Annotated in this window: 55 protein-coding genes and 1 pseudogene (2 of these 56 cut by a window edge); 17 read left to right on the forward strand and 39 right to left on the reverse strand. The window is 65.7% G+C overall.

What is annotated here, in order from left to right:
• The 3 genes from B4920_RS06855 to B4920_RS06865 form a co-directional block, all read right to left on the reverse strand.
• Positions 1-1,728: the 5' portion of a bifunctional aconitate hydratase 2/2-methylisocitrate dehydratase gene (locus tag B4920_RS06855; RefSeq protein WP_079433870.1), read on the reverse strand. Its footprint begins 882 nt before the window's first position; 1,728 of the gene's 2,610 nt are visible here — the first part of the coding sequence; the start codon lies at positions 1,726-1,728; its stop codon lies off the left edge, out of view.
• 212 nt (positions 1,729-1,940) lie between these two features.
• Positions 1,941-2,327, reverse strand: coding sequence for a response regulator (locus B4920_RS06860; RefSeq protein WP_079433871.1), 387 nt, complete (start codon positions 2,325-2,327; stop codon positions 1,941-1,943).
• Positions 2,328-2,334: 7 nt separating this feature from the next.
• A complete protein-coding gene (locus B4920_RS06865; RefSeq protein ID WP_079433872.1) occupies positions 2,335-4,881 on the reverse strand; it encodes a HAMP domain-containing sensor histidine kinase in 2,547 nt (848 codons plus the stop codon).
• Positions 4,882-5,077: 196 nt separating this feature from the next.
• Between B4920_RS06865 and B4920_RS06870 the strand changes: the two genes are divergently transcribed.
• Positions 5,078-5,461, forward strand: coding sequence for a YchJ family protein (locus tag B4920_RS06870; RefSeq protein ID WP_079433873.1), 384 nt, complete (start codon positions 5,078-5,080; stop codon positions 5,459-5,461).
• Between the two features lie 184 nt (positions 5,462-5,645).
• On the opposite strand, the gene B4920_RS06875 is transcribed toward B4920_RS06870, so the two are convergent.
• The 14 genes from B4920_RS06875 to atzF all read right to left on the reverse strand — a co-directional run bounded on the left by B4920_RS06875 (position 5,646) and on the right by atzF (position 17,901).
• Positions 5,646-5,879, reverse strand: a complete 234-nt coding sequence (locus B4920_RS06875) for an RNA-binding S4 domain-containing protein (RefSeq protein ID WP_079433874.1) — start codon at positions 5,877-5,879, stop codon at positions 5,646-5,648.
• A gap of 96 nt (positions 5,880-5,975) precedes the next feature.
• Complete coding sequence (locus B4920_RS06880; protein ID WP_079433875.1) at positions 5,976-6,308, reverse strand: YkgJ family cysteine cluster protein; 333 nt, start codon at positions 6,306-6,308, stop codon at positions 5,976-5,978.
• Positions 6,309-6,311: 3 nt separating this feature from the next.
• On the reverse strand, positions 6,312-7,025 hold the full coding sequence (locus B4920_RS06885; RefSeq protein WP_079433876.1) for a UPF0149 family protein: 714 nt from the start codon (positions 7,023-7,025) through the stop codon (positions 6,312-6,314).
• The gene (locus tag B4920_RS06890) at positions 7,022-7,717 is read right to left on the reverse strand and encodes a tRNA (guanosine(46)-N(7))-methyltransferase TrmB (RefSeq protein WP_079433877.1); all 696 of its coding nucleotides are present in this window, start codon (positions 7,715-7,717) and stop codon (positions 7,022-7,024) included. Before B4920_RS06890 ends, B4920_RS06885 begins: the two co-directional genes overlap by 4 nt.
• Before the next feature lie 9 nt (positions 7,718-7,726).
• Positions 7,727-8,701: a tRNA-dihydrouridine synthase gene (locus B4920_RS06895; protein ID WP_079433878.1), complete on the reverse strand. Its 975-nt coding sequence runs from the start codon at positions 8,699-8,701 to the stop codon at positions 7,727-7,729.
• 110 nt (positions 8,702-8,811) lie between these two features.
• The gene (locus B4920_RS06900) at positions 8,812-9,552 is read right to left on the reverse strand and encodes a GntR family transcriptional regulator (RefSeq protein WP_079433879.1); all 741 of its coding nucleotides are present in this window, start codon (positions 9,550-9,552) and stop codon (positions 8,812-8,814) included.
• A gap of 4 nt (positions 9,553-9,556) precedes the next feature.
• A complete protein-coding gene (gene hpxZ, locus B4920_RS06905; RefSeq protein WP_079433880.1) occupies positions 9,557-9,940 on the reverse strand; it encodes an oxalurate catabolism protein HpxZ in 384 nt (127 codons plus the stop codon).
• On the reverse strand, positions 9,937-10,647 hold the full coding sequence (locus tag B4920_RS06910) for a cysteine hydrolase family protein (RefSeq protein WP_216819776.1): 711 nt from the start codon (positions 10,645-10,647) through the stop codon (positions 9,937-9,939). Before B4920_RS06910 ends, hpxZ begins: the two co-directional genes overlap by 4 nt.
• The gene (locus B4920_RS06915; RefSeq protein ID WP_079433881.1) at positions 10,631-12,226 is read right to left on the reverse strand and encodes an ABC transporter ATP-binding protein; all 1,596 of its coding nucleotides are present in this window, start codon (positions 12,224-12,226) and stop codon (positions 10,631-10,633) included. Before B4920_RS06915 ends, B4920_RS06910 begins: the two co-directional genes overlap by 17 nt.
• Positions 12,227-12,230: 4 nt before the next feature.
• Positions 12,231-12,914, reverse strand: a complete 684-nt coding sequence (locus B4920_RS06920) for a cysteine hydrolase family protein (protein WP_079433882.1) — start codon at positions 12,912-12,914, stop codon at positions 12,231-12,233.
• A gap of 31 nt (positions 12,915-12,945) precedes the next feature.
• Positions 12,946-13,881 (reverse strand): ABC transporter permease, encoded by a 936-nt coding sequence (locus B4920_RS06925; RefSeq protein ID WP_079433883.1) that lies wholly within the window; start codon positions 13,879-13,881, stop codon positions 12,946-12,948.
• Positions 13,874-14,908 carry an ABC transporter permease gene (locus tag B4920_RS06930; RefSeq protein WP_216819777.1) on the reverse strand — a complete coding sequence of 345 codons (1,035 nt, stop codon included), beginning with the start codon at positions 14,906-14,908 and terminating at the stop codon, positions 13,874-13,876. Before B4920_RS06930 ends, B4920_RS06925 begins: the two co-directional genes overlap by 8 nt.
• A gap of 15 nt (positions 14,909-14,923) precedes the next feature.
• Entirely contained in the window at positions 14,924-16,048 is a 1,125-nt protein-coding gene (locus tag B4920_RS06935; RefSeq protein ID WP_079433885.1) for a BMP family ABC transporter substrate-binding protein, read from the reverse strand.
• Positions 16,049-16,074: 26 nt separating this feature from the next.
• On the reverse strand, positions 16,075-17,901 hold the full coding sequence (atzF, locus tag B4920_RS06940) for an allophanate hydrolase (protein WP_254050857.1): 1,827 nt from the start codon (positions 17,899-17,901) through the stop codon (positions 16,075-16,077).
• A gap of 263 nt (positions 17,902-18,164) precedes the next feature.
• Here atzF and B4920_RS06945 point away from each other — a divergent pair, with 263 nt between their 5' ends.
• The gene (locus tag B4920_RS06945) at positions 18,165-19,493 is read left to right on the forward strand and encodes a TAXI family TRAP transporter solute-binding subunit (protein WP_079433887.1); all 1,329 of its coding nucleotides are present in this window, start codon (positions 18,165-18,167) and stop codon (positions 19,491-19,493) included.
• 69 nt (positions 19,494-19,562) lie between these two features.
• The gene (gene xpt / locus B4920_RS06950) at positions 19,563-20,174 is read left to right on the forward strand and encodes a xanthine phosphoribosyltransferase (RefSeq protein WP_079433888.1); all 612 of its coding nucleotides are present in this window, start codon (positions 19,563-19,565) and stop codon (positions 20,172-20,174) included.
• A 6-nt stretch (positions 20,175-20,180) separates the two neighbouring features.
• Here xpt and B4920_RS06955 read toward each other — a convergent pair whose 3' ends face one another.
• The 9 genes from B4920_RS06955 to B4920_RS06995 form a co-directional block, all read right to left on the reverse strand.
• Positions 20,181-20,996, reverse strand: a complete 816-nt coding sequence (locus B4920_RS06955) for a substrate-binding domain-containing protein (RefSeq protein ID WP_079433889.1) — start codon at positions 20,994-20,996, stop codon at positions 20,181-20,183.
• Entirely contained in the window at positions 20,978-21,733 is a 756-nt protein-coding gene (locus B4920_RS06960; RefSeq protein WP_079433890.1) for a phosphate ABC transporter ATP-binding protein, read from the reverse strand. The genes B4920_RS06955 and B4920_RS06960 overlap by 19 nt, the downstream gene beginning before the upstream one ends.
• The gene (locus B4920_RS06965) at positions 21,730-22,434 is read right to left on the reverse strand and encodes an ABC transporter permease (RefSeq protein WP_079433891.1); all 705 of its coding nucleotides are present in this window, start codon (positions 22,432-22,434) and stop codon (positions 21,730-21,732) included. Before B4920_RS06965 ends, B4920_RS06960 begins: the two co-directional genes overlap by 4 nt.
• Before the next feature lie 30 nt (positions 22,435-22,464).
• Positions 22,465-22,776, reverse strand: coding sequence for a hypothetical protein (locus B4920_RS06970; protein WP_254050858.1), 312 nt, complete (start codon positions 22,774-22,776; stop codon positions 22,465-22,467).
• A 3-nt stretch (positions 22,777-22,779) separates the two neighbouring features.
• Positions 22,780-23,031, reverse strand: a complete 252-nt coding sequence (locus B4920_RS06975; RefSeq protein ID WP_079433892.1) for a MoaD/ThiS family protein — start codon at positions 23,029-23,031, stop codon at positions 22,780-22,782.
• A complete protein-coding gene (locus B4920_RS06980) occupies positions 23,028-24,314 on the reverse strand; it encodes an NAD(P)/FAD-dependent oxidoreductase (RefSeq protein ID WP_079433893.1) in 1,287 nt (428 codons plus the stop codon). The genes B4920_RS06975 and B4920_RS06980 overlap by 4 nt, the downstream gene beginning before the upstream one ends.
• Before the next feature lie 111 nt (positions 24,315-24,425).
• Entirely contained in the window at positions 24,426-26,273 is a 1,848-nt protein-coding gene (locus tag B4920_RS06985) for an aldehyde ferredoxin oxidoreductase family protein (protein WP_079433894.1), read from the reverse strand.
• A 10-nt stretch (positions 26,274-26,283) separates the two neighbouring features.
• Positions 26,284-26,757, reverse strand: coding sequence for a 4Fe-4S dicluster domain-containing protein (locus tag B4920_RS06990; protein WP_079433895.1), 474 nt, complete (start codon positions 26,755-26,757; stop codon positions 26,284-26,286).
• A gap of 215 nt (positions 26,758-26,972) precedes the next feature.
• Positions 26,973-27,914: a LysR family transcriptional regulator gene (locus tag B4920_RS06995; RefSeq protein ID WP_079433896.1), complete on the reverse strand. Its 942-nt coding sequence runs from the start codon at positions 27,912-27,914 to the stop codon at positions 26,973-26,975.
• Between the two features lie 228 nt (positions 27,915-28,142).
• On the opposite strand from B4920_RS06995, the gene B4920_RS29885 reads away from it, so the two are divergent.
• Positions 28,143-28,571, forward strand: coding sequence for a RidA family protein (locus B4920_RS29885; protein WP_079433897.1), 429 nt, complete (start codon positions 28,143-28,145; stop codon positions 28,569-28,571).
• 89 nt (positions 28,572-28,660) lie between these two features.
• Here the strand turns inward: B4920_RS29885 and B4920_RS30905 are convergent.
• The 5 genes and pseudogenes from B4920_RS30905 to B4920_RS07025 all read right to left on the reverse strand — a co-directional run.
• A pseudogene (locus B4920_RS30905) lies at positions 28,661-29,113 on the reverse strand (MFS transporter); the annotation flags it as partial.
• Positions 29,114-29,257: 144 nt separating this feature from the next.
• Positions 29,258-30,064: an oxidoreductase gene (locus B4920_RS07010; RefSeq protein WP_079433898.1), complete on the reverse strand. Its 807-nt coding sequence runs from the start codon at positions 30,062-30,064 to the stop codon at positions 29,258-29,260.
• A gap of 55 nt (positions 30,065-30,119) precedes the next feature.
• Positions 30,120-33,188 (reverse strand): efflux RND transporter permease subunit, encoded by a 3,069-nt coding sequence (locus B4920_RS07015; protein ID WP_079433899.1) that lies wholly within the window; start codon positions 33,186-33,188, stop codon positions 30,120-30,122.
• Positions 33,185-34,300: an efflux RND transporter periplasmic adaptor subunit gene (locus B4920_RS07020; RefSeq protein ID WP_079433900.1), complete on the reverse strand. Its 1,116-nt coding sequence runs from the start codon at positions 34,298-34,300 to the stop codon at positions 33,185-33,187. Before B4920_RS07020 ends, B4920_RS07015 begins: the two co-directional genes overlap by 4 nt.
• An 83-nt stretch (positions 34,301-34,383) precedes the next feature.
• Positions 34,384-35,043 (reverse strand): TetR/AcrR family transcriptional regulator, encoded by a 660-nt coding sequence (locus B4920_RS07025; RefSeq protein ID WP_254050859.1) that lies wholly within the window; start codon positions 35,041-35,043, stop codon positions 34,384-34,386.
• Positions 35,044-35,095: 52 nt separating this feature from the next.
• Here B4920_RS07025 and B4920_RS07030 point away from each other — a divergent pair, with 52 nt between their 5' ends.
• Positions 35,096-36,520 carry an efflux transporter outer membrane subunit gene (locus B4920_RS07030; RefSeq protein WP_079433901.1) on the forward strand — a complete coding sequence of 475 codons (1,425 nt, stop codon included), beginning with the start codon at positions 35,096-35,098 and terminating at the stop codon, positions 36,518-36,520.
• Positions 36,521-36,641: 121 nt separating this feature from the next.
• Positions 36,642-37,889 carry a gephyrin-like molybdotransferase Glp gene (glp, locus tag B4920_RS07035; protein WP_079433948.1) on the forward strand — a complete coding sequence of 416 codons (1,248 nt, stop codon included), beginning with the start codon at positions 36,642-36,644 and terminating at the stop codon, positions 37,887-37,889.
• Here glp and B4920_RS07040 read toward each other — a convergent pair.
• From B4920_RS07040 to B4920_RS07060, 5 genes are all read right to left on the reverse strand, one after another.
• Positions 37,886-38,881 (reverse strand): CapA family protein, encoded by a 996-nt coding sequence (locus B4920_RS07040; protein ID WP_079433902.1) that lies wholly within the window; start codon positions 38,879-38,881, stop codon positions 37,886-37,888. The genes glp and B4920_RS07040 overlap by 4 nt on opposite strands.
• Entirely contained in the window at positions 38,878-39,273 is a 396-nt protein-coding gene (locus B4920_RS07045) for a hypothetical protein (protein WP_079433903.1), read from the reverse strand. Before B4920_RS07045 ends, B4920_RS07040 begins: the two co-directional genes overlap by 4 nt.
• Before the next feature lie 73 nt (positions 39,274-39,346).
• Positions 39,347-41,242, reverse strand: a complete 1,896-nt coding sequence (locus tag B4920_RS07050; protein ID WP_079433904.1) for a propionate--CoA ligase — start codon at positions 41,240-41,242, stop codon at positions 39,347-39,349.
• 84 nt (positions 41,243-41,326) lie between these two features.
• Entirely contained in the window at positions 41,327-42,505 is a 1,179-nt protein-coding gene (locus tag B4920_RS07055; protein WP_079433905.1) for a response regulator, read from the reverse strand.
• 27 nt (positions 42,506-42,532) lie between these two features.
• Positions 42,533-43,540: an oxidoreductase gene (locus tag B4920_RS07060; protein WP_079433906.1), complete on the reverse strand. Its 1,008-nt coding sequence runs from the start codon at positions 43,538-43,540 to the stop codon at positions 42,533-42,535.
• Between the two features lie 150 nt (positions 43,541-43,690).
• Between B4920_RS07060 and B4920_RS07065 the strand changes: the two genes are divergently transcribed.
• Positions 43,691-44,578, forward strand: a complete 888-nt coding sequence (locus B4920_RS07065) for an HDOD domain-containing protein (RefSeq protein WP_079433907.1) — start codon at positions 43,691-43,693, stop codon at positions 44,576-44,578.
• A 6-nt stretch (positions 44,579-44,584) separates the two neighbouring features.
• Here the strand turns inward: B4920_RS07065 and B4920_RS07070 are convergent, their stop codons facing one another.
• Positions 44,585-46,492, reverse strand: a complete 1,908-nt coding sequence (locus B4920_RS07070) for an ATP-binding cassette domain-containing protein (protein ID WP_079433908.1) — start codon at positions 46,490-46,492, stop codon at positions 44,585-44,587.
• Between B4920_RS07070 and hemP the strand changes: the two genes are divergently transcribed.
• From hemP to B4920_RS07085, 4 genes are all read left to right on the forward strand, one after another.
• Positions 46,448-46,897, forward strand: coding sequence for a hemin uptake protein HemP (gene hemP, locus B4920_RS30370; RefSeq protein ID WP_254050860.1), 450 nt, complete (start codon positions 46,448-46,450; stop codon positions 46,895-46,897). The two genes, B4920_RS07070 and hemP, sit on opposite strands and share 45 nt — an antisense overlap.
• The gene (locus tag B4920_RS29470; RefSeq protein ID WP_161493255.1) at positions 46,894-47,064 is read left to right on the forward strand and encodes a hypothetical protein; all 171 of its coding nucleotides are present in this window, start codon (positions 46,894-46,896) and stop codon (positions 47,062-47,064) included. Before hemP ends, B4920_RS29470 begins: the two co-directional genes overlap by 4 nt.
• A gap of 39 nt (positions 47,065-47,103) precedes the next feature.
• The gene (locus tag B4920_RS07080) at positions 47,104-47,334 is read left to right on the forward strand and encodes a (2Fe-2S)-binding protein (protein WP_079433909.1); all 231 of its coding nucleotides are present in this window, start codon (positions 47,104-47,106) and stop codon (positions 47,332-47,334) included.
• A gap of 172 nt (positions 47,335-47,506) precedes the next feature.
• Entirely contained in the window at positions 47,507-48,160 is a 654-nt protein-coding gene (locus tag B4920_RS07085; RefSeq protein WP_079433910.1) for a TetR/AcrR family transcriptional regulator, read from the forward strand.
• A gap of 42 nt (positions 48,161-48,202) precedes the next feature.
• Here the strand turns inward: B4920_RS07085 and glcC are convergent, their stop codons facing one another.
• A complete protein-coding gene (gene glcC, locus B4920_RS07090) occupies positions 48,203-48,991 on the reverse strand; it encodes a transcriptional regulator GlcC (protein WP_079433911.1) in 789 nt (262 codons plus the stop codon).
• Positions 48,992-49,238: 247 nt separating this feature from the next.
• On the opposite strand from glcC, the gene glcD reads away from it, so the two are divergent.
• The 6 genes from glcD to B4920_RS07120 are packed head-to-tail and all read left to right on the forward strand — an operon-like array spanning position 49,239 to position 55,696.
• The gene (gene glcD, locus B4920_RS07095; protein ID WP_079433912.1) at positions 49,239-50,738 is read left to right on the forward strand and encodes a glycolate oxidase subunit GlcD; all 1,500 of its coding nucleotides are present in this window, start codon (positions 49,239-49,241) and stop codon (positions 50,736-50,738) included.
• Positions 50,738-51,805 (forward strand): glycolate oxidase subunit GlcE, encoded by a 1,068-nt coding sequence (gene glcE, locus B4920_RS07100; RefSeq protein ID WP_079433913.1) that lies wholly within the window; start codon positions 50,738-50,740, stop codon positions 51,803-51,805. The genes glcD and glcE overlap by 1 nt, the downstream gene beginning before the upstream one ends.
• A 39-nt stretch (positions 51,806-51,844) precedes the next feature.
• The gene (glcF, locus tag B4920_RS07105) at positions 51,845-53,068 is read left to right on the forward strand and encodes a glycolate oxidase subunit GlcF (protein WP_079433914.1); all 1,224 of its coding nucleotides are present in this window, start codon (positions 51,845-51,847) and stop codon (positions 53,066-53,068) included.
• Positions 53,069-53,112: 44 nt separating this feature from the next.
• Positions 53,113-53,514, forward strand: a complete 402-nt coding sequence (locus tag B4920_RS07110) for a heme-binding protein (protein ID WP_079433915.1) — start codon at positions 53,113-53,115, stop codon at positions 53,512-53,514.
• Between the two features lie 59 nt (positions 53,515-53,573).
• Entirely contained in the window at positions 53,574-55,235 is a 1,662-nt protein-coding gene (locus tag B4920_RS07115) for an L-lactate permease (RefSeq protein ID WP_079433916.1), read from the forward strand.
• 14 nt (positions 55,236-55,249) lie between these two features.
• Positions 55,250-55,696 carry a universal stress protein gene (locus B4920_RS07120; RefSeq protein ID WP_079433917.1) on the forward strand — a complete coding sequence of 149 codons (447 nt, stop codon included), beginning with the start codon at positions 55,250-55,252 and terminating at the stop codon, positions 55,694-55,696.
• A 164-nt stretch (positions 55,697-55,860) separates the two neighbouring features.
• On the opposite strand, the gene htpG is transcribed toward B4920_RS07120, so the two are convergent.
• On the reverse strand, positions 55,861-56,130 hold the final stretch of the coding sequence (gene htpG, locus B4920_RS07125; protein ID WP_079433918.1) for a molecular chaperone HtpG. The gene runs 1,647 nt beyond the window's last position; the window shows 270 of its 1,917 coding nt (coding positions 1,648-1,917); the start codon falls outside the window, past its right edge; its stop codon occupies positions 55,861-55,863.

A 56,130-nucleotide genomic window follows, 5' to 3' on the forward strand; every position in this document is an offset into this window, starting at 1 on the left:
CTTCTCGACGGTCAGCAGGCCGGCCTTGATGGCGTACAGCGGGATCGCATTGACCAGATCGCGCAGGGTGATGCCGCGGGCGGTGGCGTCGGCCATCGTGCCCTTGAAGCGCACCAGCACGGATTCCGGCATGTCCAGCGGCATCACGCCGGTGGCAGCGGCAAAGGCAACCAGGCCGGAACCGGCCGGGAAGGAAATGCCGATCGGGAAGCGGGTGTGGGAGTCGCCACCGGTGCCGACGGTATCCGGCAGCAGCAGGCGGTTCAGCCAGGAGTGGATCACGCCGTCGCCCGGACGCAGCGCAACGCCGCCACGGGTGGAGATGAAGGACGGCAGCTCGCGGTGCATCTTGACGTCCACCAGCTTCGGGTAGGCGGCGGTGTGGCAGAAGGACTGCATCACCAGGTCGGCGGAGAAGCCGAGGCAGGCCAGATCCTTCAGTTCGTCGCGGGTCATCGGGCCAGTGGTGTCCTGGGAGCCGACGGTGGTCATCTTCGGTTCGCAGTAGGTGCCCGGCAGGATGCCCTTGCCTTCCGGCAGGCCACAGGCACGGCCGACCATCTTCTGGGCCAGGGAGTAACCGGTGCCGGCATCGGCCGGGTTCTGCGGCAGGCGGAACAGGGTGGACGGCGGCAGGCCCAGGGCTTCGCGAGCCTTGGTGGTCAGGCCACGACCGATGATCAGCGGGATACGGCCGCCAGCACGGACTTCGTCGAGGATGACCAGGGTCTTGAGCTGGGACTCGGCGATCACGGCGCCGTTCTTGAGCGCGGTGACCTTGCCGGTGGCGTCGTCAACCTTCAGCTCGATCTCGTCGCCCATGTCCATCTGACCGGCGTCGATTTCGATCGGCAGTGCGCCGGCATCTTCCATCGTGTTGAAGAAGATCGGGGCGATCTTGGAGCCCAGGCAGACGCCGCCGAAACGCTTGTTCGGAACGTAGGGGATGTCTTCGCCGGTGAACCACAGCACGGAGTTGGTGGCGGACTTGCGGGAAGAACCGGTACCGACCACGTCACCGACGTAGGCGATCAGGTTGCCCTTGGCGGCCAGGCCTTCGAGCTGCTTCAGCGGGCCGCGGGAGCCCGGCTCGTCGGCTTCGATGCCCGGACGCGGGTTTTTCAGCATGGCCAGCGCGTGCAGCGGGATGTCGGGACGGGACCAGGCATCCGGAGCGGGCGACAGGTCGTCGGTGTTGGTTTCGCCGGTGACCTTGAAGACGGTCAGCTTCTGGCTGGCGGGAACAGCGGGACGGGAGGTGAACCACTCGGCGTCGGCCCAGGACTGGATCACGGCCTTGGCGTTGGCGTTGCCCTTGTCGGCGAGTTCCTTGACGTCATGGAAGAAGTCGAAGACCAGCAGGGTCTTCTTGAGGCCTTCGGCAGCCACGGCGCCCACTTCGGCATCGCCCAGCAGATCGATCAGGGGCTTGACGTTATAGCCGCCCAGCATGGTACCCAGCAGCTCGGTGGCCTTGGCGCGGGACACGAGGCCAACGGACAGCTCGCCCTTGGCAACCTTGGCCAGGAATTCGGCCTTCACCTTGGCGGCGTCGTCCACGCCGGCGGGAATACGGTAGGTCAGCAGTTCCACCAGGAAAGCTTCTTCGCCGGCCGGCGGGTTCTGCAGCAGCTCGACCAGAGCTTGGGTTTGCTGCTTCGACAGGGGCAGCGGCGGGATACCGAGGGCAGCGCGCTCGGCAACATGCTGACGATAGGCTTCAAGCATGGATACATCCTTCCTAGACGGTGGTTACGTGACTGTGGTGCTGATGCGCGCGACCGGACGATGCAGACCCGGGGCGCCTCTCCCTAACCGACTGGCACCATTGTTATGAATGACCAGGGCCAAGTCTTATATATATTATATTTTATTTCTCTCAGGATTGTGCGCCTGCACCAATCCAATTTTGCAGGCCGATTGCACTTCCCCCGCCGCCATCACCTGTTGAAACAGGCGGCCAGTGCATCCTCGACAGCCTTGAAGGTGATCGGCTTGATCAGCAGCTCGTCGAAGCCGGCGTTCAACAGACGCTGCTTTTCATCGGGCAGCGCATGGGCAGTATAGGCAATGACCGGAAGACCGCTGAAACGTGGGTCGGCCCGCAGCACGGCCAGCACCTCCTCGCCGGACATGCCGGGCATGCTGATGTCGAGCAGGACGATGTCGAAGGCGCCTGCCGCGAGCTTGGCGAGGGCTGCCGGACCGTCCTCCGCCTCCTGGGCCTGCAGCCCCAGGCGGCCGAGGAAGGCGACCGCGAGGCGCCGGTTGATGGCGTTGTCGTCGACAACGAGGACTTTTTTTTGCTCGGGAGACAGCTCACTCATGGATGAATCAGGAGCCGGGCTCCTGCACAGGAAGATGAAAGGTGAAGGTCGAACCTGCGCCGACCCTCGACGTCACGGACAAGCCACCGCCCAGAAGATGGGCCAGCTCCCGCGCGAGGGCCAGGCCAAGGCCCGATCCGCCGTGATCGCGGGTCACGAAATGGTCGAGTTGCCGGAACCTCTCGAAGACGAGTTCCAGCGCTTCGGGCGGAATACCGCGACCGGTATCGAAGACGGCAAAGGCGAGCTGGGCACCCTCCCGACTGACCCGCAGACCGATTTTGCCATTTTCGGTGAACTTCACCGCATTGTTCAATAGATTGTTCAGGATCTGGCGAACCCGCAGCGCGTCGGTATGGACCGTCGCGGGCAGATCGGCGGCCAACTCCAGCTCCACCTCCAGCCCCTTCGCCCGCGCGTGGGCCCGGTGTGCGCCGACCAACTCGCTGGCGAGACGTGCCACATCCACATCCAGGGGCTTGAGCTCGATCCCGCCGGCCTCGATCTTGGCCAGATCCAGGATGTCGTTGACGATGTTGAGCAGATGCTCGCCCGAACTGTGGATGGTGGCCGCAAACTCCCGCTGATCGGGCTCCGTCAATTCCAGACGCAGCAACTCGGAATAGCCGAGGATGCCGTTCAGCGGCGTGCGCAGCTCGTGGGACATGCTGGCAAGGAATTCCGATTTCAGCCGATACGCCTCCTCCGCCTTGCTGCGCGCCTCTTCCGAGCGCTGGAAGGACTCCTGCACCGTGTCGGCCATGCGGTTGAAGGAGCGGGCCAACTGCCCCATTTCGTCATCCGAATGCACCTCCAGCCGATGGGACATCTCACCGGTCTCGAAACGGCCGAGCCCCTGGATCATGTCGGTGATGCGCCGGGTGATGAACTGGGCCATCCAGATCGCCACCACGATCACCAAGCCTCCCATCATCAGGGTAGACAGGCCCAGGGCCGTCGCCGTTTCGGCCAGGTTTCGCCCGATGGATTCGAGCAGTCCCTGGCGCCGGGCCTGAAAGTCCCGGTCCCGCTCGGCAATGGTCGCGCCGATGCGCTTGGCCGACTCGGTGGCCGCGCGGTGGAAGTCATCCACGTTGGCACCAATGGTCACAAAACCGAAGCCCTGCGGCGTCCGGCCGTACTGGCCGGTGTAATAGGGGATGGCGGCGGCGGTCGTGAGCTTCCAAAGCCCTGAGAAGAAGATCTCGAAAGAGCCTGAGCCCCCCTTTTCCGTCAGTTGGTTCCACCCCGTGCACTGGGGGGAAAAATTCAGATAGCGACAGTCCAGCGCCACCGTGCCGGCCTTGATCTGCGCCGCAGCCGGTTTCTTCTTCAAGGACTGTCCGTCGAAAGGCTTCACCCCGGCCAGAAAATCCTGGGCCGACTTGCCGGATGCCTGCCAGGCCTCGTACAGGGATTGGTCCAGCCAGGACACCACCGGCTTTCCAGTGGCGGGATCGTAGCCGGGGATGAAGTAGTCCCGTGGATGGGAAATCGCCCGGCTCTTGTGATCCCACATGAAGGCGTAATTGCCGACGATGGCATCGCCGATCTGTGTGTAGCGGCGATCCGTAGGGCTGAGCCGGTCGGTGAACTGGCGGATATGGTCATGGTCGAGCGCCAGCGTCACATACCCCGTCACCTTGCCCCCCTTCAGCACCGGCATCGCCCAGCGCACGATGGCGCGGAAGCGCTTGCCGACCGGGTTTTCCGTACCCGCATAAGCAGACTCCTCCGGTCTGAAATCGACACCGGCCTTGCGCGCGCTTTCCGGAAGGTATACGCCGATCACCCGGCTGCCCACGTAGGCGCCGATCACCTCGGAAACGTAGATCTCACCCGGCTTCAAGCGTTTGAGCTCTGGCCAGTAGCGCTCGGCCTTGAGGAAGGTGCCCTCGGGTCGGCTCACGTCCCGCAGACCGGGCTGGGTCAGCGGCCCCGTCGTGACCTTGACGCGCTCCCGTCCCTGAGTGTCGACAAAACTCATTTCGACGAACAGCGGGCGCCGCTCGGGAACGCCGAGCAATTCGGGCGGCCGCGCGCTGAAGGCCTTGGCGTTGTCGCCAAGAGCCTGACGCGGATCGGCCGCCAGCCTGGCATCAGCCGTTTCGGGCTCGACGGGCTCCCAGCGCTTCTGGTCCGCGGAAAGCTGCCAACGGCCATGCCCATAAAGCGTGCGACTGCGGTGGGCCAGGAAACGGCGGTAGGCCTCAGCATCGGGGGTCAGCTCGGCTGCCTGGCGCACGTCGGAATCCCGGTCATAGAGGAAAGCCGCCACCGCCCGGGCCGTGTCGGTGGTCAGCCGCTCCATGCCCTCCCGGGCCCGATCGTCGAGGGCTTTGATGGCATCGCCGGTGGCCGCATCGCCCACCTGCTTGACGGTCGCCAGCATGGCTTCCGCCATGGCTTCCGCCTGGCCGCTGACGCTCTGGCCAAGCTTCTGGGCCATGCTCCATGCGAGCAGGGCCAGCAGTACCAATGGAACCACCTTGATGACCACGAAGATCGCGATCAATTTGGCGCGGATCCCCTTCATCCACGTTCCGAGCGCCATGCCCCTCCCCACTGCCGACGCGTCATTGCAGGACCGCCGGCCACCCCGTTATCAATCGGATATTTTTTTGATACTCCGGGCTTATCGGCCCGTACCCGGAAATCTCAAGCGCGAAGACCTCGGGCCGGCCATCTTGCCGCAGAGACGGAATCCCGCCGAGAATATCCGGCCCCGTTCATGAACTTTTCCCCCGCTCATGCCTTCCTGCCCTTGCGGCTCTCCGGCCGACCATGCCGCATGCTGCGGCCCCTACATCGCGGGCCGCTCTGCCGCTCCCACCGCCGAAGCGCTGATGCGTTCCCGCTACACCGCCTTCACGCTCGGCGACGAGGCCTACCTGCGCGCCACCTGGCATCCGGATTTCCTGCCCCCCGACCTGCATCTGGCCGACGACCCTCCCACCAAATGGCTGGGGCTGGAGGTGAAGCGTCACGAACAACAGGATGCGGAGCACGCCATCGTCGAATTCGTGGCGCGTTACAAGATCGGCGGACGGGCCCACCGCCTGCATGAGACCAGCCGCTTCGTGCGCATCGACGGACGCTGGCTGTATACGGACGGCGACATCCATCCACGCTGAAATCGGCACTGAGAATGAAAAACGCCCCTGCGCGCCGGGGCCCTGGATTCATATCGCGCCGAGGTCCGCAACACTGACGGAATAAGACCATCGTCAGTCCAAAACGACCATCCCTCCATTCCGCGGGCACAAACAACAAAGGGGCGATACGCTCGCCCCTTTGCCAGACCGGAAATCCCGGTTTTTACACGGCTGCTACGACATCCGCGGCAATCAGCTCGATGGTTTCGCCGGCAAAATCCACACGCTGGCCTGGTCGTAGCTTGGCCCGCTTGCGGTTCTCGATATCCCCGTCAACGAACACGTCGCCGTCCGCCACGCGCTGCTTGGCCTCGCCACCGGAACCGCACAGGCCCACGGCCTTCAGGAGCTGGTCGAGCTGGATGAATTCGCCTTCGACGGAGAAACGAATGGTCATGGTGACACCCCTTGCGTGTGTTAAGGAAATGTTGCTGTCGACAAGGATTGTGTCAGAGCCCGATCGCGCCGCCAAGCGGCTTGAGCAAGCCCGGGCTCACTCGCCGAGCGGCGCCATTCCATGCCGCCGGCGGGCCCGCGCACAGCCTTCCTCTCCGATGTTCAGCGCCGCGTAGGGCGAGAAATCCCGGCACGGGCCGGGGCGCTTTTCGTAGATCGTGCACTTCACCTCGCGCCCCACCTCGCCAGCCAACGCGATGCAGCGCGGCTCCGCTTCATCGGTGCCGCGCATGCGCACCAGCGTCGCGGTGAGCGGCACCGTCAGCGCCACCGGCACGCAGCCGCCGGGCGTGGTTTCCAGATCGGCGATATGGAAATCCACCCGGAAGCTGGCGCAGCAGGCGCCGCAGCTCAGGCAGGGATCAGCCACGGCTCAGTTCGCTCCGCAGCACTTCTTGTATTTCTTGCCGCTGCCGCAGGGACAGGGTTCGTTGCGGCCCGGACCGCTCTTCGCAGCGCCCATCGCTGCACTCACAGCCACAGGCTGCGGCGCCGGCAGGCCGAGCGCACGCCAGTTCTGGTAAAGATGCTGGACCGCAAAGCCCTTCTCTTCCAGTTCGGCCAGTTGTGTCTCCACATCGGCCGGCACAGCCACCTCTTCCTCGTCCCCAAGAATAGTCTCCAGCAGCGCCTCGGCGATGGACGTATCGCCCACCTTGTCCGGCCACTCGGACGGCCACATTTCGAAGCCCTGCTCGAAGCCGTTGCTCCATTCCTCGCCGATGGCGGGGTCGTCGTCGCCCCCCTGGGCGTAGCAGAACGGCTGCCAGCCTTCGGCCTCGCCGTCCTCGTCACCCTCTTCATCGCCGATCATCTCGATCAGGTCGTTGTAGTAGCGCAGCACCAGCTCGATGGCCTTCTGCAAGGATGCGCCGGAGCCGAAGCCCACCTCACCCTCATCAGCGGTCCACACCGCCGGCAGCCAGTCCTCCACGGGGATGGGCAGCGGCGAGGCGACGATGGCGGCCAGGTAGCCGTCGAGCATCTCCATGTTCATGCAGTCGGCCGGCACTTCGTCCGACACCAGCAGTTCTTCAAGCTGCTCGAGTTCTTCTTCGGTCAGCGGGATGGATTGAGCGGTGGTCATTGCGGGGTTTCCTCCACGGTCGGTTGGCGATCGAGCTCCACCACACACCGGTAAAGGGTCTGGCCGGAATCCCGGTACTTGCGTTCGAATGGGGTCAGCGGCGACGGCGCCTCGAAGGACTCCCATGGCAGCTGGCGGCCGATCAGCAGCCCCAGCGCAATGGCGAATTCTTCCACATAAATGTTCCAGTTACTGCGGCACTCCAGCCGGCCGCCGAGGCGCGGCACGAAGGGAAAAACCGGGTGCGCATGCCAGCGCCGCGCCAGGTGGCCGATCTTCGGCCACGGGTTCGGATAAAGGATGTAATGGCGCGCCAGGCGGATGCCGGCATCCGCCATCAGGCGCCAGTAGTCCACCAGGTCGGCGCGCACGAAGATCATGTTCTTCGGCAGCAGCGCGTCCGGGTAGGGCTTCTTGCGGCTCAGGCGGTCTTCCGACTGGTCCACGCCGATCACCCAGTGATCGGGAAAGGCCCGCGCCAGCTGGATGGTGCTGTGGCCCACGCCGCAGCCGGAATCGAGGATCAGCGGCGCCTTGCCGTCCCAACCGGCCAGGCTGGCCTCGAAGGCCGCCTTGTTGTGGTCGAGGACGGGTTTGCGGAACTCGCAGCTGGCGTGCTTGGCCACCCGCTCGACGAGATGTTCATGGACGCCCTGCTGGGCGCTCTCGGGAATCTTTGAATTAGCGTACATCGGTTTGGGTCAGGCGGCGGCCTGCAGCAGCGGCACGCCATGGCGGCGCAGGACGTGGTCGACGGCCCGGCACTCGGGCTGGGCGCGCAGGTCCTGATAAAGAAGTTCGGCGGCGGGGAAATTGCGCCGCAGCATGTTGATCCATTGTTTCAGGCGGCCCGGCGCGTGGCGCGCCTCGACCTTCAGCTGCACACGCTCCCAAAAGTCGCCGATGAGGTGCAGCAGCTCGCTCCACTCCGCATCCCGGTCGGCCGGCACTTCGGCACCGGCGGCAATGCGTCGGGCCAGGAAGGGATCGGACACCGCGCCGCGGCCGAGCATCACGTCGTCCGCGCCGCTCACCGAACGGCAGCGTCGCCAGTCGTCCTCGCTCCACACCTCGCCGTTGGCCACCACCGGCAGCTTGACCACGTCGCGGATGCGGGCGATCCATTCCCAGTGGGCCGGCGGACGGTAGCCGTCGCGCTTGGTGCGGGCATGCACCACCAGGCCTTCGGCACCGCCGGCTTCCAGCGCCCGGGCGCAATCCAGCGCGAGGGAGGTGTCCTCCACGCCGAGGCGCATCTTGGCGGTGAAGGGAATGTGCCGTGGCACCGCCCGGCGCACCGCGCCGGCGATACGGTACAGGCATTCCGGATCGGCCAGCAGCATGGCACCGCCGCCGTGGGAATTGACGGTCTTGGCCGGGCAACCGAAGTTGAGATCGACGCCCGGCGGCGACAGCTCGCACAGACGGGCGGCGTTCTCGGCCAGCGCGGCCGGATCGCTGCCGAGCAGCTGGACCACCACCGGCGTGCCGCCGGAGGTGCGCCCGCCGTTATCGATCTCGGGGCTGATGCGGCGATAGGTGCGATGGGGCAGCAGGCTGCCGGAGGCCCGGACGAACTCCGTCACCGCGCCGTCGTAGCCGCCCACCTGGGTCAGCACGTCGCGCAGCAGGTAATCGGCCAGCCCCTCCATGGGCGCAAGCAACAGTCTTCCCATCTAATCCACACACACCGCTCACGGTCGAAGGGCGCGATTCTACGGCGAATCGGCAAGCAGATCCGAGGTTTTTCAAGCCCTTGCTGCGGAATAGGCGGCCCCCGTCGCAGTCAGTCTGCGGCGCCCTGCCCCACCGTTGTGGAACCGAGCCCCTGCGCCAGGTTGTGCTGCCGCGCCGCGTGCAGGTTGTGCAGCGTGATCTTGCGCACCTCGGCCTTGCTGGCCTCGATGTGGGAGCGCAGCAGGATGCTCGCCTGCGCCGCCTTGCGCTGAATCAGCAGGCGCAGCAACTGCGCGTGCTCGTCGTAGGTGGCCTGGATGCGCGCCGGGTTGGTGAAGTCCAGACGACGCACGATGCGGATCTTCTCGGTAACGTCCTGATGCACGGCGGCCATTTCCCGGTTGCCGGTGGCCAGCACCAGGCCCTGGTGGAAGGCTTCGTCCAGCGCGGCGACGCGGTTGCCGTCGGTGAGGCGCTCCGCCGGGTCCACCAGCCACACCTCGGTCAACGCCGCCAGGTCCACGCTCTGCGGCGCCTCGCAGATGCGGCTCACCGCCGCTTCTTCAAGGACGACGCGCAGGTCGTAGAGCTGGTCCAGGCGCTCGAAGTCGATGCTGCGCACGGACCAGCCGCTGCGGAAATACACCTGCAGGAAGCCCTCCCGCTCCAGGCGGTACAGCGCGCCGCGCACCGGCGTGCGCGACACCCCGTAGCGCTCGGCCACCTGGGTCTCGGTGAAGCGGTCCCCCGGCAGCAGGTGGAAGGAAAAGATCTCGTCCTTCAGCTGCTGGTAGATCCGGTTGGCGAGGGCGTTTTCCTTGGGTCGGCTGGTATTGCTGGAGTTGCCCATGGGCTCAGGTCAGCATGCTCACGTGGGCCGAGACGACCCGCCAGCCTTCCGGGAAGCGCACCCAGGTCTGGCTCTGGCGGCCGACCGGATCGCCGTCGCGCAGGAATTCCACGTCGGCGGTGGCGAAGTTCTCGTCGAAGGTGGTGATCACCAGGTTGCGCAGTTGTCGCGGCATGTTGGCGGGGGAAACGAAGTGCTCCCGGTACTTGCGGATGGCGTCGGCGCCGTAGTGGATCTCGGCGATGCCGAAGCGCACCGTGAGCGGATTGTCCCAGAAAAGGGCGTTGAGCACTGCCACGTCGTTGGCGATCAGCGCGGCTTCGTAACGCTCGAAGACAGCGCCCAGTTCGGCGAGCACATGGGGAAGATTGATGGCGGGCGCGCTCATGGATTCGCTTTCGAGGGTTCGAGGGCGGCCGTCAGCGCGGCCAGCGGGGCGCTCCAGCCGACGATGCCGCCCTGGGCGACGATCATGTCGATGGCGGCGGCCTTGAAGGCTGGAAAGTAGCTCGCGGTGGCGTCCTCGACCAGCAGGCAGTCGTAGCCCCGGTCGTTGGCCTCGCGCATCGTCGTCTGCACGCAGACCTCGGTGGTCACGCCGGCGAACAGCAAGTGGGTGATCCCTTTAAGTCGCAGGATCTCGCCCAGCGCGGTCGCGTAGAAGGCGCCCTTCCCTGGCTTGTCGATGACGATCTCGCCGGGCAGCGGTGCAACGGCCGGAAGGATGTCGTTGCCCGGCTCGCCGGCCACCAGGATGCGCCCCATGGGCCCCGTGTCGCCGATGCGCAGCGCTGCGTCGCCCCGCCCCCGCTTGGCCGGCGGACAGTCGGAAAGGTCGGGCCGGTGCGCTTCGCGGGTATGGATCACGGCGATGCCGTGGCGGCGGCAGGTATCGAGCAACGCGGCCACCGTCGGAACGATCGCGGCCAGCCGCGACACGTCGTTGCCCAGGCTTTCGCCGAAGCCGCCCGGCTCGATGAAGTCGCGCTGCATGTCGATGACGATCAGCGCCGTGCTGGCCGGCAGGAAGGTGAAACCGTAAGGCTGTGCGTCGATATGGATCATGGCGCTCATCTCCTCAATGGCCCGTTCCATGCCCGGCGCCGCCCGCCATGTGGCGGCCGATCTCCGCCACATCCACGTAACCGGCCAGCACCTGGTGGGCGATGCGCCCTTCCGACATCACCAGGATGCGGTCGGACAGTTCCAGCAGCTCGTCCAGATCTTCGCTGACCAGCAGGATCGCCGCGCCGTCGTTGCGGGCCTGATCGAGCCGGCGGTGGATCGCCTCGGTGGCGGCGAAGTCCAGCCCGAACACCGGGTTGGCGACGATCAGCAGGCGCACCGCGCCGGACAGCTCGCGGGCCAGCACGGCCCGCTGGACGTTGCCGCCGGACAGGTTCTCGATGGCCGCCGACGGGTCCGGTGGACGCACGCCGAAGGCCTCGATCCATTCCTTCGCCCGGCGCGTCAGCGCGCCGCGGCGCAGGAAGCGCAGGCTGAGCCAGCCGCCGGAGAACGGCGCGATGTCGAAATCCCGCAACCCCATGTTCTCCGCCACGCTCATGGTGGGAACGCAGGCATTGCGCAGGGGCTCCTCGGGCAGGCTGAAGACACCGTGGCGGCGCAGCTCGGCCCGCGTCGCGCCGTAGGTTTCGCCATCCACCCGCAGCGCCCCGCCGCGCGCGCTGCGCTGGCCGAGCAGCACCTCGATCAGCTCCTTCTGCCCGTTGCCGGCCACCCCGGCGATGCCGACGATCTCGCCGGCGCGCACCACCAGGTCCAGTTCGCGCACCGCCGGCATGCCTCGATCGTTGTCGGCGCACAGGCGGTCCACCGCCAGGCGGATTTCTCCCGTCTTGCGCTCCGGATCGGCGGCCCGCCGCCGCGGCGCAGTGGCAACGAAAACCGCGCTGCCGACCATCATCTCGGCCATGTCCTGGGTCGTCAGCTCCCCGACCTTGCCGCTCCCCGCCAGCTTGCCGCGCCGCAGCACCGTGACGCTGTCGCCGTAGGCGCTCACCTCGCGGAACTTGTGGGTGATCATCATCACCGTCAGGCGGCCGTCCCGCGTCATGCCGTGCAGCAGACCGAGCACCTCGTCGGCCTCGGCTGGGGTCAACACCGAGGTCGGCTCGTCGAGGATCAGCAGGCGCTGGCCCAGGTAGAGCTGCTTGAGGATCTCCAGCTTCTGCTTCTCGCCGGCGGCCAGGTCGGCCACCCGCGCGTTAAGGTCGAGGCGGAACGGCGTGCTGGCCAGAAAGGCCGCCAGCGCTGCCTTCTCCCGCCGCCAGTCGATACGCAATGGCAGATCGCCGCGGGCCAGCAGCAGGTTCTCGGCCACCGTCATGCCCGGCGCCAGCGTGAAGTGCTGGTAGACCATGCCGATGCGCAGGCGCTGGGCGTCCCGCGGGCTGCGGATGGCCTGCTCACGGCCATCCACCAGGAAACTGCCCTCCTCCGGCGGGTGGTAGCCGACCAGGCATTTCACCAGCGTGCTCTTGCCGGCGCCGTTCTCGCCGAGCAAGCAGTGGAAGCTGCCGGCCTCCACCTTGAGGGACACCTCGTCGAGGGCCGTCAGCGCGCCGAAGCGCTTGGTGACCCGGTAGGCCTCGACGGCCGCACCGCGGTCCTGCACATCGGCTGCCAGCAGCGTATGGGTGAGCGCGTCCATGGCCCTACTCCAGCGCCGCCAGCAAGGTGCTGGAATCGGCCACCGCGCCGAACACTCCGCCCTGCATCTTGATCATCTTGAGCGCCGCCAGGTGGTTGCCATGGTCGGTGGCGCCGCAGCAGTCCTCCAGCAGCAGGCACTCGAAGCCCATGTCGTTGGCGTCGCGCATGGTGGTGTGCACGCACACGTCGGTGGTGATGCCGGTCAGGATGATGTTGCGGATACCCCGCGTGCGCAGGATCAGCTCCAGGTCGGTGGCGTAGAACGAGCCCTTGCCCGGTTTGTCGATGACCACCTCGCCGGGCAGCGGCGCCAGCTCGGGAATGATCTCCCAGCCCGGCTCGCCGCGTACCAGGATGCGCCCGCAGGGCCCGGCGTCGCCGATGCCGGCGCCGATGCGCCGGGAGCGCCAGCGCTTGTTGGGCGGCAGGTCGGCCAGATCCGGACGGTGCCCCTCGCGGGTATGGATGATGAAGAAGCCCAGGCTGCGCAGACGCGCCAGCACCGCCTTGATCGGCTCGATCGGCGCGCGGGTCAGGGACAGGTCGTAACCCATCTTGTCCACGTAGCCGCCGACGCCGCAGAAGTCGGTCTGCATGTCGATGATGATCAGCGCGGTGTTGGCCGGCGTCAGGTCGCCGTTCCAGGGCCAAGGATAGGGATCGGCTTCGAGGTGGAAAGCGGTCATGCTTGAAGCTCCTGCCAGGGTTGTCATGGATTCAGCGCTGGGTGAAGGACAGCTCGCCGGGCGCGCCGGCCAGGGTCTGCCCCGGCGTCCAGCTGGCCGCCATCAGGGCCAGGGTCAGCACATAGGGCGCCGCGTTGAAGAGGTAGTAGCCGGCCGTGATGCCCTGCGACTGCAAGGCGGGGCCGAGGGCACCGGCAGCGCCGAACAGCAGTGCCGCCAGCGCACAGCGCAGCGGATTCCAGCGGGCGAAGATAACCAGCGCCACCGCCATCAGCCCCTGCCCGCTGGACAGGCCTTCGTTCCAGCTGCCCGGGTAATAGAGGGACAGAAAGGCACCGCCGACGCCGGCCAGGAAACCGCCGGCCGCCGTCGCCCCGATACGGATCGGCACCACCGGGTAGCCCAGCGCCCGCGCCGCCGCCGCGTTGTCACCGACCAGGCGTAGCGCCAGCCCCCAGCGGCTCGCCCGGAAGGCCCAGTGCAGCAGGCCCGCCAGCGCCAGCCCGACGGGCAGCAGCACGTTGATGCGCAGTGCCGAGCGGATCTGTTCATCGTCGCTCCACGCCCCCAGTTCCACGGACGGCAGCATCGGCGCCTGGGGCTGGATCAGCGGCTTGCCGAGGAAGAAGGCCAGCCCAGTGCCAAACAGCATCAGCGCGATGCCGACGGCGATGTCATTCACCTTGGGCAGTGAACACAGGCCACCGTGCAACAGCCCCATCAGCACCCCGCACAGCCCGGCGGCCAGCACGCCCAGCCACGGCGAGCCGGTGAGCAGCGAAACGCCGTAGCCACCCATCGCACCCAGCACCAGCGTGCCCTCCAGGCCCAGGTTGATGCGCCCGGATTTCTCGGTGATGCATTCCCCGAGGCTGACGAACAGGAAGGGCGTGCTGACCCGCAGGGCGCCGCCCAGCAGGGCCAGCGCAAGACTGCCGAAGGCCAGACCGTCAGTGGTTTCAGACACGGCGGACTCCTTTCCGGTTGAGAGTTTCGAAAGCCAGCAGCGCCACGAACAGCGCGCCCTGCAACACCAGCACGGCGGCGTCGGGCAGATCCAGGCGCCGCTGCAGCAGGCTGCCGGACGCCCCGATGCCACCCACCAGGATGGCCCCGGCGACGATGCCCAGCGGGTTGTGGCGGGCGGCGAAGGACACCAGGATGCCGGCGTAGCCGTAACCCGCCAGCAGCGAGGCGTTGGCGCTGCCATGCACCGCAGCCACTTCGAGCATCCCCGCCACGCCGGCCGCGCCGCCGCCGAGGAAGCAGGCCGCGATCAGCAGCGTACCGACCGGCAGGCCGGCCATCAGCGCCACCCGCGGATTGCCGCCGACGACGCCGACCGAGAAGCCGAACACCGTACGCCGCAACAGGAACCACGCCGCCGTGCAGGCCAGCACGCCCCACACCAGGCCCCAATGCACTTCCAGGCCCGGCAGCAGACCGATCAGCACCGCCTCGGGCAGCGGCGGCGTCGAAGGCTTGTTGAGGCTGGCCGGATCGCGCAAGACGCCTTCGACCAGAAAATTGAACAACGCGATGCCGATGTAGGAGAGCAGCAGGCTGGAGATGGTCTCGTTGATGCCCCGCACGTGGCGCAGCCAGGCCGACGCTGCGATCCACGCCCCACCGGCCACGAAGCCCGCCAGCGCCATCAGCAGCTGCACCGGCAGGGCCGGCCAGCCGGCGGTCAGGGACGGCACCATCGCCGCGGCAAGCGCGCCCAGCGCCAACGCCCCTTCCCCGCCGATGATCACCAGCCCGGCGCGGGCCGGCAGGGCCACACAGAGCGCGGTTAGCATCAGCGGCGCGGCGCGCGCCAGGGTGTTCTGCCACGCGAAGGCCGAACCGAAGGCGCCCTCCACCACCAGCCCCAGCGCCTCCGGCGCCTCGAAGCCCTGGGCCGCCAGGAAGGCCGCGAACAGCAGTGCGGCTGCCAACGCCGCGGCAGTAAAGGGCGCCAGCGGCGCAACGGCGTGCATGACCCGGTTCATGGCGGCCTCCATGGCTCAGACCTGCCCTATCACGCCGTCGACCAGGTAGTTCATGCTCTCCAGCAAAGGGTCCTGCTGGCCGAGCACCTTGCCGGCGGCAATCACTGTCTTGCCGGTGTTATCCACCAGCGGCCCCTTGAAGATCGGGAAATCACCCTTCAGCATCGCCGCCTTGACCGCCTCGGACTTCTTCTTCGCTTCGGCCGACACCGCCGGCCCGAAGGGCGATGGCTTGACGAAGCCGTCCTTCAGCCCGCCGCGCAGGAAATTGACCATCGGCTTGCCGTCGAGGGTCGCCTTGACGATCTGCGTATACGGTGTCTGCCAGTCCCACTCGGCGCCGGTCAGGTAGCCCTTGGGTGCCAGGCGGGCCTGGCTGGCGTGGTAGCCACAGCTGTACACGCCGCGGCGCTCGGCGGTCTCGACGATGACCTTGGGGCTATCCACGTGACAGGTCAGCACATCCACGCCCTGGTCGATGAGGCTGTTGGCGGCCTCGGCCTCCTTGACCGGCAGCGACCAGTCGCCAGTGAAGATCACTTTCACCGTCGCCTTCGGGTCCACCGAACGCGCACCGAGCAGGAAGGCGTTGATGTTGCGCAACACCTGCGGAATCGGCTTGGCGGCGATGAAACCGAGTTTCTTGCTCTTGCTCGCCGAGGCCGCGGCGATGCCGTCGAGGTACTGGCACTCGTCGATGTAACCGAAGAAGCTGCCGACGTTCTTCGGGTGCTTGCCCGCGGTCCACAGCCCGCCGCAGTGGGCGAAGCGCACGTTCGGGTATTTCTCGGCCATCTTCAGCACATGGGGATCGAAGTAACCGAAGGAGGTGGCGAAGATCAGGGAGGCCTTGTCCTGGTTGATCATCGCCTCCATGGTCTTCTGCACGGCCACCGTCTCCGGCACCTTCTCTTCCTCCACCACCTTCACGCCGGGCATCTTCTTGAGGGCTGCGACCGCCTGGGCCTGGGCCTGGTTGTAGCCGAAGTCGTCCCGCGGGCCGACATAGATCACGCCGACCACCAGCTTGTCGGCCGCGCCGGCCAGACCGATGCCGAAGGGCAAGGCGCTGGCGGCGGCGCCGGTACCGAGAATGCGGAGGATGTCGCGGCGGCCGGCGGAGAAACGGGTTTGAGCCATGGTTGTTCTCTCTTTCGTTGGGGGGTTCAGGACAAGGTCGGGTCGGCAAGACGCGCCGCCGCGTGTAGATGCGTGCGCCAGCCACCGCTGGCGGAAATATCCTGGGCGCCGGTCAGGGCCACGCCCTCGCAGATGAAGCCCTTCACCTGCCGGCCGTCGGCGAGGATCAGCGTGCCGATGCCCAGCGGCGGCGGAATCTCGGCGACGAAGCTGCCGAACAGACGCAGCGGCATCTCCCACACCTCCACTTCGATGGCGTGCCCCGCCCCGCTCACCCGTTCGAGCCCGGGCTTGGGCGGCACGGTGCCGGGCAGCGCGTGCAGACGGTAGAGCGGCGCGGTGCGCGTCGTTTCCACCAGGCGGGCGGCCCGTTCGAGGAGCTGCCAGTTGAGCGGCAGACCGCTCAGATGAGCGCCGACCACGGCCACCTGCACGGTGGCCTCCCGCGGCGGCAGGGCCGGCAAGGGCTGTTCACGGCGCGGCGGCTCCGCGACGGTCAGGCCGAGCCGCCGATGCAGGACGCGCTCCCAGCAACGCGCAGTTTCCGCCAGCAGATGATCGGCGCCGGACGGCCCGATCAGGGTCACACCCGCCGGCAGGCCGTCGCCGCGGAACGGCCCCGGCATGGCCAGCGCCGACAGGCCGAGGAGATTGACGAAATTGGTGTAGCGCCCCAGCCAGGCATTGCGCTCGATGGGCTGCTGAGCGATCTCGCGCCGCGTGAAGTGGGTCGGTGCGGTTGGCACCAGCAGCACGTCCACCTGCTCGAAGACCCGGTGGCAGGCAGGCGCCAGCTCGTCCAGCCGATAGCGTCCGCGAAAGGCGTCGGCGGCGGACTGGGTGTCGGCGCGGCCGATGATCGAGGCCACGATCGGATCGAGGCTGGCGTGCGGCGTGTCGAGAAAGCTGCCCAGTGCGGCCCGCCGTTCTGCGATCCACGGTCCGTCGTAGAGCAGCGTCGCCACCGCATGGAAGGGCGTCAGGTCCACCTCCTTCAGACTCACGCCGGGCAGGCACTGCACCGCGCCAAGTGCAGCCTCGAAGGCCGTCCAGGCCCGTGCATCGAGTTCGCCCTGCAGCCCCACCGGCACGCCCACCACCAGACCACGGGGTTTGAGCCCGCGGGCGGGAACCGCCCCATCCGCAGTAACAGACAGCACCTGCCAGGCATCCGCAACGGTGTGGGCAAAGATCGACACGCAATCCAGGCTGCGGCAGGCCGGCACCACGCCGCCGGTGCCGACGAGGCCTGGCGTCGGCTTGAGCCCGACCAGGTTGCAGAAGCCCGCCGGCACCCGGCCCGACCCGGCCGTATCGGTGCCAAGCGCGAAAGCCACGTGCCCGAGGGCGGTCGCTGCGGCCGAACCGGAACTCGAACCACCGGAGATGTAGTCCGGGTGGAAGGGATTGCACACCGTGCCGTAGGGCGAACGGGTGCCGACCAGGCCGGTGGCAAACTGATCGAGGTTGGTCTTGCCCAGCGCAATGGCACCGGCCTCTTCGAGGCGTCGCACCGCGTCGGCGGAATACTCCGCCAGGTAGGCGAACTCGCGGCAGGCGGCGGTGGTCCTGAAGCCGGCCACGTCGATGTTGTCCTTCACCGCAAAGGGCACACCGAGCAGCGGTTGCCGGGCCAGGGCAGCGTCCGGGTCGGCCAGCAGACTGGCATCCATTGCCGCCAGCCGTTCGCGCAGGTCTCCCTGGGATGCGACGCTGATCCAGATGGCCGGATCGTCGGCGGCGGCGATCCGTGCCAGCAGCGCCCGGATCAATCCGCCGGGCAGAAAGCGACCGCTCCGGTAGCTCTCGAGCAGGTAATCGATGGTCAATACACGCGGCAGACTGGCATTCACGATAAGCACCCAAACTTGGATACAAGACAGAATCCAAGTTAGCAGCATGTATGCCAGTTAAATCGCCTTCAGCCGCCCTATAAAAATCATGGGCTTAGCGAAACACACGAAATGGCACCCCATGCGGCGTTGCACCATCAACGGGACAATTCCGAAACCAGGCACGCTCCCGGTGCATTTCAGCGCCATACCCACCGCCGTAGCCCACCGGACAGGCGTAAGATTCGGCCCCCTGAATCCACCCGCCATCACAGGAGTTGCCCATGCGCCGCCTGAGCACTGCCAGCAGCCGTCGCGACCTCCTCATCCTCGCCCTGCCGGCCATTGCGGTGGTCATCGCTGCCTTCGCACTGGCCTGGCAGTTCGTGCGGCCGGCGCCGCCGAAGAAGATCGTCATCAGCACCGGGGCCGTCGGCGGCGCGTACCAGTTCTTCGGCGAACACTACAAGGCGAAGCTGGCTCAGGAAGGCATCGAGGTCGAGCTGCGGCCGTCCACCGGCGCCGTCGAGAACCTTATGCGCCTCAAGACCGACGACAGCGTGGACGCGGGCTTCGTACAGGGCGGCATCGCCAACGAGCCGGAATCCGAAGATCTGGCCACCCTCGGCAGCATGTACCTGGAACCGGTGTGGGTCTTCCACCGGGGCAAGGACGACTACCAGCGCCTGACCCAATTGAAGGGCAAGAAGATCGCCGTCGGCGTGCAAGGCAGCGGTGCCCAGCTCTTCGCGCTGCAGCTGCTGTCGGCCAACGGCTTCGCCACCCACGACCCGACGCTGGTGGCCATCGGCGGCATGGAGGCGGTGGACGCCCTCAAGCGCGGCGACGTGGAGGCCTTCTTCGTGGTCGGCGCGCCGCAGGCGCCGGTGGTGGACGCCCTGCTCCACACGGAAGGCATCAAGCTGCTCGACTTTGTCCAGGCGGAAGGCTACGTACGCCACTTTCCGCACCTGCTGACGGTCACCCTGCCCCGCGGCGCCATCGACATCGCCAACGACCGGCCGGCCAGGGACATCCACCTGCTCGCCGCCACCGCCAACCTGGTGGTCAAGGCCGACATCCATCCAGCCATCGTCACCCTGCTGCTCAAGCACGCCCGCGAGATCCACAGTACGCCTGGCCTGCTGCAAGCCGCCGGGGCCTTCCCGACGCCGCAGGATCATTCGCTGCCGCTGCACCCATCGGCACGCCGCTTCTACGACAGCGGCCCGCCCTTCCTGCAACGCTACCTGCCGTTCTGGCTGGCCGTACTGATCGACCGCCTGATCGTGATGCTGCTACCGCTGGTCGCGGTCGTCATTCCCCTTTCCAAGGTGCTGCCGGGTATCTACAACTGGCGTATCCGCTCGCGTATCTACCGCTGGTACGGGGAGCTGAAGTACCTGGAGAACGAGCTCGACCAGGTGCCCTCCGCCGCCCACGACCCGGACGCCATCGACGCCTTCATCGTGCGCCTCGACCGCATCGAGCAGCGCGCGCTGCACCGCAAACTGCCGCTGGCCTTCAGCACCGAGCTGTACACCCTGCGCGAACATATCGCGCTGGTACGCAGCCGCCTGCAGCGGCTTGCGGAAACTGCCACAGAACGTTGAAAGTCCAATTGATACACTCGTAGCGCCGGTTGCCATCCGGCGCCGGCGCTACGCATAACGAGCCACACCATGAGCCCCCATCTCGATCTCACCGCCCCCTACGCCCCGCTGGTCCGCCGCATCGAAAAGGAAGCCACCGTCGAGAACGGCCAGATCCTGCGCATCGACCACTTCCTGAACCACCGCATCGAGCCGGCCTTCATCTTCGAGCTGGCCCACGAACTGGCGCGACGCCTGTCCTTCTTCCAGCCCAACGTGATCCTCACCGCCGAGGCGAGCGGCATCGCGCCGGCGCTGATCGTCGCCCAGGCCCTCAGCGTGCCGCTGGTGTATGCCAAGAAGTACTCGCCGCAGGTGGAGGCGCCGGCCATCTCGCGGGTCATTCCGTCGCCGACCAAGGGTGGCCACACCCGGCTGGTGATCTCCCAGCGCTACATCAAGCCCGGCCAGCGGATCGTGATCGTGGACGACTTCCTCGCCAACGGCCGCACCGCCACCGCGCTGATCGACATGGTGCGGGAAGCCGGTGCCGAGGTGCTGGGTGCCGGCTTCGTGGTGGAAAAGCGCTTCAAGCAGGGCCGCGAGCACATCGAGGCGCTGGGTGTCCCGGTGTCGACGCTGGCCCAGGTAGAGCGCCTGGAGCACGGCCACGCCATCCTGACGCAGCCGAAGGCCGAGTAAGCCCCACTATTTCGGCAAGGGGTAGAACAACTGCTCGTTGCCGATGCGGTAGGCCGAGATCGCCCGCCGGCCCTCCGCCGACGTGAGCCAGGCGATGAACCTCTCGCCGGCGGCCTTCTTGATGTGCGGATGTTTGGCGGGGTTCACCAGCATCACGCCATAGGGGTTGTAGAGCTTTGGATCGCCCGCATACAGGATGGCCAGGTCCTGGCGATTCCTGAAGCTGGCCCACGTGCCCCGGTCGGCCAGCGTGTAGGCGCCCATGCCGGCCGCCATGTTCAGCGTCGGCCCCATGCCGGAGCCGGCCTCCTTGTACCAGCCCTGCCCCTTCGGATCGACGCCCGCCGATTGCCAGAAGCGCAGCTCCGCCGCGTGGGTGCCGCTGCGGTCGCCGCGGGACACCCACGGGCTGCCCTTGCGGGCGATGCGCGCGAAGGCGTCCGTCGCATCCTTCGCCCCCTTCACGCCGGCCGCGTCGGCCATCGGGCCGACCAGCACGAAATCGTTGTACATCACGTCCTTGCGCTCGACGCCATAACCATCGGCAACGAACTTATCCTCGGCGGGCCGGTCATGCACCAGCACCACGTCGGCATCACCACGCCGCCCCACGTCCAGCGCCTGGCCGGTGCCCAGGGCGACCACTTTCACCGCAATGCCGGAGTGCTTTTCGAAGATCGGCAGGATGAAATTGAACAGCCCGGACTGCTCGGTGGACGTGGTGGACGCCACCACGATGGTTTCGCCGGCCTGGGCCGCCGGTGCCAGCGCCGCCAGGCCCAGCACAGCCGATCTGAGAAACTTCAAAACGCCATACGCCATGGTAGTTCTCCCTGGATGTAGAGCCGCGCGGCCTGGGAGGCCGGACGGGCGAAGAAACGTTGCACCGGCGCGTGCTCGCAGACGCGGCCGGCGTCCATGAACACCACGTCGTCGGCCAGCCGGGTGGCCTGGCCGAGGTTGTGGGTGGTCATCAGGATGCGTGTGCCCTCGGTACGGATCTCCCGCACGATGCGCTCGATGGCCTCCACCGACGATGGATCGAGGCTGGCGGTCGGCTCGTCGAGGAGCAGCAGGCGCGGCCGCGTCACCCAGGCCCGCGCCAGCGCCAGGCGCTGACGTTCGCCGCCGGACAGCCCCCGGGCGCCGTCGTTGGCGCGATGGGCCAGGCCGACGCGTTCGAGCACCGCACGGGCCCGCTGCCGCCGCTCCGCCGCCGGCACGCGCTGCGGCCGCAATGCCAGCTCCACGTTGGCGAGCACCGAATCGCGCAGCATCTTCGGCTGCTGGAAGACCATCGCCACGCCGAACTCGGGACGGGTGCCGCCGCCCCACTCACCCCATTCAATCTCGCCGCTGTCCACTTCGAGCAGGCCGCACAAGGTACGCAGCAACACGCTCTTGCCCGCCCCGTTGGGGCCGAGCAGGATGGTGATGCCCTCGCCGCCCAGCTCCATGCTGAGCCCGTCGAGCACCGCGCGCCCGGCGGCCTGCCAGCGCAGTTCATGGATACGCAGCGGAAACAGGGATGGCGCATTCGCCACGTCGCCCGCCCTCATGCGTAGCGCCTCAGCGCCCACTGGCGCAGCGCGTGGGCGAAACCGTTGAGCAGCAGGATCACCGCCAGCAGCACCAACCCCAGCGCGATGGCCAGCGGCAGGTCGCCCTTGCTGGTTTCCAACGCAATCGCGGTGGTCATCGTGCGCGTGGAGCGGTCGATGTTGCCGCCGACGATCATCACCGCCCCCACCTCGGACATGGCCCGGCCCAGGCCGGCCAGCACCGCCACCAGCAGGGAATGGCGGCAGTCATGGAGCAGCACGCGCACGCTGTCGAACCAGCCAAAGCGCATCGCCGTCAGCTCCTCCTCGTATTCCCGCCAGGCATCCTCGACGACCTGCCGGGCGATGGCCGCCATCAGCGGCACCACCAGCAGGGTCTGGGCAAGGACCATCGCCGTGGGCGAATACAGCAGGCCCAGTTCCCCCAGCGGCCCGGAGCGCGACAGCAGCAGATAGACCACCACCCCCACCACCACCGACGGCAGGCCCATGCAGCCGTTGAGGATCACCACCAGCGCCGTCCGGCCGGGAAAGCGCCCGACGCCCAGGCAAGCCCCCAGCGGCAGGCCGAGCAGCGTGCCGAACAGCACCGCCAGGCCGCTGACCCGCAGGGACAGCAGCACGATCCCGGCGACCCGCTGGTCGAAACCGGTTAGCAAGGCAAAGGCATCGGAAAAGGCCTGCGTGAGTCCGTTCATGCGCGGAACTTGTATGCAAAAAATGGCGGCTCAGCCGCCGCCGCGCTGCATCGCGAGATCGATGCGGGCCAGCAGCGCCGTGCGCGCGGCACGGTCGCCCGCAATGAAGCGCAGGCGCACATGCAGCACCGGCAGGCGGAACAGGCCGATGCAGCGCTCCGGCATCTCGCTGAGCGCCACCTCCAGCACCGCGCAGCCGTCATCCGCACGCAGCCGGCCCGGCTCCAGCGTGCTGACGCCATGCGGCAGCGCCAGCCGCAGGCCGCGTTCGAACTCCGCCAATGTCGCGCCGACCTCCCGTACGAAACCCTCCGGCGCGCACACATCCTCCCCCCGCAGCAAGCATCAGCCTCCAGCAATCGGCGGCCAGATGGCGAGTTCGTCGCCCTCCTGCAGCGCGTGTTCGGAACGCCCGGCGGGCGCGATGTAATGGCCGTTCACCAGCACGAGATGCGCGCTCTTCTCCGGCAACTGGTAACGCGCGATCAGGTCGCCGACCGTCGTGCCGGGCTGCACGTCGAGCTCGATGCGGTTGCCGCGCCGCTCGGCCGGCAGGTAGTCGGACAGCGACGCGAACAGCTTGAAGACGACTCTCATGCGAAGGCGGCCACCGGGTGATGTCGGGCCACCGAATCCGGCTGCGTTGCCGCCAGATAGGCCTCGAAGAAACGTTGCGGCGCCTGCAGCAGTACGTCCTTCCACGGCCCCAACTTGAGCTTGCCCTGGATCAGCCCGCGCAGCGCGCCCACATGCTGGGTCATGCCGATGGAGGTGGCGCCGATCAGCACGTCCTCCTTGAACTGCAGGCTGAGGTAGCGGTAGGCGGCCTCGTCCACCTGCTCGACGCCCTGCCCGTCCGGCTCGCCCCACCACTGCCCGAAAGACGTGGAGATCAGCCCGAGGGTGTCCAGCACATTGATCGCCAGCACGCCCGGCATGCGCGCATTGCCGCCGGCCATGTTGATCGCCGCCACGCGGGCCTGGTCGGCCGCGTTGGGCTGGATGGCCGACACCAGATGGGCGCCGGTGAACAGGTCCGGCGCCTCGGCCACATCGCCGGCCGCAAAGATGCCCGGCACCGAGGTCTCCATGCGCGCATCCACCAGCACCCCCTTGGCCACATGCACCGGCGTCGCATCCAGGAAGGCGATGTTGGGCGCCACGCCGGCCGCGACGATCAACAGGTCGCAGGGCAGCAGATCGCCGGTGGTCAGTTTGACCGTCAACGGTGCCTCGCCGCTCACGCAGCGTTCGATACGCTCCACGCCGGCCGACGTGAGCACGCGGACGCCCTGCTGCTGCACCCAGCGCTTGATCATGCCGCCGGCCTGCGGCGTCATCATGCGCGGCACCATGCGGTCGCCCATCTCGACGACGGTCAGCTCGACCCCGCGCTTGGCCAGCGCCTCCATGATGATGCAGCCGATGAAGCCGGCACCGAGCTGGATCACCCGCGCGCCGGGCGTGGCGTGGGCAGCGATCGCCCGCGCATCGGCCAGCGTCCAGCAGGTCTGCACCTCCGGCAGGTCCACGCCGGGGATCGGCGGGCGCACCGGGTGGGAGCCGGTCGCCACCAGCAGGCGGTCGTAGTTCTCGAAATGGCCGTCGGCGAACAGCACGCGCTGTTGCACGGTATCCAGCGCCACCGCCCGGGCATTGAGCTGGCGCACGCCGAGCTTGTTGAAATGATCCGGCGTCTTGCGCAGCCAGGTACCGGACTCGTCGATGTTGCCTTCCAGCAGGTAGGGAATCGCCATCCGCGAATAGGACGGCTCGCTCTCGCAGCCGACCATCACGATCTCGTCACGCGGCGCAGCGCGGCGCAGGGCTTCGACGGCCACCACGCCCGCCGGCCCGTTGCCCAGGATGAGGTGTTTCATCGGGAAATCCTCGAATCAGGACCGCGCCGACGCGTGCCGTAAAGCAGCGGCGGCGCGGGAAGCAGGAAAGGATGAAGAGAGATGGCGGGACACCGCCCGCCATCCGGTTCTTCAAAGCCCCAGGCGCTCCAGGGTTTCGGCCGTCGGCACCCCGTCCGGCGTCCACCCGCGCAGCTTGTAGTACTCAGGCAGCATCGTCGCGAGGCCGTTCACCAGGCCCTTGGCCGGACCGGTCTTGGCCGGTTCGGTAGTCAGGCGCGGCGGCAGGTTGTCGTCCTTGCCGGTCAGGCCCGCCGCGTTGTTGAACAGGCGCTCCATGTTCCAGATCCGCTCGCCCATCGCATTGAGCTTCTCCATCGACCAGTCGCCTTCGCAGGCCGCTTCGATCTGCGGCTGCACGTCGGCCACCGTCCACGCGAAGGACGTGAACACGCAGATCCCCGCCGCATCGAACACCGCCGTCGCATCCTGGAAGGCCTTCACCAGCTCCGGCTTGCCTTCGGTGGTGAGCGGATCGGTCTTGACCGGGATACCCAGCACTTCCGACGCCACCGTGTAGCCGCGCAGGTGGCAGGCGCCGCGGTTGGACGTGGCGTAGGCCAGGCCCATGCCCTGGATGGCGCGGGCATCGTAGGCCGGGAATTCCTGGCCCTTGACGGTCATCGACAGTTCCGGGTGGCCGTACCTGGCGCACAGGCGCCGGGAACCCTCGCCGATCTCCTTGCCGAAGCCCTCGCCGCGGGCGGTCATCTCGGCCAGCCGGGCCAGTGCGGCGGCGGAGCCGAAAGGCGCCTCGGTGCCAAGCTGCTCCTTGGTCAGCACGCCCATCTCGTAGAGCTCCATCACCGCGCCGATGGTGGCGCCGAAGGAGATCGGATCCATGCCCTGCTCGTTGCACAGCAGGTTGGCGTACTGCAGCGCCTCCAGATCGCCAACGCCGTTGGCGGCGCCCAGCGCCCAGGCCGCTTCGTACTCCAGGCCGCCGGACGCGCCCCAGTACTTGGGATTGTTCACCACCGTGAAGTGGCCCTTGTCGATCTCGGCGATGCGCCCGCAGGCGATGGTGCAGCCGAAGCAGGCCGCGTTGGTGACCAGCTGCGGCTTGCCGTCGGTGGGCCGAATCTCGTGCATGGCCTCGGCGGAGATCTTGCCCGCGTCCTCGAACTGCACGTCCTTGTGGTTGCGGGTCGGCAGTGCGCCGATCTCGTTGATCACGTTCATCAGCACCTGGGTGCCGTACTTGGGCAGGCCCTGGCCGGTCACCGCGTTGTCGGCGAGGATCTTCTTCTTCTCGGTGGTGATCTTCATGAAGGCCTTCATGTCCTTGATGCCGGACACGCCCTTGGTGCCGCGCAGGGCCACCGCCTTCAGGTTCTTCGAGCCCATCACCGCGCCGACGCCGGAGCGCCCCGCCGCCCGGTGCAGGTCATTGACGATGCACGCGAACAGCACCTGGTTCTCGCCCGCCAGGCCGATGGACGACACGCGGATCAGCGGGTCCTGATGATGATGCTTGATCGCCTCCTCGGTCTCCCAGCAGCTCTTGCCCCACAGGTCGGCGGCATCGACCAGTTCGGCCTTGTCGTTCTCGACGTACAGATACACCGGCTTCGGCGAGCGGCCTTCGAAGATGATCATGTCCCAGCCGGCGAACTTCATCTCGGCGCCGAAGAAGCCGCCGGAGTTGGAGCACGCCACGGCCCCCGTCAGCGGCCCCTTGGTGACCACCGTGTAGCGGCCGCCGGTGGACGCCATCGTGCCGGTCAGCGGCCCGGTGGACATGATCATCTTGTTGTCCGGTGACAGCGGATCCACCTTCGGATCGATCTCCGACACCAGGTACTTGGTGGCCAGCCCACGGGAGCCGAGGTATTCGTCGGCCCACTCCATGTTGAGCGGCTCTTCCTTGCAGGTACCGGCAGTGAGGTCGACACGCAGCACTTTCCTGTTCCAGCCCATGGTCGCCTCCTTATTCCGTGACGGCCGTGTTGGCCTTGGCCGCCCACGCCCGCATGCGGTCGAGGCCGGTCCAGTCCGCGTCGATGTAGGTGATCGCGCTGGTCGGACAGGCAGTGGCGCAGGCCGGATCGCCGCCGCACAGGTCGCATTTCTGGACCTTGCCGGTGTCCTGGTTGTAATTGACGGTGCCGAAGGGGCAGGCGATGGTGCAGACCTTGCAGCCGACGCAGACATCGTCGAAGACCTGCTTGGCGCCCGTCGCCGCATCGAGGCGGATCGCATCCACCGGACAGGCGTTCATGCACCAGGCCTCGGTGCACTGGGTACAGGTGTAGGGAACCTTGCGCCCCTCGGTCTCGAAACTGAAGACCTTGATGCGCGACTTGGAAGGATTGATGACCCCGGTGTGCTCCACCGAACATGCCATCTCGCATTGCAGGCAGCCGGTGCACTTCTTGGGATCAATGTGCAGGGATTTCCACATCGAACGATTCCTCCTCCAGATGGGTCGCGAACCGGCCGTTGCGGCCACTGCTGGGCCGAAGGGTCTGCTCCATGGAGCGCCTCGAACATCCGCCGGACTCTATCTCCCGCCATGGCCCACCCGAAATGGGCCGCGTGTTTTTTGAGAATACGCCGCCGCGCCCTGATGTCAATGCGCGGCGCGGCAAGGTTGGAGCGGCGGGTTGCTGGGTGTAGTCAGTCTTCCAGACTGACAAAACGTTGTGTTGGCGCAATCGACGCATGCTGCGCCATAAGCTCAGTCACCCAGTCGATGAAGACCCGCAGCTTGGCGCTGAGGTGCCGGTTCTGCGGGTAAACGATGTACAGCGGCATTGAACCGACGCGCCAATCGTCAAACAGCGGCACCAGTTCGCCGCGTGCCACATGCGTCTCCACCATATAGTGCGGCAACCAAAGTACGCCCATTCCCGCAAGCCCAGCGGCGAGATAGGCGTTGCCGTCGTCGACCGCAATCGCGTAGCGGCCCTGCGCAGCAATGCTTTCACCTTCCCTTCGCATCGGCAACGGAGCGACCTTGCCGCTGTTCGCACCCAAAAAGCCCACGATACGGTGCGGCATGTGTTCCAGTTCCCGCGGATGCGAAGGCGTACCGGCGGACGCCAGATAGTCGGGTGAGGCATAGACGCCAAACCTGAGCTCGCCCACGCGACGTGCCATTAACGAGGAATCGCCGAGTTCTCCTGCGCGTAGAACGCAATCCACGTTGTCGCCGATCACATCCACCATCCGGTCGCTCACGCCCATATCGATCTGAATTTCGGGATAGTGCGCATGGAATGCTGGCAATGCCGGCATCAAAACCACGCTCGCGAGCGGGCTCGGGACATCCACGCGCAGGCGTCCTTTCGGCGCTGACAGTGCATTGGACAAGCCGGCATCGGCGTCTTCGAGATCGGCTAACAGGCTCACCACGCGTTCGTAGTAGGCCGCCCCTTCGGTTGTGACCCTGACCTGGCGCGTCGTGCGATTCAGAAGCTTGACGCGTAACCGTGCCTCCAATTGCTGCACCAACTGCGTCACGGTGGTTTTGCTCATGTGCAGTGTTTGTGCGGCCTTGGTAAAGCTGCCGGCTTCTACTACGCGCACAAATGCCTGAAGGGCATCAAAGCGATCCATGGCGGCTCCTGAGACATCGGGGATTGTTTGTCTTTTACAAACAGTGATTGTACGACCTGCTTGTTTATCGCTCAGGACCTGGCCTCCTAGAATCATTCCATCACGCCATGCCCCCGAGCACCGGCAGAGAGGCCATGAAGTGAAAGACGATCGGATGCGGTTGTCGTGCAGCATCGAGCCTGCCCAGCCTTAAACCAGATCGAATGAATACATCGAATGAGGTGACCAATGTCTGTCCGTGATGTTGTTTTTCCCGCTGGACGCCAGATGCTGTACGAAAAGAACCGCTACTCACCGGCGATCCGCTCCAATGGTTTCCTGTTCGTTTCTGGGCAGGTCGGCAGTCTGCCTGACGGTTCCCCAGAGCCTGATCTGGAGGCGCAGGTGAGGCTCGCGTTCGACAATCTGAACGCAATTCTGTCTGCCGCCGATTGCACTTTTCAGGACGTGATCGACGTGACGGTATTCATTGTCGATCCCGCCTCACAGCTAGAGTCGATCTGGAAAGTGTTCTCAGATTACTGGGGCGACGCACCCTACCCGACCTTGACGGGTATTGGTGTGACGTGGCTCTCCGGCTTCCAGTTCGAGATCAAGGTGATCGCAAAACTTCCCGACTCCGTCAAAGATCGTCCAACCCAACTGGCTATGAACTGAAGGTTCTCCGCAGCCAGCAGATTGAAATCGGCACGCTGCAAATGGGGACTACCTAGAAGTAACACAGTGAGGGCAACCCCCATGACGGAGCCGATTTGGCGTATCGCCTGATTGATGGCGCCGCCGACGGCATAATGGTCTGAAGGCAAGTGGCTGACAACAGCACCCGATAGCGAAGGCAACACCATTCCTACGCCAATGCCACTGAACAGCATGCCCGGTAGCCAGTGCGTCAGATACGCGGGCTCGGTGCCAGGCACCAGTAAAAACCACAAGGCGCTGGCTGCGTAGATCAGGCACCCCCCGACCAGCAGCGGGCGGTGGCCACGCCGACTTGCCATTCGACCTGACAGAGCCGCCACGGGAACCACGAGCAATGGCCCGGGCGCCATCGCCAAGCCAGCCAGTGGCAGCGAGTAGTGCCAGATTGAATTCATGTAGAAAAAGAAAGCGAAGAACATCATCGAGAACGCGGTGCCAAAGCTCAACGTTGCAAGATTGACGTAGCGGTATGTGGCGTTGCGAAACAACCCCAAATTCACGAGCGGCGTAGTTGCAACCCGAGCCCAGGCGAGGACCCAACCGTCTGGCTGTCCGAGTCAGTCATTTGGCTCTTCCGATCATTTTGTATGCCTGCCCCCCTCAGAACCAAGGTTTTGAATCACTGCTGGAAGGTCAAGATTGATTCAGGCGAGCCCAAACGTTTTCCGGAGCCCCTTCTCAACCGGTGTGGCTGGCATGAAGCGACGCAACTTGGCCAGCAGAGAGGCCTCGCCTTTGGGCGTATGGCGCATCTTCCAGGCTCCCAACGCGGCGTCGACGATCGTGGCCGCGACTGCATCGGGCTCGGGCGCCTTTTGGACATTGTTTTGAATTGCCTGGGAGACGACGCCGAGTTCCTTGTTGTAGTCGGGAATCCTCGAGACGGTCTGGGGCGCATTGAGATCCAGATTGGTCTTGGTAAAGGACGGTTCGACAAGCGCCACGCGGATGCCGAATTGGCGCACCTCATGATCCAGGGTCTCGGACAGCCCTTCAACGGCGTGCTTGGAGGCCGAATAGAGTGCCATGTACGGCGCGGGCAGAAAGCCCAACACCGAGCTGACGTTGACGATGCGGCCGGAGCGCTGCTCGCGCATGTGCGGCAGAACGGCCTTGATCATGCGCAACAGCCCGAAGAGGTTGGTGTCGAACAGCGTTTGGGCTTCGGCAATCGACGTTTCCTCCGTTGCGCCCAGCAGGGTCACGCCTGCGCTATTGACCAGCACGTCGATCCGCTTGGCATGAGTGATGATGGTCTGAATTCCGTGTTGAACCGATGCATCGTCGCGGATATCCATCTCAATGAGTACAACACCGGGAATGGGCATTGCTTTGCTGGTCTTGCGTACGGTACCGAATACTCGGCAACCACGTTTGGCAAACCTCTCCGCGGTGGCGCGTCCAATGCCGGACGACACACCCGTAACCAATACAACTTGAACATTCGACATGGCGATTCCTTTTCAGCAATAGAGGATTGAAAAGTGAGCCAGGGGCAACCGCCAATCAATGGAGCGAGTAAGCGGGCCTGATCTTGAACCAAATGGAATACACGGCCGGCAGGAACACGAGCGTCAGGATCGTCCCGGCAAAAGTGCCGCCAATCAGCGTGTAGGCCAGCGTTCCCCAGAACACCGAATGGGTCAGCGGGATGAAGGCGAGGATTGCTGCCAGTGCAGTCAGGATCACCGGACGCGCACGCTGCACGGTCGCTTCGACAAGCGCACGGAAAGGGTCCAGGCCAACCCGCTCGTTTTCACGAATCTGTCCGATCAGGATCAGGGTATTGCGCATCAGGATGCCCGACAGCGCGATCAAGCCAACCAGCGCATTGATGCCGAAGGGCTGCTGGAACAGAAGCAGCGTCGGTACCACGCCGATCAGTCCCAACGGACTGGTCAGGAAGACCATGACCATTCCGGCGATAGAGCGAACCTGCAGGATGATGATCAGCAGGGTGGCGGCCAGCATGATGGGAAAGATCGGCAGCATGGCGACCGAAGCCTTGCCCGACTCTTCGATGGACCCGGCCTCCACGATGCGGTAGCCGCTCGGCAGCTTGTCCATGACCGGCTGGAGCTCCTTGGTCATGGCCGTCGACACGTCCGGCGGCTGCAAGCCTTCGGCGATGTCGCCGCGCACGGTGATCGTCGGCGTGCGGTCACGCCGCCGCAGGATGGGGTCTTCCATGCGCACCTCGACCTTGCCCACCTGCGACAGCGGGATGCGTTGTCCAGCCGATCCGACCAGCGTGAAGCCTGCGATCTTCGCGGGATCGAGACGGGCAGCGCCAGCCGAGCGACCGACGACCTGTACCGAACGAATATCCTCCCGCACCTCCGTCAGCGGTGCCCCGCTCAGCAGGAACTGCAACTGCAAGGCTACTGAACTGGAACTCAACCCAACCGCCTGGAGCCGATCCTGGTCGAGGGTGAAGTGCAGGGTGGGAACACGCGGGCCCCAGTCCGTATTAACGGTGCGCATCATCGGGCTGGCGTGCAGGACGGCCTCGACCTCAGCGGAGATCTCGCGCAACTTGTCCGGATCCGGCCCCATGACGCGGTAAGCCACCGGGAACGGCGAAGGAGGCCCGAACACGATCTGGGTGAGACGCACCCGCGCCTCGGGCGCCAAGCCATCGGCTATCACCTGACGCAGTCTGAACTTGAGGGTTTCCCGTTCCTTGTCGTTGCCGGTGAGCACCACAATCTTGGCGAAGGACGGATCGGGCAGCTCAGGTGCCATCGCCAGGAAGAAGCGCGGTGCGCCTTGACCGATGTAGGCGGTGACGACCCTGGCTTCCTCCTGCTTGACCAGCCAGGCTTCGACCTTCGCCGTCGCGGCGCTGGTCTGCTCGATCGAGCTGCCGTAGGGCATCTGTACCTCGACCAGCACCTCCGGCCGGTCGGAGGTCGGGAAGAACTGCTTCTTGACCACGGCCATACCCAGCACGGCCGTCACGAACAGGCCGATCACCGTGCCGGCAACGATCCACTTGCGGGCGATGACGCGCCCCAGTAGCTGACGGAAGCGGTTGTAGCGCGGCGTGTCGTAGATCGCCTCGTGCCCCCCTTCGACTTTCTTGAGCTCGGGCAAAAGCTTCACACCGAGGTAAGGCGTAAACACCACCGCCACCACCCAGGAGGCGATGAGGGCGATACCGACGATCCAGAACATGTTGCTGGTGTATTCGCCTGCCGTGGAGCGTGCGAAGCCATTGGGCATGAAGCCAACGGCCGTGACCAGCGTGCCGGACAGCATGGGCGCCGCCGTATGACTCCAGGCATAGGCCGAGGCCGCGATGCGGTCATAGCCTTCTTCCATCTTCACCACCATCATTTCGATGGCGATGATTGCGTCATCGACCAGCAGCCCCAGCGCCAGGATCAGCGAGCCGAGCGTGATGCGGTCGAAGTTCTTGCCGGTGGCCGCCATGATGACGAACACCGCCGCCAGCGTCAGCGGCACGGCTGCCGCCACCACAATCCCGACGTGCCAACCCATGCTGATGAAACACACGACCATCACCACCAGCAGGGCGACGAAGAACTTGACCATGAACTCGTCCACCGCCGAGCTGATGTTGACGGCCTGATCCGTTACCTTGGTCAGTGTCATGCCCAGTGGGAGTTCCGCGTTGATCTTGGCAACTTCTGCCCCCAGTGCCTTGCCAAGGTCGAGCCCGTTCCAGTGGTCGCGCATCACGACGCCGAGCAGCAGCGCCGGCTCGCCGCCGTTCCGAACCAGGAAGGTGGCGGGGTCTTCATACCCCCGCTCGACGCTCGCCACATCCGACAGCTTCAAGGTGCGACCCTGCGCAACGATCGGGGTCTGGCGGATCTTCTCCAGCGTGTCGAAGGCGCCATCGACGCGCACGAAGACCTGCGGCCCCTTGGTTTCGATCGAGCCGGCGGGCGTCAGCACATTCTGGCTGTTGATCGCGGCGAAGATATCCTGCGGCGCGACCCCCAGCGTCGCCAGGCGGTCGTGCGAGAAGGACACGAAGATGCGTTCGGGCTGCTCTCCGATGATGTTGACCTTCTTGACGCCGGCGACATGCAGTAATCGCTGGCGCAGCGCTTCAGCGTCACGCACCAGCAGTCTCTGCGCTTCGCCCTTGGCCTTGAGGGCGAAGAGCGCAAAGGTCACATCCGCATATTCGTCGTTAACCATCGGACCGACGACGCCTGCAGGCAACTTCTTGGCCTCGTCGCTGATCTTCTTGCGGGCCTGGTAGAACTCCTCCTGGACCTCCGCAGGCGGTGCGCTGTCGAGCAGCGAGACCATGGTGAAGGCCAGGCCGGGGCGGGTGAAGGTTTCCGTGCGGTCATACCAGCGCAGTTCCTGCATGCGCTTTTCCAGCGGTTCGGCGATCTGTTCCTGCATCTCCTGGGCCGTCGCACCCGGCCAAGCGGTGACGATCGTCATCTGCTTGATCGTGAATGGCGGGTCTTCCGCACGCCCGAGCTTGAAGAACGCGAGAATGCCGGCAGCCGAGATCAGGACGATCAGGAACAGCGTGATGGCGCGTTCGCGGACCGCGAGCGCCGACAGGTTGAAACGCCCCTCGCTCACGGACGCGCTCCTTCAGTCGCAGTGGCGACGGCAAGACCCGCCACCCGAACCTGCTCGCCTTCGCGTAGCAGATGCGCGCCGAGCGCAACGATTCGTTCTCCCCGCTTGATCTGACCCGCAACGTAGGCGCCGGTGTCGTCCATGCGCTGAACAGCGACCGGTCGCCAGGACACCTTTGCCGGCTCACCATTGATGGCCCACACCCCCGGCCCTTTGCCCGCGTCGAACAAGGCGCCAATCGGCACGTGCAGACTGTCGTGTCCTGAGGCATCTCCATCCGGGATCTGGATTACGACCGTGGTGCCCAGCGGTGCGTTTGACAGTTCGCCATCCAGCACATACCGCGCCTCGAAGGTGCGCGTAAGTCGATCCGCCGAGTTGGAGAGCTGCCGGAGCCTGGCCGGAACGCGAACATCTTCCTTGCTGAAGAGGCTGGCTTGTCCGACCGAGCCAAGGGCAGGACGAAGCGTTTCTGGCAGCTGGATAACGGCCTCGCGCCGTCCGGCGTGGGCCAGGCGCACGACGACCTGTCCCGCATTGACGACCTGGCCCGGTTCGACCAGCGTTTCCACGACCACCCCATCGCCGTCTGCGACCAATTCGGCATAGCGGCTCGCATTACGGGCGACGTCGGCCTGCGCCTCAGCGGCACTGAGCTGGGCTTTGGCGGCATCTGCTGCGGCCTTGATCTGATCGTAGGCCGAAGAAGAGATGGCGCCGGTTCCGCGCAGGTCGCGGTAGCGCGCTTCATCTTCAGCGGTCTGTTGCGCCCGAGCCCGCGCGGCGGCGACGGCCTCCTGCTGTGCCTGCGCAGCAAGCTTGAGATCGACGGGATCGATGCGCATCAGGGGCTGGCCGCGCTTGACGGTTTGCCCTGCATCCACGAGCCGCTCCAGCACCTTACCGGAGACGCGAAATCCGAGGTCGCTTTGTACTCGAGCGGCTACGGTTCCCGTGAATGAACGTGATGCAGAAGTCGCCCCTTGAACGATTGCGGCACGCACCAAGGGCGCTTCGGTACGTGGATCGGCTGGCGTCGTTTCACCGCAAGCGACCAACGCAAACGGCAATGCGCAAATGGCAGTAGTTGTAGCGATGCGACGCCGGAGCATGAAAGTCCCCTTGTGAAATGATCAGGACTTTCATTCTGGTACCAGTGACCAATTACGTCAACAGTCACAAATCTAGCATGCGTTCATGGTGACAGACTGCGCAGCACCAGACTGGACAACTGGCCTGGTGCTTGGTCGGTGTAATTGAAGCTGTATTGCAGGAGCAGCGGATTAAGGTAGGGGCGCATGACCAGGTAAATCGCCATCGTCGTTTCGTCCAACGGTGTCTTGCGCTCGAAGTCTCCGTTCTGACGGCCCGCCAGCAAAATATCCTGGAGCAACTTCTGGATGCGTTCCTCGTAAGCGCGCGTGGCCTGCCATCGCTCGGTAGCGGCCGATGCAGCGATCTCGTAGAGCTTGCGATCCTGGAAGAACAGGCGAAGGCTGGCTTCGACGATTGCTTTGAACATCCGCCGTAGCTTCTCAGGTGGCTGATCTGCCTCGGCAATTGCTGCACTGACCTCAGTCGCGATCTGACACAAACAGTTTGCGCAGATCATCTCGCCAATGGCTTGCTTGGATTCGAAGAACTTGTAGATGTATGCCTTGGAGAAACCGATAGCCTTGGCGAGGTCCGAGACCGTCGTTTTCTCGTAACCATAGCGGCTGAAATGCTCCGTCGCCGCGGCAACAATCTGGTTTCGCACCTCGTGGTCGGCTGGCCCCCGGGTTGCAGCAGGATAAGTGGATGAGCTTGTTTTCTTCATAGCCTGAAGCTTACCCCGGTCGAAACCATTGGACAATTTGTGACTATTTCGTACCATAGTCACAAATATCTTTCGAGGATGATTCCCTATGTTGCCGAAACGTAGCTTCGCAGCACTCCTGGTTGCCGGCTTATCGACGGGCTGTGCCGTCGGCCCGGATTACGTTCGCCCTGGTGTGCCCTTGCTGGAGCGCTTCCAAGGACAGCACGCCGTAGAACACAGAGACGCAGCAGCCAATGCGGACCTTGCCGCCTGGTGGACGGACTTCGGCGATCCGCAACTGACCCGATTCGTGACGCTGGCGCTGGCGCAAAACCTCGATCTGGCGCAGGCAGCGGCGCGGGTCGCTCAAGCGCGCGCAGGGCTGGGTGCCGCTAACGCTGCGTTAGTACCGTCCGGCACCGTTAGCAGTCAGGCTTCCAGAGCCTATCAATCCGTCGAAACGCCGTTGGGACGGGTTTTGAACTCGGCCCCTGGTTTCGACCGCTATGGCACCGCTTACGAAGCCAATCTTGGTGCGAGCTGGGAACTGGATGTGTTCGGAGGGCTACGCCGCGGACAGGAAGCTGCGCTCGCCGAGTACCAGGCATCCGAAGCTGGAGCCGTTGCTACGCGCTTGGCAGTCGCAGCGCAAACCGCTGACATCTACATCAGCATACGTGGCCTGCAGACCCGCCTGGCGGTTGCCCGACAGCAAGTTCAGACACAGCAGGAACTGCTCTCGATGATCAACCGCCTCTATGAGAAAGGCCTGGCAGCTGAACTTCAAGTCAGGCAGGCTGAAGGAGCGCTGGCCCAGGTCCAGGCGTCGGTCCCTGCCCTTGAGACGGGCCTGGACGCGGCCACGAATGCGCTCGATGTCATGCTGGGTTCACCGCCTGGGACGCATCGAGGAGAACTGGCTGAAGCAGGCGTCATCCCGGTCGCACCGAGAATCACCGACACCGGATCGCCCAGCGAGTTACTCAAGCGGCGGCCTGATCTGATCGTGGCGGAGCGTCGCCTAGCCGCGACGAACGCCCGCATTGGTATCGCCATCGCTGAGTACTACCCCAAGGTCTCCCTGAGCGGACTGGTTGGCAGTGCAACGTCGATGTCCAGCAGCAATCTGTTCACGAGCGGCGCCAGTCAAGCCGCTGGTGTGCTCGGTCTGCGCTGGCGTCTGTTCGATTTCGGCCGCATCAATGCGCAGATCGAGCAGGCCAAGGGGCAGGAAGCCGAGATGTTGGCTGCGTATCGTCTGGCCGTGCTGCATGCCGCTGAGGACGTAGAAAACGCCTTTTCAGCTTTGGTTAAGCGGGAAGATCAGGCGACAGCACTTGCCAAAGGTGTGGACTCACTTGCCCGCGCACGCGCGGCCTCCTTTGCAGCCTATAAGAAAGGGGTGGTCAGCCTGATTGAAGTCTTGCAGGCCGACGAAGTCCTGCTTCGAGCCTCCGATGCGCGAGTACAGGCGCAAACAGAATCTGCACGCGCAGCAGTCGCTGCATTCAAGGCACTTGGAGGAGGATGAAAGCCCGGCGAATCTAGAGAGCTCGCAGCCAACTCAAATGCCAGTGTCGGAGAGCGCCAGACTGGCCACCCGATGTGCTATTAATTCCGCTCCGCCCCCAAGCGAGAGACACACGATGGACATGGATGCAGGCTGTAGCGGCGCCGACGGCCGCAAGTCGATCAGCGCCGCGGAGGCGCGGCGGATCATCCTCGGTCGCGTCCAGCCGCTGGCCGGCTGGGAGCGCGTGGCGATCCGCGCCGCCCTCGGGCGCATCCTTGCCGAGGACGTGGTGGCGCCGTGCAATGTGCCGGCCCACGACAATTCGGCGATGGACGGCTACGCGGTACGCGCCGACGATCTGCAGGCCGATGGCGACGTGACGCTGCAGGTGGTCGGCACTGCGCTCGCCGGGCGTGGCTTTTCCGGCCTGGTCGGCCCCGGCCAGGCGGTGCGCATCATGACCGGCGGGGTGATGCCCGCCGGCGCCGACACCATCGTCGTGCAGGAAGTGGCGCGCAGGGACGGAACAGCGATCGTCGTGCCGCCCGGCATCCGTCGCGGCCAGAACGTGCGGCGCGCCGGCGAGGATCTGGCCGTGGGTGCCGTCGCCCTCCCCCGCGGCAAGCTCGTCGGCCCAGCCGAGCTGGGGCTGGTGGCGTCCCTCGGGCTGGCCGAGGTCAGCGTCCATCGGCGCCTGCGGGTGGCCTTCTTCTCCACCGGCGACGAGCTGGCCAGCATCGGCCGGCCGCTGGCGCCAGGCGAAGTCTATGACTCCAACCGCTACACGCTGTATGGCGCCCTCGCCAAGCTGGGCTGCGACATCGTGGACATGGGCGTCGTCCCAGACCAGCCGGAGACCCTCGAAACCGCCTTCCGCAACGCGGCTGCCTGTGCCGACGTGGTGCTCACCACTGGCGGCGTGTCGGTCGGCGAGGCGGACTTCATCCGCGCGCTGATGCAGCGCCTTGGCGAGGTGAGCTTCTGGAAGATCGACATCAAGCCCGGCCGCCCGATGGCCTTCGGGCGCATCGGCGAGACCTGGATGTTCGGCCTGCCGGGCAACCCGGTGGCGGTGCTGGTCACCTACTACCAGTTCGTCGTCGATGCGCTGCTGAAGATCGCCGGCCTCGACCCGCTGCCCGAACGCCCGCTGACCCGGGTGATCTGCAGCGAGGCGATCCGCAAGCTGGCGAACCGCCGGGAATTCCTGCGCGGCCGCTTGTTCGAGGAAGCCGGCGAGTGGAAGGTCCGCCCAGCCGGCAAGCAGGGCTCGGGCATCCTGCGCTCCATGTCGGAGGCCAACTGCTTCATCGTGCTGGACGAGAACCAGGGCGACGTCGCGGCGGGCGACGCGGTCCACGTCCAGCTGTTCGACGGCCTCGTTTAGAGTTTTCCCGCCAGCTCTGCGCCGCCGCGGCACTGGCGCACGTGCCGGTCGCCCCGCGCACCGCAGGGCGTCAGCGCATCGGGCGCCAGCGTGGGCAGGCCTTCGCCGTCCATGTGCGCCTCCACGGTATGCCAGCGCCGCACGCCACGGCGGTCCACGCTGAACTGCAGCAACCAGCCGGTCTGGGCTTCCGGGAAATCGAAGCCGTCGAAGACAAAGTTGCCGAGGCTGTAGATGATCGGCCGCCCCTTGTAGATCTCGGCGCCCTGCGTGACATGCGGATGGCCGCCGACGACCGCAGATGCGCCGGCGTCGATCATCCGGCGCGCAAGCAGGCGTTGCCGCGCTCCGGGCACCGGCTCGTATTCCCAGCCCCAGTGCATGAAGGGGATCACCAGATCGGCACCGGCCCGCTTCGCGGCGCGGATGTCCGAGATCACCTCGCTGTCCTCGCTCCATGCGATGCCGGGCGTGGTGGCGCCGGCCTCGAAGGAGCGCGGCTTGAATTCGTTGTAGGCGAGGATCGCGATGCGCAGGCCCTTGGCCTTGATCCACAGCGGCCTGTGGGCCTCGGCGAGATTGCGGCCACCGCCGACCACGCCGATGCCCGCCGCCGCGACGTGCTCCATCGTCTCGACGAAGGCCGCCTTGCCGAAATCGCCGGCGTGGTTGTTGGCCACCGCCACGGCGTCGAAGCGCCCCTTCAGCACCTTCACGACGTCCGGCTCGGCGCGGAACACGTAGGGTTTGTTGGCGATCGGCGTGCCACTCTTTGCCACCGCGCACTCCAGGTTGCCAATGCGGTAGTCCGCGCCGGCCAGCAGCGGCGCCACCGCGGCGAGCGGATCGCGCCCCGCGGCGATGGCCTTGCCGGGGCCGTCGGCGAGCATGATGTCGCCGGCAAAAAGAATGCGCAGTTCTTCCGCCTGTACGCCCTGCGCCACACCGCACAGGCCCGCCAGCATGGCGGCGGATGCGAGCCACTTTTTCATCGGGCGCCCTCCTTCATCACTTCGCACCAGTAGCTCAGTTCCCCATCGCGATAGGGTTCGTAGATCCGCTGCAGCCCGGTGAAACCGTAGCGACGCCCAACCGGCCGCGGCGGCCACGGATAGCGGGCTTCCTGGATCATCACCGGCTCGTCCTTGCGGTTCCAGAACACCTGAATGCGCACGCCGGCCAGGTCGGCGGGTTTGTCGCGCAGGAGCACCCGCAACTGGAAGTCGTCGTAGATCGGACGCGGCGCCACAGTGTAGGGCGTGCTCGCAGCCTCGAATGAAACGTTCTGCGGCGTGCCGTCGTACTCGGCATGGCAGACGATGCGCGGTGCCGCGATGGCCAGCTGTGGGACGACGGCGAACATCAGGATGAACGGAAAACGCATGGGGCACCCGAGCATGAAAAAAGCCGACCGGCTGAGGGCCGGTCGGCTCTGATGGATCAGACGTGATCCAGGCTTACTTCGCGCCCAGCGCCGTCTTGATCTGCTCCAGCGTGGACGGATCCTCGATGGTGGTCAGATCGCCCGGATCGCGGCCTTCCGCCAGCGCCTGGATGGAACGGCGCAGCATCTTGCCGGAACGGGTCTTGGGCAGACCGGAGATGAAGTGCACGCGGGCCGGACGGGCGATGGCGCCGAGGCTGCCGTCGACGATCTTCATCACGGCCTTCTCGAGCTCGGCGACCTTCTCCGGGGTGTCGATGGTGGTCGGGTCCTTGACCACGGCAAAGGCCATCGGCATCTGGCCCTTCAGCTGGTCGGCCACGCCGACCACCGCCACTTCGGCGATGGCGGGATGGGACTGCACCGCTTCCTCGATCTCGCGGGTGCCCAGGCGGTGGCCGGCGACGTTGATCACGTCATCGGTACGGCCGAGGATCTTGTAGTAACCGGCGTCGTCCTTGATGCCCCAGTCGAAGCTGGAATAGACCAGCGGTTCCTGGAACAGCGTGAAGTAGGTGGACACAAAACGCTTGTCGTCGCCCCACACGGTGGACAGGCAGCCGGGCGGCAGCGGCGGCACGACGCCGACGATGCCCTTCTCGTTGGGGCCGCACTCGGAACCGTCGTCGCGGAACAGGCGTACGTCGTAACCGTACACCGGGAAGCCAGGGGAGCCGAGCTGCACTTCGTGGTGCTCGACGCCGGGCATCAGCGACAGCATCGCCCAGCCGGTTTCGGTCTGCCAGTAGTGGTCGATGACCTGGATGCCCAGCTCGTCCATCATCCACTGGTGGGAAGTTTCGTCCATCGGCTCGCCGGCACAGTACAGGGTGCGCAGCTTGGAGAGGTCGTACTTCTTGAGGAAGGCCGGGTCCTGCTTCTTCAGCACGCGGATCGCGGTCGGCGCGCTGAACATCACGGTGACTTCGTGGTCCTGGCAGATCTTCCACCAGATGCTGGCGTCGGGGCGCAGCGGCGTGCCTTCGTACATCACGGTGGCCATGCCGGCGATCAGCGGGCCGTAGATGATGTAGCTGTGACCAACCACCCAGCCGATGTCGGAGGTGGAGAAGAAGGTCTCGCCCGCGTTGCCGCAGTAGATGTGCTTCATGGACGCGGCCAGCGCCACGGCGTAACCGCCGGTGTCGCGCTGCACGCCCTTCGGCTTGCCGGTGGTGCCGGAGGTGTACAGGATGTAGCTGGGCTCGGAGGATTCGAGCCAGGTCACCGGCACCTCGGCATTGAGGTGCTGCTCGCGCAGGGTGGCGTAATCGACATCACGGCCTTCGACGATGGCCATGTCCTTGTCGAGGCCACGGTTGACCATCAGGACGCTGGCGGGCTTGTGCTCGGCCAGGCTGATGGCTTCGTCGAGCAGGTGCTTGTAGGGGACCGGGCGGCCGCCGCGCATGCCGGCGTCGGCGGACACGATGACGGTCGGCTTGGCATCGTCGATACGGGTGGCCAGGGAGTGGGAGGCGAAACCGCCGAACACCACCGAGTGGATCGCGCCGATACGCGCACACGCCAGCATCGCGAAGCAGGCTTCAGCAATCATCGGCATGTAGATCAGGACGCGGTCGCCCTTCTTGACGCCGAGGCTCTGGTAGATCGCCGCCATGCGCATGACTTCGGTGCGCAGCTCGGAGAAGGTGTAAACCTTTTCCTGGTCGGTCTCGGTGGAGATGAAGACCAGCGCCTTGCGATCCGGATGGGTCTCGGCGTGACGATCTACTGCGTTGTAGCACAGGTTGGTTTCACCGCCGACGAACCACTTGACGAACGGCGGGTTGGAAAAATCGTAGATCTGGCTGGGCTGCTTGTTCCAGTGCACCAGCTCGGCCTGTTCGCCCCAGAAGCCGTTGCGGTCTTCGATCGAGCGCTTGTGAAACTCTTGGTATGTAGCCATCGGATCCTCTCCCTATTCTTGAATAGTCCAAACCACTTTCAGATTGGTGGGAGCAGTACGTCCGCCTGTTGCAGCGTCTGTCCCTTAGTCGTTTTTCTGAAGCATATTCACTCCGGTTTCTGCGGCGCGGGCGAGGGCTGCCAGCGGCAGACCGGAAGGAATCTCGGATTCTATCAATTCCAGCAGCGGTAAGAGCGTCCGGATGGCATCTGGAAGTTGTTTGCGCAGATTGGCGTCCAATCCAGTGGTGCGCAGGCGCGCCAGGATCTGGTCGATGCTGACCGGCGCACGGGCCGGCGGCTCGATCATGTCCGCAGTCACCTCTCCGTCGGCGCCGATCACCCGGTTGCCACCGGCGGCGCGCCCGCTGGCGATGCGCTCCATCGCCACGCCAATCAGGTGGCTGACCGTCTGCACCTTGCCGGGCGTGGTCGCGGCCAGACCGATGGTGATCTGGATGCGGATGCGCTCCTCCCGGTAGGTCATCACGATGTGGTCGAAGGCCGCGCGAAGGCGCATCGCGAAGGCGCAGGCCCCATCCATGTTGGTGCTCGGCGACACCACCGCGAAGCGCGCCGGCGCCAGTTCGGCGACGGTGTCTTCCTGGCGCAGCTTGGTGGCGAGGATCTTCGACAGCTTGCGGTTGACCAGCTGCGCCACGTGGGCGCCATAGCGTGCCACCAGCGCATCGAAATGGTCGATCTCGATGACCATCACCGACACGTCGGCGTGGCGGCGCTGGGCCAGCGAAAGCTCCTGCGCCGCGTGGTAATGGAGGTAGGACGGCGTGGCGAGGCCGGAGGTGGGGTCCACCGGGCTCGCACTGGCCAGCGCCGCCCGGCTCTCCTCCAGATCCCGTTGGGTGCGGGCGAGCTGGGTCAACGCCTCCAGACGGGCCAGCAGCTCCACGTTGCCGATGCTCTTCGAGATGAAATCGGTGGCGCCGGCACTTTTGGCACGGACCCGCACGTCGGGTTCGTCGTCGCCGGAGATCACCACCACCGGCAAGGTATTGATGCGCGAGATGCGCGAGCCGCGGATGCGTTCCAGCAGGCCGTAGCCGTCCAGGTTGGGCATGCCGATGTCGGTAATGACGGCCTGAATGGTCGGATCGACCATCAGGGTCTGCCAGCCGGCCTCCCCGTCTGCTTCCTCGCGCACCTCGAAGCGGTCCCGTATGTGCCGGATGATGGAAGCCCGCACCATCCGGGAATCGTCGATGATCAAGACCCGTGGCAGGGTCTGCTCGCTGTCGTCGCTCATGCTGGGACTCGCTGGATAAATGAATCTTCAGGGGTTTACGGCAATCACCGTACGCCCCTTGACCCGGCCGGCGATGAAGTCGTCGAACACGCCGGGCAGTTCGGCAAACGGCACGGTCCGGGTCATCTCGTGAAGATGGCGCGGCTTGAGGTCGGACGCCAGACGCTGCCAGACCGTGGCACGGGTCGGGAAACCGATGTAGCCCGAGTCCACACCAAGCAGGCTGACTCCGCGCAGGATGAACGGGAACACCGTGGTGTTGAGGGTGATGCTCTGCGCGTTGCCGATGCTCGCCACCGTGCCGGCCTGTTTCATCGTGGACAGCACCCAGCTGAGGATGTCACCGCCCACGTTGTCCACCGCACCGGCCCACAAGCCGGCATCGAGGGGGCGCGTCTTGGCCGGATCGATGGTGTCGCGCAGGCGGATCTCGGCGGCACCGAGATCCTTGAGGTATGCCTCTTCATGCGCCTTGCCGGTCAGGGCGACCACGTGGTAGCCGAGCCCGGCCAGCATATCGATGGCCAGGCCGCCGACGCCACCGCTGGCGCCGGTGACGATCACCGGACCGTTGTCGGGACGCAGGCCGTTGTCCTCCATCCGGACCACACCCAGCGCCGCCGTGAAGCCGGCGGTGCCAAGGGCCATGGCCTCGAAGAGGCTCAGCCCCGCGGGGAGCGGCACCACCCAGCCGGCCGGCACTCGCGCGTACTCGGCGTAACCGCCGTGATGGGCCACGCCGATGTCGAAACTGGTCGCGATGACCTCGTCACCCGCCTTGAAGCGCGGATCGCTGCTTTCCACCACCGTACCCGACAGGTCGATACCGCCGACGCAGGGGAAGCGGCGGATGATCTTGCCGGCCCCCGTCGCGGCCAGCGCGTCCTTGTAGTTCACGCTGGAATAAGCCACCTTGATAAGGACCTCGCCGGCATCGAGCACATCGGCGGCAAGGGTCTCCATCGCGGCGGAAACCTTGCGGTTCTCGTCCTGGCGGATCACATAGGCCTTGAAGGGGGAAAGGGGGGTGGTCATACGCTTCTCCTCGTTGCCGGGCGCCGGAATGGCACCTCCTGTTGGTTATCGGTCGATTATAGCCCTGCCGACCTGACGCCAAGCCGCGCCACGCCTCAATACCACAGGCAAAATGCCGTAAATGGATTCATCGCCCGCAGGAATAACAACATGGCCCTGATCAACGTCCCCTTCGAGACCCTGGATTCCTACATCGCGTTCTTCAGCCAGCAGCCTCTGCCCGTCCTCAAGCATACGGTGAAGGAGCTGCAGGCGATGCGTGAGCGGGAGGAGCACATCAATGGCCGCACCGTGGCCGCGCTGGTGCTGGGCGATCCGATGATGACCCTGCGGGTACTGATTCATCTCGAGGAAAACCGGCGCGCCCGTCAGAACCACGACATCACGACCATCGAACGGGCGGTCATGATGATGGGCATCTCGCCCTTCCTGAAGGCATTTTCCGATCTGCCGACCATCGAGGGGCAGATCGCCGCCTACCCGAAGGCCCTGGTCGGCCTGCTGAAAGTCATCAGCCGTGCCCGCCGTGCAGCACGCTACGCCCGCGACTGGGCCATCGTACGCCACGACCTGGACGTGGACGAGATCACCGTCGCGGCCCTGCTGTCCGAAGTGACGGAAATCCTGTGCTGGTGTTTTGCGCCCAATCTGACCTACCAGGTCTACGAGATGCAGCACATCGACCGGACCCTGCGCTCGGCCTCCGCCCAGAAGTCGATCTTCAACTTCTCGGCGCGGGAGCTGCAGCTGGCCCTGGTGCACCACTGGCGCCTGCCCGAGCTGCTGGTGTCCATGCTGGACGAACGGCAGATCGAAAACCCACGGGTGCGCACCGTTCAACTGGCCAACAGCCTGGCCCGCCACACGGCGCTCGGCTGGGACGATCCGGCGATTCCCGACGACCTCAGCGCAATCACCGAGTTGCTGCACATCAACCGGGAGACGCTGCTCAGCCGACTGTCCGTGCCCCACGAAGCCGTCGAAACGCTGCTCGGCGCAGGCGGAGATCCTTTGGGGGCGATGCCGCCGCCCCTCTGAAAATGCTCACTTGCCTGTGCCGCGGGACTCTAGTTCCTCCCAGCGCAGCATGGCGGCCTCGATCTCACCTTCCAATGCCTGCAAGCGCGTATTGAGGGTTGGTACGTCCTGCGGTGCGTCCCGGTAAGTGGCCGGATCGTTGAGGCGGGCCTGGATGCTCCCCTGCTCCTCTTCCAGCGCCGCGATCCGGTCCGGCAGAGCTTCCAGCTCCCGTTGCTCCTTCCAGCTCAGCTTGACCGGCTTCGCCGCCTGCGGCGTGGGCTCTTCCTTTTTCGGCGGAACCGGCTTCGGCGCCGATGCCGGCTTGGTGACCTCTGGGGCGGGACGCACGCGCAACCAGTCTTCGTAACCGCCGGCGTATTCCTTCCAGTTGCCGTTGCCTTCCGCGGCAATCACCTGGGTCACCACATTGTCGAGGAAGGCCCGGTCGTGGCTGACCAGGAACACCGTGCCGTCGTACTGGGCGAGCAGGTCCTCCAGCAGGTCGAGAGTCTCGATGTCGAGGTCGTTGGTCGGCTCGTCGAGCACCAGCACATTGGCCGGACGGGCGAACAGGCGGGCCAGCAGCAGGCGGTTGCGTTCGCCCCCGGACAGGGACTTGACCGGCGAACGGGCCCGTTGCGGCGAGAACAGGAAGTCCTCCAGGTAACCGATGACGTGGGTCCGGTGGCCGGCGATTTCCACGTAGTCGGAGCCCGGGCTGATGACTTCCGTCAGCGGCGCCTCGGGGTCCAGTTGGGCGCGCAACTGGTCGAAGTAGGCCACCGTCTGGCGCGTGCCGCGCTTGATCGTGCCCTCGTCGGCTTCGAGCTCGCCGAGGATCAGTTTAAGCAACGTGGTCTTGCCGGCGCCATTGGGGCCGATCAGGCCGATGCGGTCGCCGCGCAGGATGCGCGTCGAGAAATCGCGGACAATCTGGCGCTCACCGAAGCGCTTGTTCACATGGGTCAGCTCGGCCACCAGCTGGCCGCTGCCCTCGCCCCGGTCCAGCGCCAGCTTGACGTTGCCGAAACGGTCCCGACGCGCGCTGCGCTCCTTGCGCAAGGCTTCCAGCCGGCGCACGCGGCCCTCATTACGGGTCCGCCGTGCCTCGACGCCTTTCCGGATCCACACCTCCTCCTGCGCCAGCAGCTTGTCGAAGCGCGCATTGGCCTTTTCCTCGGCATCGAGCTGCTCCGCCTTGCGCAGCTGGTAGTCGCTGAAGCGGCCCGGGAAGCTGCTCAGCGCGCCGCGGTCGAGCTCGACGATGCGGGTTGCCACATGATCGAGGAAGACCCGGTCGTGGGTGATCACCACCACTGCGCCAGGAAAATCGCGGATCAGCCCCTCGAGCCACAGGATGCCGTCGATGTCCAGGTGGTTGGTCGGTTCGTCGAGCAACAGTATTTCGGGTTCGCCGACCAGCGCGCGGGCCAGCGCCACCCGCTTGATGCCACCGCCGGACAGGCTGCCGACAACCGCCTCGCCCGACAACTTGAGCTGGGCCAGCACCTGCTCGACGCGCTGTTCGAGACGCCAGGCCTGGGCATCCTCGACGCGGTGCTGGAGTTCTTCCAGCCGCGCCAGATTCGCCGCGCTGGCATCGTCGGCCACCGCCAGCATGGCCTCGTGGTAGTCCACCAACAGGCGGGCCACGTCGCCGAGACCATCGGCAACAGTTTCAAACACCGTGCGCTCCAGCGGGAAGTCCGCCTCCTGGGGCACATAGGCCACCCGCGCCCCAGGCTGCCGCCACAGGCGCCCGTCGTCCAGCATCGCCTGACCGGCCAGCGCCTTCAGCAGGCTCGACTTGCCGCTGCCGTTGCGACCGATCAGCGCAACCCTCTCACCGGGGTCGAGCTGGAAACTAGCCTTGTCGAGCAAGGCGACGTGGCCGAAGGCGAGGCAGGCATCATCGAGGGTGATCAGCGGCATGGTGCAAATAGTAAGACTGCAGAAGGGGCTGGATTCTACCTCGCGGCAGCGGCCTTCCGCCGGCCATATGGCTTTCGCGCATGGGGAGTGCAGCGCGCTTACCGATCACACGTTGAAAAGAACAGCACCGCAAAAATTTTCTTCACAAGCCTGTTGACGAAAACAGTTCTCAGCTATTTAATAGGAACCGTTCTCATTAGCATTCATGTCCAAGTGGAAAACCTTAACGCTCCGGCCCAGCTCCCGTCCTCCGACGCAGCAATCAATGCCGACGCCGGCCAGTTCGAGTCGCCGATCCGGAGCAAGGATCTCTTCAACGAGCGCAGCTGCGTGTTCATCGAGCATGAAGGCATGATTTATGCGCTTCGTGCAACACGTGCAGGCAAACTGATACTGACAAAATGACGACATCCGCCCGACTCCGCCATCGCGACGGCCTTCCCGGCCACTGGACCGAACCCAGCGGCGAGCGCCCGCTGTCTCCCGCCGGCCTCGCAGCCCTGTTGTGCCTTGGCATCGCCGGCTGTATCACGGCAGCGAGCCTTGTATTGCGCCTCTATCCCATCGTCTGAGCAACCCACCTCAATCCCGGGTGTGAAGGAAACAAGACAATGTACGTTTGCATCTGTCGTGCAGTGACTGAAAAGCACATCGAATCCGCCGTCCAGGCCGGTGCGCGGCGTTTGCGCGATCTGCGGGAACAGCTCGGCGTAACGGAAGAATGCGGACGGTGCGCCAAGTGCGCCAAGCAGTGTCTCGATGGGGCTGTCGAGCAGGCCTGCGCGTCCACCTGTGGCAGCGTTGTCGATTACGCCTACACGCCACTGCAGATCGCGGCCTGAGATTTCCCTCACGATGGCCTGGTGCATCCGGGCGGATGTGCCAGCCTATGGTGGGCACGCCCCACCAATTACCGACCAAAAGTTTTTAGCCTGACGCGATAAAGCCGGTGGCAGATGTGGGGTATATCGGTTATCTTTATGGGCCCATCAAAATTTACCCGGGCCCAGCGACATGCCCACCCGCACCACTCCCGGCATCGACTCCAGCGCTCTACGTCCCCGCAAGCGTCTCACCCCCGATACCCGCATTCCCCTGATACTTGACGCAGCCCTGGCCGAATTCTCGACCCATGGCTATAGCGCCACGCGCGTGGACGACATCGCAAATCGGGCGGGGCTCTCGAAAGGCGGCTTCTACGCCCACTTCTCCGGTAAGGACGCGGTTTTCGAAGCGCTCTTACGACGCTCCCTCACGCTGCCGACGCTGGATATCGAAGCACTACTGGAATCTGCCACCGACATCCGCACGATGCTCGAACAGCTGGTGGATCAACTGCATACCCACCTGGACGACACCACCCGGCGCGCCACCACCCGTCTTCTACTGACCGAAGGCCACCGCCTTCCCGACATCGTGAGCCTTTGGCGGCAGAGCACCGTGGACAACCTGCACGTACAGCTCGGAGCCCTGTTGCGTCGCTGCGTCGAGCGCGGCCTGTGCCGGGACAGCATGGTGGTCCACCACCCCTGGCTGATCCTGTCGCCGGTCGTGCACCAGTTGTTCCAGCAGCTGTCCTCTGCCGCCGTGATGCCGCTGCAGCGACGTGAAGCACGCGCCGCCCACGTCCAGATGCTGTGCGAACTGCTCGCCCCCGCAACCCGCTGAAGCCAGTCCCCGACGCCCACCGGACGCGAACAGATCCCGGCTCTAACGATCCACTCCCAGCCGCATCGGCGCTCGCACGAGGCGCTGCTCCTCCTGCTCGATCTCCAGAAAGGTGTCGCGCAGGCTGTTGATGTGCTCGCAGGCCACGCGGCCGGCCTTTTCCGAATCCCTGTCCATCACGGCACGGTAGATCCGCTCGTGGTGGCGGTCCAGCACGCGTTTGTGCGCCGGGCGATGGTAGAGATTGCTCACCGACGCCAGCACGCTGCTGAGCATCAGGTCCGACAGGGATTGCAGCGTATGCACCAGCACCGGGTTGTGCGACGCATCGTTGATCGCCCGGTGGAAAGCATGATCGGCGCGAGCATGCTCTTCCAGCGTCACCCCTTCCCCTTGCTCCTGCAGGCTTTGTAGCTCCTCGTAGCGCCGCCGGATCAACAGGAAATCCACTGGCGTCCCCCGCTGGGCAGCCAGCCGGGCCGCCTCGCTCTCCAGGATCGCCCGCACTTCCAGCAGATCGTACAAGGTGCGCGGCTGGGAATTGAACAAGTGCATCAGCGGCGTCATGTCCCGGTCGACGGACAGACGTGCCACGTAGGATCCGCGTCCGTGCTGCGTATCGATGATGCCCAGTCCACGCAGCACGCGCAGCCCCTCCCGCAGGGCCGTCCGCGACGTCCCCAGCTTCTCGCACAAACGCCGCTCGGACGGCAACACCTCCCCCACCTTCAGGATGCCGTCGATGATCAGCCGCTCGATCCGCTCGGCGACCACATCGGCCACCTGCTTGCGCTCGGTGGCCACGAACGGGGCACTGGCGAGGTCTTTCAAAGTGGTCCTACCAGTTGATTCGGGCACCGCAGCATCTCTCCCCTGACGATCCAATCACATTGAATTCAAAGGATTTATCTTTCAATAAGGGAAAACATGTATTCGAAAAAACTGGTATGACCACTTGAAAAGTGCTTTTTTTTCAGTGTCTTCGAAACTTAGTATCGCCCATCCAGTGCGCTCGGTCGGGTCACCCGATCCCCGCCGCACACGCAAAACCGAACCGGAACCTCCAGGGCCTGCTGCCATGAACATCCTCTACGACGAAAAGATCGACGGCAAACTCCACCATGTGGACCGCGCCGAGCTGATGGCCGCCATGCGCGCTGCGATGCCCGATCTGGAAATCCTGCACACCCACGAAGATCTCAAGCCCTTTGAGTGCGACGGCCTGGCGGCTTATCGCACCACGCCGCTGCTGGTCGTGCTGCCCGAGCGCCTCGATCAGGTGGAAACCCTGCTCAAGCTGTGCCACCGCATGCACGTGCCCGTGGTTGCCCGCGGCGCCGGCACCGGCCTATCCGGCGGCGCGCTGCCCCTGGAACAGGGCGTACTGCTGGTGATGGCGCGCTTCAACCGCATCCTCGAAGTGAATCCGGAAGGCCGCTTCGCCCGCGTCCAGCCCGGCGTACGCAACCTGGCCATTTCCCAGGCTGCCGAGCCCTTCGGCCTCTACTACGCGCCGGACCCGTCGTCGCAGATCGCCTGTTCCATCGGCGGCAACGTGGCCGAAAACGCTGGCGGCGTGCACTGCCTGAAGTACGGCCTGACCGTGCACAACCTGCTGAAGGTCGAAGCCCTGACCATCGAAGGCGAGCGCGTCACTCTCGGCAGCGATGCACTTGACGCCGCCGGCTTCGACCTGCTGGCCCTGTTCACCGGTTCGGAAGGCCTGCTCGGTGTGGTCACCGAAGTCACCGTCAAGCTGCTGCCCAAGCCCCAGGTGGCCCGCGTGCTGATGGCCAGCTTCGATTCCGTCGAAAAGGCCGGCAAGGCGGTGGCCGACATCATCTCCGCCGGCATCATCCCCGGCGGCCTCGAAATGATGGACAAGCTGGCCATCCGGGCCGCCGAGGACTTCATCCATGCCGGCTACCCGGTGGATGCCGAGGCCATCCTTCTGTGCGAGCTCGACGGCGTCGAGGCCGACGTCCAGGACGACATCGAGCGCGTGCGCACGGTGCTCACCACCGCCGGCGCCACCGACGTGCAGCTGGCACGGGACGAAGCCGAGCGCATCAGGTTCTGGGCCGGGCGCAAGAACGCCTTCCCGGCCGTTGGCCGCATGTCTCCGGACTACTACTGCATGGACGGCACCATCCCGCGCAAGCAGTTGCCGGCCGTGCTGAAGGGCACCGCCGAGCTGTCCGTCGAGTACGGCCTGCGGGTCGCCAACGTGTTCCACGCCGGCGACGGCAACATGCACCCGCTGATCCTCTTCGATGCCAACCAACCCGGCGAATTCGAGCGGGCCGAAGCCCTCGGCGGCAAGATCCTCGAACTGTGCGTCGCGGTGGGCGGCACCATCACCGGCGAACACGGCGTCGGCCGCGAGAAGATCAACCAGATGTGCGTGCAGTTCAACAGCGACGAGCTGACCTTCTTCCACGCCGTAAAGGCCGCCTTCGACCCGGCCGGCCTCCTCAACCCCGGCAAGAACATCCCGACCCTGCACCGCTGCGCCGAGTTCGGTGCGATGCACATCCACCACGGCCACCTGCCCTTCCCCGAACTGGAGCGTTTCTGATGAGCGAGCACACCCACGACGCCGACCAGGCCGAAGCCCTGCTGGCCCAGATTCAGGCAGCCCTGGCAGCCGGCACGCCGCTCTCCATTACCGCGGGTGGCAGCAAGGCCTTCTACGGCCGCGAGGTGAACGGCACGCCGCTGGACGTCCGCGGCCACCGGGGCATCGTCAGCTACGATCCGGCCGAACTGGTCATCACCGCCCGTGCCGGCACGCCGCTGGCCGAACTGAATGCGGCTCTCGACGCCGGTGGCCAGATGCTGCCCTGCGAAGCACCCGACTTCAGCGGCAGCGCCACCGTCGGCGGCATGGTCGCGGCCGGCCTGTCCGGCCCGCGCCGCCCGTGGGTCGGCTCCGTGCGTGACTTCGTGCTCGGCTGCCGCATCATCACCGGCCACGGCAAGCACCTGCGCTTTGGCGGCGAGGTCATCAAGAACGTGGCCGGCTACGACGTCTCCCGTCTGATGACCGGCACCCTCGGCTGCCTGGGCCTGATCACCGAAGTCTCCTTCAAGGTCCTGCCCAAGCCCCGCGCCAGCCTGACCCTGCGCCTCGAGATGGATCGCCCGCGGGCCCTGCGCAAGTTCGCCGAATGGGGCCAGCAGTCCCTGCCGATCAGCGGCGCCTGCCAGGACGGGGGCACCACGCTGCTGCGCCTGGAGGGTGGCGAGAGTTCCGTGAAGGCCGCCCGCGCGCTGCTCGGCGGTGAGGAAGTATCGGCGGATTTCTGGGACGGCCTGCGCAACCACCAGCTCGGTTTCTTCAAGGACCCGCGCTCCCTGTGGCGCCTGGCGGTGGGCAACAACCGCACGCCGGCCGATCTGCCCGGCGACGCGCTGATCGACTGGGGCGGCGCCCAGGTGTGGCTGAAGACCACCGCCGACGCCACCCAGCTGCGCACGCTGGCCGCCCAGGCCGGCGGCCACGCCGACTGCTACACCCCCGGCGTCACCGACGGCCCCCTGCCGCCGCTGCCCGACACGCTGATGCGCTACCACCGCCAGCTCAAGGCCCAGCTCGATCCACAAGGCATCTTCAACCCCGGCCGTATGTACGCCGGGCTGTAAGCACCACCACGCCTTCCCCATTTCCGGATCAGATACGCCATGCAAACCAACCTGAGCGAAGCGGCCCGTCATCGCCACGGCGCAGACGTGGCCGAGAGCGTGCTGCGGAGCTGCGTGCACTGCGGCTTCTGCAATGCCACCTGCCCCACCTACCAGCTTCTCGGCAACGAGCTGGACGGGCCCCGCGGCCGCATCTACCTGATGAAGCAGATGTTCGAAACCGGCGAGGTCAGCGAGAGCACTCGCACCCACCTGGACCGCTGCCTCACCTGCCGCAACTGCGAGACCACCTGCCCGTCCGGCGTGCAGTACCACAAGCTGCTGGACATCGGCCGCGCAGCCGTCGAGGAACTGGTGCCGCGCAGCACCGGCGAGCGCCTGCGCAACCTGGCGCTGCGCGCGATCGTTCCCAACCCCGAGCGCGTCAAGGCCGCCCTCGGCGTTGCATCTACGCTGCGCGCCTTCCTGCCCGCCTCGGTGGCCGACAAGCTGCCGCGCCACCAGTACGCCCCCAAACCCCGCCCCACCGCGCGCCAGAGCCGCGTCGTGCTGATGCTGGAAGGCTGCGTGCAGCCAGGCGTATCGCCCAACACCAACGCCGCCGCGGCGCGCATCCTCGACCGCCTGGGGATCTCCGTCCAGCCCGCGCCGGCAGCAGGCTGCTGCGGCGCCGTGGATTACCACCTCAACGCCCAGGAAGCCGGCCTCGACCGGGCCCGCCGCAACATCGACGCCTGGTGGCCGGCCATCGAAGACGGTGCCGAAGCCATCGTGCAGACCGCCAGCGGCTGCGGCGCCTTCGTCAAGGAGTACGGTTTCCTGCTGCGTGACGACCCGGCCTACCGGGACAAAGCCGCACGCGTGAGCGCTCTGGCCAAGGACCTCGTCGAGGTACTCGCCCGCGAACCGCTGGAAAAGCTCGGCGTACAGGCCGACAAGCGGCTCGCCTTCCATTGCCCGTGCACGCTGCAGCACGCCCAGAAGCTGGGCGGCGCCGTGGAAGGCGTGCTGCGGCGCGTCGGCTTCGCGCTCACCGCGGTGCCCGACGGCCACCTGTGCTGCGGCTCCGCCGGCACCTATTCGATCACCCAGCCCGAGCTGTCCCGCCAACTGCGCGACCGCAAGATGGACGCACTGGAAAGCGGCAAGCCCCAGCTGATCGCCACCGCCAACATCGGCTGCCAGATGCATCTGGACGGCGCCGGACGCACCGAGGTCCGCCACTGGATCGAGATCGTCGAGGACACCCTGCCCTCCCAATAAGACCAATCCCAACCCAGACAGAGACCACAACAGGAACAAGCACCATGCAAACCAAATCCTTCCTTACCCGTGAAGACGCCATCCGCATCCTCGACGCCGCCCGCACCGAAGCCCAGCACAACAACTGGGCGGTCAGCGTGGCGGTGGTCGATGACGGCGGTCACCCGCTGGCCTTCGAACGCCTGGACGGCTGCGCGGCGATCGGCGCCTACATCGCTACCGAGAAAGCCCGGACTGCCGCCCTCGGCCGTCGGGAGTCCCGCCTGTATGAGGAGATGATCAACGCCGGACGCAATGCCTTTCTTTCCGCGCCCGGCCTGAATGCCATGCTGGAAGGCGGCGTACCCATCATCGTCGATGGCCACGTCGTCGGTGCCGTCGGGGTGTCCGGGGTCAAGCCCGACCAGGATTCCCAGGTGGCCCGCGCTGGCGTAGCCGCGGCCTGACAAGCCGCAAACGCAGCACCACACCTCAGCACCAAACCAATAAAAGAGGAGACAAGACGATGGTATGGCAACAGACCTACGACCCGCTCGGCAGCATGCTGTTGAGTACGCTGGTCGCTGCAATCCCCGTGGCGGTCATGCTGATCGGCCTCGGCTTCCTGCACCTGAAGGCCCACATTGCAGCGGCGGCCGGCCTGGCCAGCGCGCTGCTGATCGCTATTTTTGCTTATGGCATGCCCGCCGAAATGGCCGGCAAGGCAGCCTTCATGGGTGGCCTTACCGGCCTGCTACCGATTGGCTGGATCGTGCTCAACATCATCTTCCTGCATCAGCTCACCGAGCAGAACGGATCGTTCAAGATCCTGCAAGACTCCATCGCCGGCATTACTGAAGACCGGCGCCTGCAACTACTGCTGATCGCCTTCGCCTTCGGCGCCTTCTTCGAAGGTGCGGCCGGCTTCGGCACCCCGGTGGCGGTGACTGCGGCGATCCTGATCGGCCTCGGCTTCTCGCCGCTGGCCGCATCCGGCCTGTCCCTGATCGCCAACACCGCCCCGGTGGCCTACGGCGCCCTCGGCACGCCGATCATCACACTGGCCAAGGTGCATGGCTACGACGTGATGGCCGTGTCGGCGATGGTCGGCCGCCAGCTGCCGTTCTTCTCGGTGCTGGTGCCCTTCTGGCTGATCTGGGCCTTCGCCGGGCGCAAGGGCATGCTGCAGATCTGGCCGGCCATCCTGGTCGCCGGCGTCACCTTTGCGATCCCGCAGTTCATCGTCTCCAACTTCTTCGGCCCCGAGCTGGTGGACGTGATCGCTGCCATGTGCGCGATGATCTGTCTGGTGCTGTTCATGAAGGTCTGGCAGCCCGCCGAAATCTGGCGCTCCACGTCCCTGCGCGGCCATGAGGAGGATGGCGGCAAGGCAGCTCCCGCCACAGCCATCGCCCGGCACCCCACCGGCGACGTAGTGCGTGCCTGGATGCCGTGGTTCATCCTGACGGTGTTCGTCTTCATCTGGGGCCTGCCCGCGGTGAAGGCCTACTTCAACGGCATTTATGCGCCGAAGTTCCCGATCGAAGGACTGCACAAGCTGATCGAGAAGGTGCCGCCGGTCGTCGCCACGCCGACCAAGGAAAGCGCCGAATACGTCTTCGGCCTGCTGTCCGCCACGGGCACCGGCATCTTCGTGGCCGCCATCGTCGGCGGCCTGGCGATGAAGTACAACCCGCTGGCCTTGTTGCGTACCTACGGCAAGACGATCTGGCTGGTCCGCTACTCGCTGATCACCATCGTGCTGATGCTGGCCCTCGGCACCCTGACCCGCTACTCCGGCCTCGATACCACCCTGGGCCTGGCCTTCGCCTCCACGGGTGTGCTGTACCCCTTCTTCGGCACCCTGATGGGATGGCTCGGCGTCGCCCTGACCGGCTCCGACACGGCGTCAAACGTGCTCTTCGGCGGCATGCAGAAGGTTGCGGCAGAACAGCTCGGCCTCAGCCCCAACCTGATGGGCGCCGCCAACAGCTCCGGCGGCGTGATGGGCAAGATGGTGGATGCCCAGTCCATCGTGGTCGCCTCCACCGCCACGCGATGGTTCAACCACGAGGGTGACATCCTGCGCTACGTGTTCTTCCACTCCATCGCCCTGGCCTGCCTGGTGGGCATCTTCGTGACGCTGCAGGCCTATGTCTGGCCGTTCAGCGCCATGGTCATCAAGTAATCGGGAGAGCCCACATGTACAAGCGCATTCTGGTTGCCATCGACAGCAGCGACACCGCCCGCAAGGCCTTCGACGAAGCCCTTCAGCTGGCCAGGCTGGCCAACGCCACGCTGTGCATCGCCCACGCCCTCGACGAGGCGCCGCTGGTTCAGCACGCAATGGGCATCGGCACCTTCATCGACGCCGACAAGATCAAGGACGAGATGCGCCAAGTCGCCGGCCCGGTGCTCGACGAAGCGGTCGCCAAGGCCACAGCCGCCGGCGTCGCAGCCGAGCGCCTACTGATCGAATCGGAAAACAAGCGAACCGCCGAGCAGATCGTCGATGCCGCGCAGAACTGGAACGCCGACCTGATCGTCGCCGGCACCCATGGCCGCCACGGCATGGACCGTCTGCTGGTCGGCAGCGTCGCCGAAAACCTGACCCGGCTGGCGAAGACCTCGCTGCTGCTGGTGCGCTGAGTCTTTCACGGGCTCCAGGCAGAAAAATGGCGGGCCGCGGGGCTCGCCATTTTCATTACTGCATTACCGATGAAGCTACCGAGGGCTCTGTTGTGGGGGCGAATTCACTCGCCCATCACGCGTGCGGCAACCTCCGCGGGCGAATGAATTCGCCCCCACAGCAATCACGCAGCGTTCATTGCCAGCATCAGCTGGTTGATGCGCTTCACGAAGCTCGCCGGATCATCCAGCGTGCCGCCTTCGGCGAGCAGGGCCTGGTCGAACAGTACCGCCGCCCAGTCCTCAAACTGCTTGTCCTCGTACTTGAGGCGCAGCACCACCGGGTGGGCCGGGTTGATCTCGAGGATCGGCTTGGAGATCGGCATGTTCTGGCCGGCCGCCTTCATCAGGCGGGCCAGGTTCATCCCCATGTCGTGCTCGTCGGCCACCAGGCA

This window comes from Zoogloea sp. LCSB751 (assembly GCF_002028455.1).
Taxonomy (GTDB): Bacteria; Pseudomonadota; Gammaproteobacteria; order Burkholderiales; family Rhodocyclaceae; genus Zoogloea.

What these genes read in the sequence shown, in the direction of transcription:
- B4920_RS06860 (WP_079433871.1), bottom strand. Translation starts at nt 2,327, where the DNA reads ATGAGTGAGCTGTCTCCCGAGCAAAAAAAAGTCCTCGTTGTCGACGAC.
- B4920_RS06865 (WP_079433872.1), bottom strand. Translation starts at nt 4,881, where the DNA reads ATGGCGCTCGGAACGTGGATGAAGGGGATCCGCGCCAAATTGATCGCG.
- B4920_RS06870 (WP_079433873.1), top strand. Translation starts at nt 5,078, where the DNA reads ATGCCTTCCTGCCCTTGCGGCTCTCCGGCCGACCATGCCGCATGCTGC.
- B4920_RS06875 (WP_079433874.1), bottom strand. Translation starts at nt 5,879, where the DNA reads ATGACCATTCGTTTCTCCGTCGAAGGCGAATTCATCCAGCTCGACCAG.
- B4920_RS06885 (WP_079433876.1), bottom strand. Translation starts at nt 7,025, where the DNA reads ATGACCACCGCTCAATCCATCCCGCTGACCGAAGAAGAACTCGAGCAG.
- B4920_RS06890 (WP_079433877.1), bottom strand. Translation starts at nt 7,717, where the DNA reads ATGTACGCTAATTCAAAGATTCCCGAGAGCGCCCAGCAGGGCGTCCAT.
- B4920_RS06895 (WP_079433878.1), bottom strand. Translation starts at nt 8,701, where the DNA reads ATGGGAAGACTGTTGCTTGCGCCCATGGAGGGGCTGGCCGATTACCTG.
- B4920_RS06900 (WP_079433879.1), bottom strand. Translation starts at nt 9,552, where the DNA reads ATGGGCAACTCCAGCAATACCAGCCGACCCAAGGAAAACGCCCTCGCC.
- hpxZ (WP_079433880.1), bottom strand. Translation starts at nt 9,940, where the DNA reads ATGAGCGCGCCCGCCATCAATCTTCCCCATGTGCTCGCCGAACTGGGC.
- B4920_RS06910 (WP_216819776.1), bottom strand. Translation starts at nt 10,647, where the DNA reads ATGGAACGGGCCATTGAGGAGATGAGCGCCATGATCCATATCGACGCA.
- B4920_RS06915 (WP_079433881.1), bottom strand. Translation starts at nt 12,226, where the DNA reads ATGGACGCGCTCACCCATACGCTGCTGGCAGCCGATGTGCAGGACCGC.
- B4920_RS06920 (WP_079433882.1), bottom strand. Translation starts at nt 12,914, where the DNA reads ATGACCGCTTTCCACCTCGAAGCCGATCCCTATCCTTGGCCCTGGAAC.
- B4920_RS06930 (WP_216819777.1), bottom strand. Translation starts at nt 14,908, where the DNA reads ATGAACCGGGTCATGCACGCCGTTGCGCCGCTGGCGCCCTTTACTGCC.
- B4920_RS06935 (WP_079433885.1), bottom strand. Translation starts at nt 16,048, where the DNA reads ATGGCTCAAACCCGTTTCTCCGCCGGCCGCCGCGACATCCTCCGCATT.
- B4920_RS06945 (WP_079433887.1), top strand. Translation starts at nt 18,165, where the DNA reads ATGCGCCGCCTGAGCACTGCCAGCAGCCGTCGCGACCTCCTCATCCTC.
- xpt (WP_079433888.1), top strand. Translation starts at nt 19,563, where the DNA reads ATGAGCCCCCATCTCGATCTCACCGCCCCCTACGCCCCGCTGGTCCGC.
- B4920_RS06955 (WP_079433889.1), bottom strand. Translation starts at nt 20,996, where the DNA reads ATGGCGTATGGCGTTTTGAAGTTTCTCAGATCGGCTGTGCTGGGCCTG.
- B4920_RS06960 (WP_079433890.1), bottom strand. Translation starts at nt 21,733, where the DNA reads ATGAGGGCGGGCGACGTGGCGAATGCGCCATCCCTGTTTCCGCTGCGT.
- B4920_RS06965 (WP_079433891.1), bottom strand. Translation starts at nt 22,434, where the DNA reads ATGAACGGACTCACGCAGGCCTTTTCCGATGCCTTTGCCTTGCTAACC.
- B4920_RS06975 (WP_079433892.1), bottom strand. Translation starts at nt 23,031, where the DNA reads ATGAGAGTCGTCTTCAAGCTGTTCGCGTCGCTGTCCGACTACCTGCCG.
- B4920_RS06980 (WP_079433893.1), bottom strand. Translation starts at nt 24,314, where the DNA reads ATGAAACACCTCATCCTGGGCAACGGGCCGGCGGGCGTGGTGGCCGTC.
- B4920_RS06985 (WP_079433894.1), bottom strand. Translation starts at nt 26,273, where the DNA reads ATGGGCTGGAACAGGAAAGTGCTGCGTGTCGACCTCACTGCCGGTACC.
- B4920_RS06990 (WP_079433895.1), bottom strand. Translation starts at nt 26,757, where the DNA reads ATGTGGAAATCCCTGCACATTGATCCCAAGAAGTGCACCGGCTGCCTG.
- B4920_RS06995 (WP_079433896.1), bottom strand. Translation starts at nt 27,914, where the DNA reads ATGGATCGCTTTGATGCCCTTCAGGCATTTGTGCGCGTAGTAGAAGCC.
- B4920_RS29885 (WP_079433897.1), top strand. Translation starts at nt 28,143, where the DNA reads ATGTCTGTCCGTGATGTTGTTTTTCCCGCTGGACGCCAGATGCTGTAC.
- B4920_RS07010 (WP_079433898.1), bottom strand. Translation starts at nt 30,064, where the DNA reads ATGTCGAATGTTCAAGTTGTATTGGTTACGGGTGTGTCGTCCGGCATT.
- B4920_RS07020 (WP_079433900.1), bottom strand. Translation starts at nt 34,300, where the DNA reads ATGCTCCGGCGTCGCATCGCTACAACTACTGCCATTTGCGCATTGCCG.
- B4920_RS07030 (WP_079433901.1), top strand. Translation starts at nt 35,096, where the DNA reads ATGTTGCCGAAACGTAGCTTCGCAGCACTCCTGGTTGCCGGCTTATCG.
- glp (WP_079433948.1), top strand. Translation starts at nt 36,642, where the DNA reads ATGGATGCAGGCTGTAGCGGCGCCGACGGCCGCAAGTCGATCAGCGCC.
- B4920_RS07040 (WP_079433902.1), bottom strand. Translation starts at nt 38,881, where the DNA reads ATGAAAAAGTGGCTCGCATCCGCCGCCATGCTGGCGGGCCTGTGCGGT.
- B4920_RS07045 (WP_079433903.1), bottom strand. Translation starts at nt 39,273, where the DNA reads ATGCGTTTTCCGTTCATCCTGATGTTCGCCGTCGTCCCACAGCTGGCC.
- B4920_RS07050 (WP_079433904.1), bottom strand. Translation starts at nt 41,242, where the DNA reads ATGGCTACATACCAAGAGTTTCACAAGCGCTCGATCGAAGACCGCAAC.
- B4920_RS07055 (WP_079433905.1), bottom strand. Translation starts at nt 42,505, where the DNA reads ATGAGCGACGACAGCGAGCAGACCCTGCCACGGGTCTTGATCATCGAC.
- B4920_RS07060 (WP_079433906.1), bottom strand. Translation starts at nt 43,540, where the DNA reads ATGACCACCCCCCTTTCCCCCTTCAAGGCCTATGTGATCCGCCAGGAC.
- B4920_RS07065 (WP_079433907.1), top strand. Translation starts at nt 43,691, where the DNA reads ATGGCCCTGATCAACGTCCCCTTCGAGACCCTGGATTCCTACATCGCG.
- B4920_RS07070 (WP_079433908.1), bottom strand. Translation starts at nt 46,492, where the DNA reads ATGCCGCTGATCACCCTCGATGATGCCTGCCTCGCCTTCGGCCACGTC.
- B4920_RS29470 (WP_161493255.1), top strand. Translation starts at nt 46,894, where the DNA reads ATGACGACATCCGCCCGACTCCGCCATCGCGACGGCCTTCCCGGCCAC.
- B4920_RS07080 (WP_079433909.1), top strand. Translation starts at nt 47,104, where the DNA reads ATGTACGTTTGCATCTGTCGTGCAGTGACTGAAAAGCACATCGAATCC.
- B4920_RS07085 (WP_079433910.1), top strand. Translation starts at nt 47,507, where the DNA reads ATGCCCACCCGCACCACTCCCGGCATCGACTCCAGCGCTCTACGTCCC.
- glcD (WP_079433912.1), top strand. Translation starts at nt 49,239, where the DNA reads ATGAACATCCTCTACGACGAAAAGATCGACGGCAAACTCCACCATGTG.
- glcE (WP_079433913.1), top strand. Translation starts at nt 50,738, where the DNA reads ATGAGCGAGCACACCCACGACGCCGACCAGGCCGAAGCCCTGCTGGCC.
- glcF (WP_079433914.1), top strand. Translation starts at nt 51,845, where the DNA reads ATGCAAACCAACCTGAGCGAAGCGGCCCGTCATCGCCACGGCGCAGAC.
- B4920_RS07110 (WP_079433915.1), top strand. Translation starts at nt 53,113, where the DNA reads ATGCAAACCAAATCCTTCCTTACCCGTGAAGACGCCATCCGCATCCTC.
- B4920_RS07115 (WP_079433916.1), top strand. Translation starts at nt 53,574, where the DNA reads ATGGTATGGCAACAGACCTACGACCCGCTCGGCAGCATGCTGTTGAGT.
- B4920_RS07120 (WP_079433917.1), top strand. Translation starts at nt 55,250, where the DNA reads ATGTACAAGCGCATTCTGGTTGCCATCGACAGCAGCGACACCGCCCGC.